The organism is Marmoricola endophyticus (assembly GCF_014644415.1).
GTDB classification, from domain to species: Bacteria; Actinomycetota; Actinomycetes; order Propionibacteriales; family Nocardioidaceae; genus Marmoricola; species Marmoricola endophyticus.
This window is the reverse complement of record NZ_BMKQ01000001.1, coordinates 3,068,162-3,122,399: the sequence shown is the minus strand read 5'-3', so window position 1 is coordinate 3,122,399 and position 54,238 is coordinate 3,068,162. Positions and strand designations below refer to the sequence as shown.

At 72.5% G+C, this 54,238-nt stretch carries 59 protein-coding genes (2 of these 59 cut by a window edge); 33 read left to right on the top strand and 26 right to left on the bottom strand.

The window, feature by feature from the left end; all coding sequences use genetic code 11:
- Positions 1–453: the 3' portion of a DinB family protein gene (locus tag IEX42_RS15350; RefSeq protein WP_188780559.1), read on the top strand. Its footprint begins 123 nt before the window's first position; 453 of the gene's 576 nt are visible here — the last part of the coding sequence; its start codon lies beyond the left edge, outside the window; it ends in the stop codon at positions 451–453.
- Here the strand turns inward: IEX42_RS15350 and IEX42_RS15345 are convergent.
- Positions 435–791: a YchJ family protein gene (locus tag IEX42_RS15345; RefSeq protein WP_188780558.1), complete on the bottom strand. Its 357-nt coding sequence runs from the start codon at positions 789–791 to the stop codon at positions 435–437. The two genes, IEX42_RS15350 and IEX42_RS15345, sit on opposite strands and share 19 nt — an antisense overlap.
- A 144-nt stretch (positions 792–935) precedes the next feature.
- Between IEX42_RS15345 and IEX42_RS15340 the strand changes: the two genes are divergently transcribed.
- Positions 936–1,379, top strand: a complete 444-nt coding sequence (locus tag IEX42_RS15340) for a PaaI family thioesterase (RefSeq protein WP_229660902.1) — start codon at positions 936–938, stop codon at positions 1,377–1,379.
- Positions 1,380–1,385: 6 nt separating this feature from the next.
- Here the strand turns inward: IEX42_RS15340 and IEX42_RS15335 are convergent, their stop codons facing one another.
- Complete coding sequence (locus IEX42_RS15335) at positions 1,386–2,558, bottom strand: permease (protein ID WP_188780556.1); 1,173 nt, start codon at positions 2,556–2,558, stop codon at positions 1,386–1,388.
- A 94-nt stretch (positions 2,559–2,652) separates the two neighbouring features.
- Here IEX42_RS15335 and IEX42_RS15330 point away from each other — a divergent pair, with 94 nt between their 5' ends.
- On the top strand, positions 2,653–3,861 hold the full coding sequence (locus tag IEX42_RS15330; RefSeq protein WP_188780555.1) for an acyl-CoA dehydrogenase family protein: 1,209 nt from the start codon (positions 2,653–2,655) through the stop codon (positions 3,859–3,861).
- Positions 3,862–3,877: 16 nt separating this feature from the next.
- Here IEX42_RS15330 and IEX42_RS15325 read toward each other — a convergent pair whose 3' ends face one another.
- The 4 genes from IEX42_RS15325 to IEX42_RS15310 all read right to left on the bottom strand — a co-directional run bounded on the left by IEX42_RS15325 (position 3,878) and on the right by IEX42_RS15310 (position 10,299).
- Complete coding sequence (locus IEX42_RS15325) at positions 3,878–5,050, bottom strand: ATP-binding protein (RefSeq protein WP_188780554.1); 1,173 nt, start codon at positions 5,048–5,050, stop codon at positions 3,878–3,880.
- A gap of 78 nt (positions 5,051–5,128) precedes the next feature.
- On the bottom strand, positions 5,129–6,379 hold the full coding sequence (gene ilvA, locus IEX42_RS15320) for a threonine ammonia-lyase IlvA (RefSeq protein WP_188780553.1): 1,251 nt from the start codon (positions 6,377–6,379) through the stop codon (positions 5,129–5,131).
- A gap of 129 nt (positions 6,380–6,508) precedes the next feature.
- Positions 6,509–7,573, bottom strand: coding sequence for a lipoate-protein ligase small subunit (gene lplB / locus IEX42_RS15315; RefSeq protein WP_229660901.1), 1,065 nt, complete (start codon positions 7,571–7,573; stop codon positions 6,509–6,511).
- 206 nt (positions 7,574–7,779) lie between these two features.
- Positions 7,780–10,299 carry a DEAD/DEAH box helicase gene (locus IEX42_RS15310; protein ID WP_188780552.1) on the bottom strand — a complete coding sequence of 840 codons (2,520 nt, stop codon included), beginning with the start codon at positions 10,297–10,299 and terminating at the stop codon, positions 7,780–7,782.
- Between the two features lie 33 nt (positions 10,300–10,332).
- Between IEX42_RS15310 and IEX42_RS15305 the strand changes: the two genes are divergently transcribed.
- Positions 10,333–11,187 carry an SCO6745 family protein gene (locus IEX42_RS15305; RefSeq protein WP_188780551.1) on the top strand — a complete coding sequence of 285 codons (855 nt, stop codon included), beginning with the start codon at positions 10,333–10,335 and terminating at the stop codon, positions 11,185–11,187.
- Between the two features lie 180 nt (positions 11,188–11,367).
- Here the strand turns inward: IEX42_RS15305 and IEX42_RS15300 are convergent, their stop codons facing one another.
- Entirely contained in the window at positions 11,368–11,709 is a 342-nt protein-coding gene (locus IEX42_RS15300; protein WP_188780550.1) for a TraR/DksA family transcriptional regulator, read from the bottom strand.
- A 133-nt stretch (positions 11,710–11,842) separates the two neighbouring features.
- On the opposite strand from IEX42_RS15300, the gene IEX42_RS15295 reads away from it, so the two are divergent.
- The gene (locus tag IEX42_RS15295; protein ID WP_188780549.1) at positions 11,843–12,772 is read left to right on the top strand and encodes an aldo/keto reductase; all 930 of its coding nucleotides are present in this window, start codon (positions 11,843–11,845) and stop codon (positions 12,770–12,772) included.
- 3 nt (positions 12,773–12,775) lie between these two features.
- Here IEX42_RS15295 and IEX42_RS15290 read toward each other — a convergent pair whose 3' ends face one another.
- Positions 12,776–13,549, bottom strand: coding sequence for a CDP-alcohol phosphatidyltransferase family protein (locus IEX42_RS15290; protein ID WP_229660900.1), 774 nt, complete (start codon positions 13,547–13,549; stop codon positions 12,776–12,778).
- A gap of 58 nt (positions 13,550–13,607) precedes the next feature.
- On the opposite strand from IEX42_RS15290, the gene IEX42_RS15285 reads away from it, so the two are divergent.
- Complete coding sequence (locus tag IEX42_RS15285; RefSeq protein ID WP_188780547.1) at positions 13,608–14,387, top strand: exodeoxyribonuclease III; 780 nt, start codon at positions 13,608–13,610, stop codon at positions 14,385–14,387.
- Positions 14,388–14,425: 38 nt separating this feature from the next.
- Positions 14,426–15,970, top strand: coding sequence for an AtzH-like domain-containing protein (locus tag IEX42_RS15280; protein WP_188780546.1), 1,545 nt, complete (start codon positions 14,426–14,428; stop codon positions 15,968–15,970).
- Here the strand turns inward: IEX42_RS15280 and IEX42_RS15275 are convergent.
- Positions 15,957–16,667: a YoaK family protein gene (locus tag IEX42_RS15275; RefSeq protein ID WP_229660899.1), complete on the bottom strand. Its 711-nt coding sequence runs from the start codon at positions 16,665–16,667 to the stop codon at positions 15,957–15,959. The genes IEX42_RS15280 and IEX42_RS15275 overlap by 14 nt on opposite strands.
- A 58-nt stretch (positions 16,668–16,725) precedes the next feature.
- Between IEX42_RS15275 and IEX42_RS15270 the strand changes: the two genes are divergently transcribed.
- Together IEX42_RS15270 and IEX42_RS15265 are read left to right on the top strand one after the other, a co-directional pair.
- Complete coding sequence (locus IEX42_RS15270) at positions 16,726–17,850, top strand: DNA recombination protein RmuC (RefSeq protein ID WP_188780544.1); 1,125 nt, start codon at positions 16,726–16,728, stop codon at positions 17,848–17,850.
- A 59-nt stretch (positions 17,851–17,909) separates the two neighbouring features.
- Positions 17,910–18,386, top strand: a complete 477-nt coding sequence (locus tag IEX42_RS15265; RefSeq protein ID WP_188780543.1) for a DUF6542 domain-containing protein — start codon at positions 17,910–17,912, stop codon at positions 18,384–18,386.
- Here IEX42_RS15265 and IEX42_RS15260 read toward each other — a convergent pair.
- Both IEX42_RS15260 and IEX42_RS15255 read right to left on the bottom strand, forming a co-directional pair.
- Positions 18,373–19,011: an L-threonylcarbamoyladenylate synthase gene (locus IEX42_RS15260; protein WP_188780542.1), complete on the bottom strand. Its 639-nt coding sequence runs from the start codon at positions 19,009–19,011 to the stop codon at positions 18,373–18,375. The two genes, IEX42_RS15265 and IEX42_RS15260, sit on opposite strands and share 14 nt — an antisense overlap.
- Positions 19,012–19,018: 7 nt before the next feature.
- Complete coding sequence (locus IEX42_RS15255) at positions 19,019–20,023, bottom strand: 4-hydroxy-3-methylbut-2-enyl diphosphate reductase (RefSeq protein ID WP_188780541.1); 1,005 nt, start codon at positions 20,021–20,023, stop codon at positions 19,019–19,021.
- A 48-nt stretch (positions 20,024–20,071) separates the two neighbouring features.
- Between IEX42_RS15255 and xseA the strand changes: the two genes are divergently transcribed.
- On the top strand, positions 20,072–21,307 hold the full coding sequence (gene xseA / locus IEX42_RS15250) for an exodeoxyribonuclease VII large subunit (protein ID WP_188780540.1): 1,236 nt from the start codon (positions 20,072–20,074) through the stop codon (positions 21,305–21,307).
- Positions 21,300–21,572 (top strand): exodeoxyribonuclease VII small subunit, encoded by a 273-nt coding sequence (locus IEX42_RS15245; protein WP_188780539.1) that lies wholly within the window; start codon positions 21,300–21,302, stop codon positions 21,570–21,572. Before xseA ends, IEX42_RS15245 begins: the two co-directional genes overlap by 8 nt.
- Positions 21,573–21,602: 30 nt before the next feature.
- Here IEX42_RS15245 and IEX42_RS15240 read toward each other — a convergent pair whose 3' ends face one another.
- From IEX42_RS15240 to IEX42_RS15225, 4 genes are read right to left on the bottom strand one after another with little or no spacing between them, the layout of a single operon-like run.
- A complete protein-coding gene (locus tag IEX42_RS15240; RefSeq protein WP_188780538.1) occupies positions 21,603–22,481 on the bottom strand; it encodes an aldo/keto reductase in 879 nt (292 codons plus the stop codon).
- A 27-nt stretch (positions 22,482–22,508) separates the two neighbouring features.
- On the bottom strand, positions 22,509–22,934 hold the full coding sequence (locus tag IEX42_RS15235; RefSeq protein ID WP_188780537.1) for a (R)-mandelonitrile lyase: 426 nt from the start codon (positions 22,932–22,934) through the stop codon (positions 22,509–22,511).
- An 18-nt stretch (positions 22,935–22,952) separates the two neighbouring features.
- Entirely contained in the window at positions 22,953–23,984 is a 1,032-nt protein-coding gene (locus IEX42_RS15230) for an aldo/keto reductase (protein WP_188780536.1), read from the bottom strand.
- Positions 23,985–24,011: 27 nt separating this feature from the next.
- Positions 24,012–25,052: a zinc-binding dehydrogenase gene (locus IEX42_RS15225; protein ID WP_188780535.1), complete on the bottom strand. Its 1,041-nt coding sequence runs from the start codon at positions 25,050–25,052 to the stop codon at positions 24,012–24,014.
- Positions 25,053–25,192: 140 nt separating this feature from the next.
- Here IEX42_RS15225 and IEX42_RS15220 point away from each other — a divergent pair, with 140 nt between their 5' ends.
- A complete protein-coding gene (locus tag IEX42_RS15220) occupies positions 25,193–26,074 on the top strand; it encodes a helix-turn-helix transcriptional regulator (RefSeq protein WP_188780534.1) in 882 nt (293 codons plus the stop codon).
- A 34-nt stretch (positions 26,075–26,108) separates the two neighbouring features.
- On the opposite strand, the gene thmT is transcribed toward IEX42_RS15220, so the two are convergent.
- Complete coding sequence (gene thmT, locus IEX42_RS15215) at positions 26,109–26,315, bottom strand: 2-hydroxymuconate tautomerase (RefSeq protein WP_229660898.1); 207 nt, start codon at positions 26,313–26,315, stop codon at positions 26,109–26,111.
- A gap of 107 nt (positions 26,316–26,422) precedes the next feature.
- Here thmT and IEX42_RS15210 point away from each other — a divergent pair, with 107 nt between their 5' ends.
- On the top strand, positions 26,423–26,746 hold the full coding sequence (locus tag IEX42_RS15210) for a winged helix-turn-helix transcriptional regulator (protein ID WP_229660897.1): 324 nt from the start codon (positions 26,423–26,425) through the stop codon (positions 26,744–26,746).
- A gap of 7 nt (positions 26,747–26,753) precedes the next feature.
- Here IEX42_RS15210 and IEX42_RS15205 read toward each other — a convergent pair whose 3' ends face one another.
- Positions 26,754–27,188, bottom strand: a complete 435-nt coding sequence (locus tag IEX42_RS15205) for a MarR family winged helix-turn-helix transcriptional regulator (RefSeq protein ID WP_188780533.1) — start codon at positions 27,186–27,188, stop codon at positions 26,754–26,756.
- 29 nt (positions 27,189–27,217) lie between these two features.
- Here IEX42_RS15205 and IEX42_RS15200 point away from each other — a divergent pair, with 29 nt between their 5' ends.
- Positions 27,218–27,997, top strand: a complete 780-nt coding sequence (locus IEX42_RS15200) for an SDR family NAD(P)-dependent oxidoreductase (RefSeq protein ID WP_188780532.1) — start codon at positions 27,218–27,220, stop codon at positions 27,995–27,997.
- A gap of 13 nt (positions 27,998–28,010) precedes the next feature.
- Here the strand turns inward: IEX42_RS15200 and IEX42_RS15195 are convergent, their stop codons facing one another.
- Complete coding sequence (locus tag IEX42_RS15195) at positions 28,011–28,583, bottom strand: DUF4245 family protein (protein ID WP_188780531.1); 573 nt, start codon at positions 28,581–28,583, stop codon at positions 28,011–28,013.
- A 60-nt stretch (positions 28,584–28,643) separates the two neighbouring features.
- Between IEX42_RS15195 and IEX42_RS15190 the strand changes: the two genes are divergently transcribed.
- The 7 genes from IEX42_RS15190 (at position 28,644) to IEX42_RS15160 (ending at position 35,119) form a co-directional block, all read left to right on the top strand.
- On the top strand, positions 28,644–29,909 hold the full coding sequence (locus IEX42_RS15190) for an SLC13 family permease (protein WP_188780530.1): 1,266 nt from the start codon (positions 28,644–28,646) through the stop codon (positions 29,907–29,909).
- A 226-nt stretch (positions 29,910–30,135) separates the two neighbouring features.
- Positions 30,136–30,531, top strand: coding sequence for a TOBE domain-containing protein (locus IEX42_RS15185; protein WP_229660995.1), 396 nt, complete (start codon positions 30,136–30,138; stop codon positions 30,529–30,531).
- Positions 30,528–31,313, top strand: a complete 786-nt coding sequence (gene modA / locus IEX42_RS15180; RefSeq protein ID WP_188780528.1) for a molybdate ABC transporter substrate-binding protein — start codon at positions 30,528–30,530, stop codon at positions 31,311–31,313. The genes IEX42_RS15185 and modA overlap by 4 nt, the downstream gene beginning before the upstream one ends.
- Positions 31,314–31,332: 19 nt before the next feature.
- On the top strand, positions 31,333–32,121 hold the full coding sequence (locus tag IEX42_RS15175; protein ID WP_188780527.1) for an ABC transporter permease: 789 nt from the start codon (positions 31,333–31,335) through the stop codon (positions 32,119–32,121).
- Entirely contained in the window at positions 32,118–33,167 is a 1,050-nt protein-coding gene (locus tag IEX42_RS15170) for an ABC transporter ATP-binding protein (protein ID WP_188780526.1), read from the top strand. Before IEX42_RS15175 ends, IEX42_RS15170 begins: the two co-directional genes overlap by 4 nt.
- A gap of 24 nt (positions 33,168–33,191) precedes the next feature.
- On the top strand, positions 33,192–34,202 hold the full coding sequence (glpX, locus tag IEX42_RS15165) for a class II fructose-bisphosphatase (protein ID WP_188780525.1): 1,011 nt from the start codon (positions 33,192–33,194) through the stop codon (positions 34,200–34,202).
- Complete coding sequence (locus IEX42_RS15160; RefSeq protein WP_188780524.1) at positions 34,199–35,119, top strand: carbohydrate kinase family protein; 921 nt, start codon at positions 34,199–34,201, stop codon at positions 35,117–35,119. The genes glpX and IEX42_RS15160 overlap by 4 nt, the downstream gene beginning before the upstream one ends.
- On the opposite strand, the gene IEX42_RS15155 is transcribed toward IEX42_RS15160, so the two are convergent.
- Positions 35,052–35,963, bottom strand: a complete 912-nt coding sequence (locus IEX42_RS15155) for an alpha/beta hydrolase (RefSeq protein WP_188780523.1) — start codon at positions 35,961–35,963, stop codon at positions 35,052–35,054. The genes IEX42_RS15160 and IEX42_RS15155 overlap by 68 nt on opposite strands.
- Before the next feature lie 66 nt (positions 35,964–36,029).
- On the opposite strand from IEX42_RS15155, the gene IEX42_RS15150 reads away from it, so the two are divergent.
- From IEX42_RS15150 to IEX42_RS15125, 6 genes are all read left to right on the top strand, one after another.
- Entirely contained in the window at positions 36,030–36,932 is a 903-nt protein-coding gene (locus tag IEX42_RS15150; RefSeq protein WP_188780522.1) for an alpha/beta fold hydrolase, read from the top strand.
- A gap of 211 nt (positions 36,933–37,143) precedes the next feature.
- Positions 37,144–38,448, top strand: a complete 1,305-nt coding sequence (locus IEX42_RS15145; protein WP_188780521.1) for an extracellular solute-binding protein — start codon at positions 37,144–37,146, stop codon at positions 38,446–38,448.
- Positions 38,448–39,404 carry a carbohydrate ABC transporter permease gene (locus IEX42_RS15140; RefSeq protein ID WP_188780520.1) on the top strand — a complete coding sequence of 319 codons (957 nt, stop codon included), beginning with the start codon at positions 38,448–38,450 and terminating at the stop codon, positions 39,402–39,404. The genes IEX42_RS15145 and IEX42_RS15140 overlap by 1 nt, the downstream gene beginning before the upstream one ends.
- Positions 39,404–40,243, top strand: coding sequence for a carbohydrate ABC transporter permease (locus IEX42_RS15135; protein ID WP_188780519.1), 840 nt, complete (start codon positions 39,404–39,406; stop codon positions 40,241–40,243). Before IEX42_RS15140 ends, IEX42_RS15135 begins: the two co-directional genes overlap by 1 nt.
- Before the next feature lie 3 nt (positions 40,244–40,246).
- Positions 40,247–41,467, top strand: a complete 1,221-nt coding sequence (locus IEX42_RS15130; RefSeq protein ID WP_188780518.1) for an ABC transporter ATP-binding protein — start codon at positions 40,247–40,249, stop codon at positions 41,465–41,467.
- 63 nt (positions 41,468–41,530) lie between these two features.
- Positions 41,531–42,226: an HNH endonuclease family protein gene (locus IEX42_RS15125; RefSeq protein ID WP_188780517.1), complete on the top strand. Its 696-nt coding sequence runs from the start codon at positions 41,531–41,533 to the stop codon at positions 42,224–42,226.
- 15 nt (positions 42,227–42,241) lie between these two features.
- Here IEX42_RS15125 and IEX42_RS15120 read toward each other — a convergent pair whose 3' ends face one another.
- Together IEX42_RS15120 and IEX42_RS15115 are read right to left on the bottom strand one after the other, a co-directional pair.
- Positions 42,242–42,472 (bottom strand): hypothetical protein, encoded by a 231-nt coding sequence (locus IEX42_RS15120; protein ID WP_188780516.1) that lies wholly within the window; start codon positions 42,470–42,472, stop codon positions 42,242–42,244.
- 50 nt (positions 42,473–42,522) lie between these two features.
- The gene (locus IEX42_RS15115; RefSeq protein ID WP_188780515.1) at positions 42,523–42,975 is read right to left on the bottom strand and encodes a DoxX family protein; all 453 of its coding nucleotides are present in this window, start codon (positions 42,973–42,975) and stop codon (positions 42,523–42,525) included.
- Positions 42,976–43,085: 110 nt separating this feature from the next.
- Between IEX42_RS15115 and IEX42_RS15110 the strand changes: the two genes are divergently transcribed.
- From IEX42_RS15110 to IEX42_RS15100, 3 genes are read left to right on the top strand one after another with little or no spacing between them, the layout of a single operon-like run.
- On the top strand, positions 43,086–44,603 hold the full coding sequence (locus IEX42_RS15110; protein WP_188780514.1) for a multicopper oxidase family protein: 1,518 nt from the start codon (positions 43,086–43,088) through the stop codon (positions 44,601–44,603).
- Positions 44,603–45,265 carry a spermidine synthase gene (locus IEX42_RS15105; protein WP_188780513.1) on the top strand — a complete coding sequence of 221 codons (663 nt, stop codon included), beginning with the start codon at positions 44,603–44,605 and terminating at the stop codon, positions 45,263–45,265. The genes IEX42_RS15110 and IEX42_RS15105 overlap by 1 nt, the downstream gene beginning before the upstream one ends.
- Before the next feature lie 35 nt (positions 45,266–45,300).
- The gene (locus IEX42_RS15100; RefSeq protein WP_188781174.1) at positions 45,301–46,653 is read left to right on the top strand and encodes a class II fumarate hydratase; all 1,353 of its coding nucleotides are present in this window, start codon (positions 45,301–45,303) and stop codon (positions 46,651–46,653) included.
- Positions 46,654–46,750: 97 nt separating this feature from the next.
- Here the strand turns inward: IEX42_RS15100 and IEX42_RS15095 are convergent, their stop codons facing one another.
- The 3 genes from IEX42_RS15095 to IEX42_RS15085 form a co-directional block, all read right to left on the bottom strand.
- On the bottom strand, positions 46,751–47,428 hold the full coding sequence (locus tag IEX42_RS15095) for an aggregation-promoting factor C-terminal-like domain-containing protein (protein WP_188780512.1): 678 nt from the start codon (positions 47,426–47,428) through the stop codon (positions 46,751–46,753).
- Between the two features lie 221 nt (positions 47,429–47,649).
- Positions 47,650–48,978 (bottom strand): RNA 5'-3' helicase PhoH2, encoded by a 1,329-nt coding sequence (phoH2, locus tag IEX42_RS15090; protein WP_188780511.1) that lies wholly within the window; start codon positions 48,976–48,978, stop codon positions 47,650–47,652.
- Positions 48,979–49,237: 259 nt separating this feature from the next.
- Positions 49,238–50,017 carry an isoprenyl transferase gene (locus tag IEX42_RS15085; protein ID WP_188780510.1) on the bottom strand — a complete coding sequence of 260 codons (780 nt, stop codon included), beginning with the start codon at positions 50,015–50,017 and terminating at the stop codon, positions 49,238–49,240.
- A 98-nt stretch (positions 50,018–50,115) separates the two neighbouring features.
- Between IEX42_RS15085 and trhA the strand changes: the two genes are divergently transcribed.
- Both trhA and IEX42_RS18260 read left to right on the top strand, forming a co-directional pair.
- Positions 50,116–50,877, top strand: coding sequence for a PAQR family membrane homeostasis protein TrhA (gene trhA, locus IEX42_RS15080; protein ID WP_188780509.1), 762 nt, complete (start codon positions 50,116–50,118; stop codon positions 50,875–50,877).
- Between the two features lie 103 nt (positions 50,878–50,980).
- Positions 50,981–51,697 carry a hypothetical protein gene (locus tag IEX42_RS18260; RefSeq protein ID WP_188780508.1) on the top strand — a complete coding sequence of 239 codons (717 nt, stop codon included), beginning with the start codon at positions 50,981–50,983 and terminating at the stop codon, positions 51,695–51,697.
- Here IEX42_RS18260 and IEX42_RS15070 read toward each other — a convergent pair.
- Together IEX42_RS15070 and IEX42_RS15065 are read right to left on the bottom strand one after the other, a co-directional pair.
- On the bottom strand, positions 51,681–51,965 hold the full coding sequence (locus IEX42_RS15070; RefSeq protein ID WP_188780507.1) for a DUF1905 domain-containing protein: 285 nt from the start codon (positions 51,963–51,965) through the stop codon (positions 51,681–51,683). The two genes, IEX42_RS18260 and IEX42_RS15070, sit on opposite strands and share 17 nt — an antisense overlap.
- Positions 51,962–53,959, bottom strand: coding sequence for a thioredoxin domain-containing protein (locus IEX42_RS15065; protein WP_188780506.1), 1,998 nt, complete (start codon positions 53,957–53,959; stop codon positions 51,962–51,964). Before IEX42_RS15065 ends, IEX42_RS15070 begins: the two co-directional genes overlap by 4 nt.
- Before the next feature lie 183 nt (positions 53,960–54,142).
- Here IEX42_RS15065 and IEX42_RS15060 point away from each other — a divergent pair, with 183 nt between their 5' ends.
- Positions 54,143–54,238 carry the 5' end (the start) of a PaaI family thioesterase gene (locus IEX42_RS15060; protein WP_188780505.1) on the top strand. It continues 303 nt past the right edge of the window, so the window shows 96 of its 399 coding nt (coding positions 1–96); its start codon is at positions 54,143–54,145; the stop codon falls past the right edge of the window.

The following is a 54,238-nucleotide window of genomic DNA, read 5'->3' as shown; positions in this document are numbered from 1 at the left end:
TGGAGCCTCCGCCCGCGCGGTCGGGCCGCGACCAGCGTCGCCGCCGGGTCCGGCGCGTGGTGCCTGGACTGGGAGATGCCCGACTCCACGCCCGACCCGTCTCCGGTGACGACGATCGCCTGGCGCCTGGGTCACGTGATCGTCGGCGTGCTCGCGATGCGCTCGGCGAACCACTTCGGCGCCCCGGCCACCGACTACGACTCCTGGGAGTACGCCCCCACCGCCGCGGGCGGCCTCGCCCAGCTCGACGAGCAGTACGCCACCTGGCTCGCCGGCGTGCGCAGCCTCGGCCAGGACGGTCTCGCCGAGCCCTGCGGCCCGGCGGAGGGCCCGTACGCCGAGGAACCGATGGCCACGCTGGTGCTGCACATCCACCGCGAGTGCCTGCACCACCTCGCCGAGGTCTGCCTGATGCGCGACCTCTGGGCGAACGGCTACTCCGGGCCGACGTAGACCCAGCGACCGGCGTGGTGGACGAAGCGGCTGGTCTCCCACACCTCGCCGCCGTCGTAGCGCGCGATGAACTCGACCGTCCCGTGCTCGTCGCCCTCGCCGCCGTCCTCGGTGCGCAGCACCTCGAGACCCGTCCACTCCACACCGGCCGCGGTGACCTCGTCGGGCCGGGTACGCGGGTGCCAGGAGCGGAACAGGTGGTCGGCGTCGTGACGCACGAACGCGGTGTAGCGCGAGCGCATCAGCCGTTCCGCGGTCGGCGCCGGGTGTCCGTCGAGGATCGGCTCGCAGCAGTCGTGGTACGCCGCTCCGGTGCCGCAGGGGCAGAGACCGCTCATGCGCCCGACCCTAGAGAGACCGGGCCACGCCCCACCAGTCACGGCTCCGCCGCGAGACCATGGTGAACCGGCACTTCCCACGACGAGTACGCCATGGGAGGTGCCGGTTCGTCGCGGGAACCGGGCGGCACCGAGGATGGGACCGTGCAGAGCATCCAGGAGACGTACTTCCCCGAACTGATGTGCTTCGGCTGCGGGCCCGCCAACGAGCGCGGCCTCCAACTGGCCAGCCACGTGGCCGAGGACGGCACCGTCCGCGCGCGCTTCCAGCCGTGGGCCGAGCACGACAACGGGCTGGGCTACCTCAACGGCGGGATCATCGCGACGCTCCTGGACTGCCACAGCGCGGCGATGGTCAGCGTGGAGTCCGAGCGGCTGGGCCTCCCGCCGGACGGGACGCTGCAGTACGTCACCGCCGGCCTCGACGTCCGCTACCGCCGGCCCTCGCCGCTGACCGAGCCGGCCGAGCTCGTCGCGCGGGTGATCGACTCCGACCTCGACGAGATCAGCGTCGAGGCCGAGCTGTGGTGGCAGGACAAGGTCCGCGCGAGCGGGCAGGCGCAGTGGAAGCGGTGGCGCCCGCGCTGAGGCGGCTCAGTGGTGCGAGTGCTCCGCGTGCTCTGAGTCGTCGGGGCTGCCGCCCATCATGCCGAGCATCTCCCGGCCGCCGTTGCGGAACGAGCGCCACACCAGGACCACGGCCAGCAGTCCGAGCGCGATGTCCAGCCAGGTGGTGTAGTTCCAGCTCAACCCACCCGCGGAGACCTTCGCGTCGCGCACGGTCGGGGTCAGCCCGAGCAGACCGAACAGCGCCTCGACGACGTACGCCGCGACCACCATCGTGAGGTAGAACCAGCCGAGGATCCGCAGCATCATCGCGGTGCCGTAGTACTTCCGGTAGATCACCAGGATCGGCAGGATCAGCAGGTCGGCGAAGACGAAGGCCATCACACCGCCGAAGGACACCCCGGAGTTCCACAGGACGCCGGCGAGCGGCACGTTGCCGACCGAGCAGACGAAGCTGAGCATCGCCACGACCGGCGCCAGCAGCGGGCCGACGACGTACGCCCAGAACGAGTCGCCGCTGGCGAAGACCGTCTGCCAGAACGTGGTCGGCACCCAGGCCTCCACGCAGCCGGCGATGAGGATCCCGATCACCACGTCGCGCAGCACCGCGCCCCACTCCATGACGAAGATGTTCGACACGGCGGTGAAGCCCTTGCCGGAGAACAGGCGCTGGACGAAGGACCCCTCCTCCTCGAGCGACATGTCCATCGCGGCGTGACCCTCCATCGAGCCGGCGAGCGCCTTGTCGGCCTGCTCGTGAGCGTCGTCGACGACCTTCTGGGAGACGAACCAGCGGAAGATCACCGCGACGAGGACGATCATGATCGGCCCGGCCACGAACTCGGCCAGCGTGAACCGCCAGCCCAGCAGCAGCGCCATCACGATGCCGAGCTCGAGCACCAGGTTGGTGCTGGAGATCTGGAAGACCATCGCGTTGCCGAAGCTCGCGCCCTTGCGGAACAACGAGCGGGCCAGCGCCACCGCGGCGTACGAGCACGACGACGCGGCCGCGCCCAGGCCGGTCGCGCGAGCGGTGCTGGCGGCGCTGGTGCCGCCGAGCGCGTTGACGATCGCCTCGCGGCGTACGACCGCCTGCACCACGGCGGACAGGGCGAAGCCCAGGATCAGCGACCAGGCGATCCGCCAGGCCATCGTGCCGGCCGCGGCCAGGGCGTCACCGATCTCGTGCAGCAGGAACATGTGTCTCCTCTCGACCCCGAAGACCATACCCCCCAGGGGTATACGAGTCATACGCGGACACCCCCCGTACGGCGCCATGGGGTACGACTACCCCATGGCCTCCGCTGACGACCTGCGCGACCTCGACCTCGAGGACTCCCCGTTCTCTGACTTCCTCGGCTTCGAGCTGCTCCTCGAGCCGGAGGACCGCGACCTGCTCAGCCGGGTGCGGGCGTTCATGACCCGCGAGGTCGAGCCGGTGATCAACGACTACTGGACCCGCGCGGAGTTCCCGCACGAGCTGGTGCCCGGGATCGCCGACCTCGGCATCGCCGGGCTGGCGTACGACGGCCCCGGCTGCCCGGACCGCGGGGCGCTGGTCAACGGGATGGTCGCGATGGAGCTGGGTCGCGTCGACCCGTCGATCGGCACCTTCATGGGCGTCCACGGCGGTCTGGCGATGGGGTCGATCCACCTGTGCGGCTCCGACGAGCAGCGCGAGCGCTGGCTGCCGGCGATGGCCCGGATGGAGCTGATCGGCGCCTTCGGGCTGACCGAGCCGGACGTGGGCTCGGCGATCTCCCAGGGGCTCGCGACCAGCGCCCGGCGCGACGGCGACGAGTGGGTGCTCAACGGCGCGAAGAAGTGGATCGGCAACGCCACCTTCGCCGACCTCGTCGTCATCTGGGCCCGCGACGAGGACGACGGCCAGGTCAAGGGGTTCGTGGTGGAGAAGGGCACCGACGGCATCGAGTTCACCAAGCAGGAGGACAAGATCGCGCTGCGCGTCGTGCAGAACGCCGAGATCGCGCTGACCGACTGCCGGGTGCCCGAGGCGAACCGGCTGCAGCGCGCCGAGTCCTTCCACGACACCTCGAACGTGCTGCGGGTGACCCGGATGGACGTCGCCTGGCAGGCTGCCGGCTGCGCACGCGGCGCCTTCGAGCACGCACTGCGCTACACCAAGGCTCGCGAGCAGTTCGGCCGCTCGATCGCCGGCTTCCAGCTCGTGCAGGACCTGCTGGTGAAGATGCTCAGCAACGTGACCGCCTCGACGGCGATGAACGCACGCGCGTCCCAGCTGCAGGACGCCGGGCTGCTGAAGGACGAGCACGCGTCACTGTGCAAGATGCACAGCACGGTCCGGATGCGCGAGACCGTGGGATGGGCGCGCGAGGTCCTCGGCGGCAACGGCATCCTCCTCGAGCACCACGTCGGGCGCTTCGTCGCCGATGCCGAGGCGATCTACTCCTACGAGGGCACCCGGGAGATCAACACGATGATCGTCGGGCGCGCGATCACCGGGGAGAGCGCGTTCGTCTGAGTGCCGACGACGAGGCCTACTCGGTCTCCTCGCGGACGAACGCCGCGAACCCCGGCGTCGTGAACGCCAGCCGCCCGCGGCCGGGCGCCTCGATCAGGCCCTTGTCGAGCAGCCGACGCCGGGGCTCGCTGAGGTCGTTGCTGCCGACCCCGAGGCGCTCGGCGACGGCCGAGCGTCGTACGCCGGCACCGTCGTCCTCCTCGAGCGCGGCGATCGCTGCCAGCACACGCTGCTCGGCCGGCGTCGCCTTCGCCCACCGTGCCCGGAACATGGTCTGCTGCTCTGCCCGGACACCGGTCTCGGCCACCGCGAGCGCGGACTCGTCGAGGACACCGCCGGCCTCGGGCACCGAGGCCCGCCACACGGCGTCGCCCCAGAGCTGGAGGAAGTACGGGTAGCCCTCGGCGCGCCGCAGCACCTCGGCCAGCAGGCGCTCGTCCCAGCCCACGCCGACCGAGTCCGCCGGCGCGAGGAGCGCCCGCCGGGCGTCGTCGGGGTCGAGCCGGTCCAGCGGCCGGAAGCCGAAGCGCTCGGAGAACGTCACCGCCCGCGTGAGCACGTCCGGGCTGTCCGGCAGACCGGCGGCGAACAGCACCGCCGGCGGCTCCGGGACCGCGGTCTGGAGCTCCTGCCAGGCGTACGCCAGCGTGCGCAGGTCGGGGACCCGCGCGGCCTGGATCTCGTCGACCAGCAGGCACAGGCCCGCCGATCCCCGCTCCCGCGCGGCCAGGGCCGCCTCGCTGACGAACCCTCCGAAGGCGGCGGAGGAGGCCGGCGCCGTCCCCTGCTCGGCGCTGACGTCGAGCTCGACCCCGGCCTTGGCCGGACCGGCACCCAGCTCGACGGTGAGCCTGCGGACCCGCTCACGCAGACCGCGGTGCCGTCCGACGTCGACGCCGATCGTGGCGAGCCCCTCGCCGAGCGCGTGCACCAGCGCCCCGACGAGCCGCTCGTCGGCGCGGGCGGTCACCCACGCGGTGACGAACCCGGCCTCCTCGGCCTGCGCGCGGACCGCGCGCAGCAGCGAGGTCTTGCCGACCCCGCGCTGACCCACCTCGACCCTGATCCGTCCGACGAAGCGGGCGTAGGTCGCCACCAGGCCGAGCTCGGCCTGCGCCGAGTCCAGCTGCTCACGCCGCCCGGACAGGAAGGTCGGCGCCGCGCCGGGCGAGTACGGGCTGCTCAGCATGATGATTCCTGATGATCGGGGGAAACATCACAAACAATAAGCCCACGCACCGACAGCCAGCGCCGACGCGGCGCACCCTCAGGTGACGAACTCGAACAGCGGTGAGGCCGAGGCGATCTTCTCGACGTTGATGTTGCTCTGCTTCATCCGGTCCATCAGCCCCGGGAGCCCGTCCGCGCTCTCGAGGTCGATGCCGATCAGCGCCGGACCGGTCTCGCGGTTGGACTTCTTGACGTACTCGAAGACCACGATGTCCTCCCCCGCGGCCAGCACGTCGTCGAGGAAGTGCCGCAGCGCGCCGGGCTCCTGGGGAAAGGACACGAGGAAGTAGTGCCGCAGGCCCTCGTGGACCAGTGAGCGCTCGATGACGTCGGCGTACCGGCTGACGTCGTTGTTGCCGCCGGACACGACGCAGCCCACCCGGCTCCCGCGCTCCAGCTCGAGCACGGACAGCGCGGCGGAGGCCATCGCGCCGGCGGGCTCGGCGATGATCCCGTCGGACTGGTAGAGCGCCAGCATCTCCGTCGACACCGCGCCGGTGGACACCGTGACGACGTCGTCGACCAGGTCGCGGACGATCGGGTACGTCGTCGCGCCGACCCGGCCGACCGACGCTCCGTCGACGAAGGTGTCGATGCCCTCCAGCGCGACCGGCTCCCCCGCGGCGAGCGCCGCACGCATGCTGGCCGCCCCCTCCGGCTCGACGCCGATCACCCGGCAGTCCGGCCAGCGGTGCTTGAGCCAGGTCGCCATGCCCGCCAGCAGGCCGCCACCACCGACCGGCACCACCGCCACGTCCAGCGGCTCGCCCTCGTCACGGACCAGCCCGAACGCGACGGTGCCCTGGCCGGCGACGGTGCGCGGGTCGTCGAAGGGGTGGACGTACGTCATCTGGTGCTCGACGCCGTGCGCGGTCGCCGCCGTCGAGGCCTCGTCGTACGTCTTGCCGAGCATGGTCAGCGTGACCCGGTCGCCGCCGAGCTCGCGGATCCGGTCGCGCTTCTGCCGCGGGGTGTTGGTGGGGACGAAGATGTGACCGTCGACGCCGAGCCGTGAGCACGACAGCGCGAGCCCCTGCGCGTGGTTGCCGGCACTCGCGCACACGACGCCGCGGGCCAGCTCGTCGGGAGTCAGCCCCGACATCAGGTTGAACGCGCCGCGCACCTTGTACGAGCGGCCGACCTGCTGGTCCTCGCGCTTGAGGAGCACCTCGACGCCGTGCCGCTCGGAGAGCCGGCTCGAGCGGTCCAGCGCCGTCGGGACCGCGATCCGCGGCACCACCTCCGCCGCACGCGCGACGTCGTCGGGGGTCACTGGCAGGTCGCTCATGGTGCTGAGCCTAGGCAACGTCGAGTGGTGCCTTCTGCTGGGCCGAGTTGCGCCTTCTGCCGGGCGACACCGGCAGAAGTGACTACTCGAGCCAGCAGAACTGAGGATTCAACGCGGCAGGTGCGGCCCTCACGGCACGCGGGCGGTCCAGCCGGGGTCGGCGTACTTGGTGTCGGCGAGCCGCTGCGCCTCGGCACGCGTCGCGTCGTCGAGCCGGGTGCGGGTCAGCCCGTACGAGGCCTCGAAGTGCCCGACCATCGCGGCGATCACGTCCTCGCGGGAGAGGCCGGTCTGCGAGCGGATCGGGTCCACCCGCTTGCCGGCACTGACGTACCCCTTGTCCGAGACCTTCTCCCTGCCGATGCGCAGGATGTCGAGCATCGCGGCGGCGTCCATGTCGTACGACATCGTCACGTGGTGCAGCACCGCGCCGGACGACAGCCGCTTCTGCGCGGCTCCGCCGATCTTGCCGGCCGACGAGGCGATGTCGTTGAGGGGGACGTACGACGCGTCCACGCCGAGCTCGCGCAGCGCGCGCACCACCCAGGCGTCGAGGAAGGCGTACGACTCGGCGTACGACATCCCCTCGACCAGCGCCGCGGGCACGTAGAGCGAGTACGTGATCGTGTTGCCCGGCTCGACGAACATCGCGCCGCCCCCGGAGATCCGGCGGACGACGGTCGCGCCGTGGCGCGCGGCCGCGTCGAGGTCGACCTCGTTGGACAGCGACTGGAAGGAGCCGATGATCACGGCGTTCGACGCCCACTCCCACACGCGCAGCGTCGGTCCGCGCACGCCCTCGCCGACCTGGAGGGCGAGCACCTCGTCCAGCGCCATCTGCTCACGGGGGTGCAGCGGCCCGGCGTCGAGCAGCGCGAGGTCCAGGTCGTGCCACGCGACCGAGCGGCCCAGCGCGCGCAGCACCGCGAAGCCGACCGCACGGGCGTCGAACCCGATCAGCGCCGCATCGGTCGTCGCCGCCTCGACGGCCGCAGCCAGCTCGCTCACCGTGGCGTCGCTCGGCAGCCCGGTCAACGCGCTAGTGATCTCCTCGATCGCGTCGTCGGGCTCGAGGAAGAAGTCACCGGAGAGGCGTACGTCGGCCAGCCGGCCGTCCGCGACGGCCAGGTCGACGACCACCAGCTTGCCCTCGGGGACCTTGTACTCACCGTGCAGCGTCGTCACCTCGTCCACAACAGCGGGCGTGCCTCTCGCATGCCCGACGCTGGGCATCACCTTCCCGTCAGTGGTGCCCTTTGCCGGGTCGAGTTGCGCCTTTTGCTGGCGGGAGGCGCAACTCCCGGCAGGACCCGTCACTGGAACCGGCAGGCGGCACCGCTCGAGCCGGTGGAACGCACCACTCGGGCCAGCAGGGGGCACCACTCAACGGGGAGGTGGGATCAGCCGAGGCGGGTCAGGCCGGTCACGTCGATCACCAGCTCACCCTCCTCGTCGGAGGCGGCGAGGTCGATGCGCGCGGTGACCCGCCAGTCCTGGTGGCCGGCGGGGTCGCGGAGGACCTGCGCCACCTCCCACGCCTCGGCCGACTTCTCGACCAGCAGCAGGCGTGGGTTGCGGGCGTCCGGGCCGATGTCGACGTGGTCGTGCTCGGCGTAGTAGGCGTCCAGCGCCTCGCCCCACTCGGCCTCGTCGAGCGAGGAGTCGGTGGTCAGGGCCGCCGCGTCGTCGCGGGCCACCCACTCGACCCGGCGGAACATCGCGTTGCGGACCAGCACCGTGAAAGCGCGGGAGTCGGCGGTGAGGCGCGGGGGCTCGGGCGGCCGCACCTCGGCCGGCGCAGCGCCCTCGGCGGGCGGCGCGGTCAGCGCGTCCCACTCGTCGAGCAGCGAGGAGTCGGTCTGGCGTACGACGGCCCCGAGCCAGGCGATCAGGTCGGCCAGCTCCTCGCTGCGCATGCTCTCCGGCACCGTCTGCCGCAGCGCACGGAACGCGTCGCCGAGGTAGCGCAGCACCAGTCCCTCAGAGCGCGCGAGGCCGTAGAAGGCGACGTACTCGGCGAACGTCATGGCGCGCTCGTACATGTCGCGCACCACCGACTTGGGTGACAGCGCGTCCTCGCCGGACCACGGGTGGGACTGCCGGTAGACGGCGTACAGGTGCTCGAGCAGCTCCTCGAGCGGCTTCGGGTAGGTGACCTCCTCGAGCAGCTCCATGCGCTCGTCGTACTCGATGCCGTCGGCCTTCATCTGCCCGATGGCCTCGCCGCGAGCCTTGTGCTCCTGGGCGCCGAGGACCTGGCGGGGGTCGTCGAGGGTCGCCTCGATCGCCGACACCACGTCGAGGGCGTACGACACGCTCTCCGGGTCGAGGGTCTCCAGCGCGGAGAGCGCGAACGTCGACAGCGGCTGGTTCAGCGCGAACCCGAGCTGGAGGTCCTCGACCAGCCGCATCGTCCGACCGTCGGCGGCCGGGGTGTCCAGCGGCTCGACGACGCCGGCAGCGAGCAGGGAGCGGTACTGCGCGACCGCGCGCCGCACGAGCCGCACCTGCGCGCGACCGTCCTCGTGGTTGTCGCGCAGCAGCCGGCGCATCGCGGTGAACGGGTCGCCGTCGCGGGCGATGACGTTGAGCAGCATCGCGTGCGTGACCCGCATCCGGGAGACCAGCGGCTCGGGCTCGGCGGCGACGAGACGCTCGTACGCCTCCTCGGTCCAGGTGGTGCGTCCCTCGGGTGCCTTCTTCCGCTGCACCTTGCGCTTCTTCTTCGGGTCCTCCCCCGCCTTGGCCAGGGCCTTGTGGTTCTCGATCACGTGCTCGGGGGCCTGCACCACGACACTTCCCGCGGTGTCGTAGCCGGCCCGCCCGGCCCGCCCGGCGATCTGGTGGAACTCGCGCGCCTTGAGCAGCCGCTCGCGGCGGCCGTCGTACTTCACCAGGCCGGTGAACAGCACCGTGCGGATCGGCACGTTGATGCCGACGCCGAGGGTGTCCGTGCCGCAGACCACCTTCAGCAGGCCGGCCTGGGCGAGCTGCTCGACCAGGCGGCGGTACTTCGGCAGCATCCCCGCGTGATGCACCCCGATGCCGTGGCGCAGCAGCCGCGAGAGGGTCTTGCCGAAGCCGCGGGCGAACGGGAAGGCGCCGATCTCCTCGGCGATCCGGTCGCGCTCGGCACGGGTGGCGACGTTCATCGAGGTCAGCGCCTGCGCCTGCTCCAGCGCGGCGGCCTGGGTGAAGTGGACGACGTACACCGGGGCCTGGTGGGTGGAGAGCAGCTCCTCGATCGTCTCGTGGACGGGGGTCAGCGCCCACGAGAACGTCAGCGGCACCGGCCGCTCGGCGCTGCTGACGACCTCCGTCGGTCGCCCCGTGCGGCGGGACAGGTCCTCGACGAACCGCGTGACGTCCCCGAGCGTCGCCGACATCAGGAGGAACTGCGCGCCGGTGAGCTCGAGCAGCGGGACCTGCCAGGCCCAGCCGCGGTCGGGCTCGGCGTAGAAGTGGAACTCGTCCATCACGACCAGCCCGATGTCGGCGGCCGAGCCCTGGCGCAGGGCGATGTTGGCCAGCACCTCCGCGGTGCAGGCGACCACCGGTGCGTCGGCGTTGACCGAGGCGTCGCCGGTCAGCATCCCGACGTTCGCAGCCCCGAAGACGCCGATCAGGTCGAAGAACTTCTCGCTGACCAGCGCCTTGATCGGCGCGGTGTAGTACGTCCGTCGGCCGGCGGCGAGCGCGAACGCCGCCGCGCCCGTCGCGACCAGCGACTTCCCCGTCCCGGTCGGCGTCGAGAGGATGACGTTGGCCCCGGTGACCAGCTCGAGCAGCGCCTCCTCCTGGGCCGGGTAGAGCGAGAGCCCGCGGCTGCCCGCCCAGGTCTCGACGGCGTCGAAGAGCGCGTCCGGGTCGGCGTCGCCCTCGGGGAGGCGCAGCAGGGCCCCGGCATCGGTGGTGGTCATCGCACGCGCCATCGTGTCAGGTAGGAAGGACACATGGATCCCTCCACCTCCGGGCGTACCGCCCGCTCCCTCGAGCCGCTGCACGCCCTGTGCTACTTCTCCCCCGATGTCGACGCGGCGATCATGGAGGCGGGCGTGCCGAAGGGTCGCGGGGTGTACTTCGCCGGTCGCGCCGCGGCGATGGGCGCGGTCGGGCCGGGCACGATCACCGCGACGTTCTACAACTTCGCGCCCTCCCTGGTCGCGCACGTCGTGCCGGCGTGCTGGGAGAGCACCACGCCGGAGAAGGTCGTGGCGGCGCGCTACCGCGGGATCGACACGACGTACCGGCGACTGCTCGGCGACGACCTCGTCGCCTCGCCGGAGGTGGCGGAGGCCGCGGAGCTGGCTCGTACCGCGGCGCAGGCGTGCACGCCCGAGGGACGCCCGCTGTACGCCGCCCACGCCGACCTCGACTGGCCCACCGAGCCGCACCTCAGGCTCTGGCACGCCCTGACGCTGCTCCGCGAGCACCGCGGAGACGGTCACATCGCCGCCCTCGTCGCGGCTGACCTCTCCGGCGCCGAGGCGCTGGTCACGCACACCGCGACCGGCAAGGGGTTCACCGTCGGGGCCGCGCAGAAGACGCGCGGCTACTCCGCCGAGGACTGGCAGGCGGCGGTCGACGGGCTGGCCGAGCGCGGCCTGATGAGCACAGACGGGGGCCTGAGCGACGCCGGGCAGGCGCTGCGCAAGGACGTCGAGGCGACGACGAACCGCCTCGGCGACGCACCGTGGGAGGCCCTCGGCGACGAGGGGACGACGCGCCTCGCCGAGCTCGGCGCCCCGCTGGTGCGGACCGCGCTGGGCAACGGCGCCTTCCCCGACGGAGTCTTCGCCAGCCGCTGACCGCAGGTCCCGGCCCCGAGCCCCTCGCCGGGTCTCGACCTCCTCCCTCGCCGGCGCTCGGTCAGGCTCGACCACCTATCGGTAGGTGGTCGAGCAGCGAGCGCCAGCGAGCGCGTCGAGACCACCGCACCGCCGCACGCCCCAGGCCGATCGGCGCCGCTGCTGCTCGCTCGTCGCTGCTCATCGTCCACCAGCGCCGGCGGCGTCCTTCACGCAGAGCACGGCCCAGGGCAGCGCCTCCATGCGGGCCTCGGGGATCAGCTCGCCGCACACGTCGCACCGGCCGTACGTCCCCTCCTCGATCTTCGCCAGCGCCCGCAGCACGTCCTCGCGGGTGCGCAGCAGCTTGTCGTGGACACCGACCTGCGCCATCCGGTCGACCGCCATCTGCGTGCCGTCACCGACCCGCTTGCCGAAGGAGATGTTCGCCGCCTGGTCCGGCGGCGCGGTCATCACCGCGGCCTTCTCGTCGATCTCCGCGAGCTTGGCCCGCAGCTCCCGGGCGGCCTGGTCGGTGTCCATCGCGACAGTGTGCCCGAGGGGAGTCTCGACGTCCTCCCCTTCGACAGGCTCAGGACACCGCCTCGCTGGCGCTCGGTCGGGCTCGACCACCGAGGTGAGGAAGATCCCGCGCCCGCGGCCCGTTGGGCCGGCTATGACTCGCATCGGCTCCACGGACGTCTTCCCGCTCGCGCTCGGCGCGAACCCCTTCGGCTGGACCAGCGACGAGGCCACCTCCCACGAGGTCCTCGACGCGTTCGTCGAGGGCGGCGGTCAGGTGATCGACACCGCCGACTCCTACGGCGACGGCGCGTCGGAGTCGATCCTCGGGTCCTGGTTCGAGAGGTCCGGACGCCGCGACGACGTGCTGCTCGCGACCAAGGTCGGGCGCAAGTCCGACCGGAGGAACCTGCGGCCCGAGACCGTCCGCACCGCCGTCGGGGAGTCGCTGGAGCGGCTGCGCACCGACCGGATCGACCTGCTCTGGGCGCACTACGACGACGAGGACACCCCGCTGGCGGAGACCCTGGCCACCTTCGAGGAGCTCGTGCAGGCGGGGAGCGTCGGCGAGCTGGGCATCTCCAACTACTCCCCCGACCGGATCCTGGAGTGGCTCGAGATCGCCGAGCGCGAGGGGTTCCGCAAGCCGGTCGCGCTGCAGCCGGAGTACAGCCTGCTGCGGCGGACGTCGTACGAGGACCGCCGGCAGGCCATTGCCACGGAGGCCGGGCTGGCCGTGCTGCCGTACTGGGGCCTGGCCAGCGGCCTGCTCACCGGCAAGTACGACTCAGTCGAGGACATCAAGCAGGCCGCCGACTCGCGCCGCGGCGGCATCGCCGAGGGGTACGCCTCGCCCGAGGCGTTCGACGTGGTGCGCGTCGTCGAGGAGGTCGCGCAGGCCCACGACGCCGAGCCGGGCACGGTCGCCCTGGCCTGGCTGCTCGGTCGCGACGGCGTCACCGCCCCGATCGCGAGCGTCAGCAGGGTCTCGCAGCTGCCGTCGCTGCTCGCCGTCCCCGACCTGGCGCTCAGCGCAGAGGAGACCGCGCGGCTGACCGAGGCCTCGGACGCGGTCCGTCGGTAGGGCTCAGGCGGCGACCGGCGCCGCCACGTGCGTGCGGCGGCTGGTGAGGTACGTCAGCCACAGGCTGAGCACGACGTAGTACACCGGGTAGGCCAGCGACGCGTAGAGCAGCCACAGGGGCGGGTCCGAGAGCTGGGCCACGACGACGGCGTACGCGACCATCCACAGCGCGGCCAGCGCCATCGTCACCGTGAACAGCTTCCTCGTGCGCGTCGTGTAGACGTACTTCACCGGCACGAACACCAGCGCGGTGCACACCGCGATGACGACGGCGGTCACGGTCGGGCTGAAGCTGCCGGCGATGGCGTAGAAGGCGACCGAGTTCCAGTACGACGGGAACCCCTTGAAGAAGTGGTCCTCGCCGACGGCCTTCGCGTCGGTCTGGCAGAACTGGTAGCAGGATGCCAGCACCGGGAGCGCCGCCCAGAACCCGCCCCAGACGCCGCCCGGCAGCGCCCCGCTGGCCCACAGCAGCACCATCGGCGCCAGGGCGTAGGTCATGAAGTCGATGATGTTGTCCAGCAGCGCACCGTCGAAGCCGGGCATCACCTCCTTGACCCGCAGGCGGCGGGCGAGGAAGCCGTCGGTGCCGTCGATGAAGATCGCGGCCAGGAACAGCCACAGCACGGCCGAGACCTCGCCGCGGTACGACAGGTGCACCATCAGCAGCGCCAGCACGGCGCCGATCGCGGTGTAGGTGTGGACCGAGCCTGCCGCGAGGCGCCGGCCCGGGCTGGGCACAGCGCTGGGGGCGGCCGTGGAGGCTCCGAGAGTCACCGGGCGAACGGTATACGCCGTGACCGCCCCCGTTCGGGTGATTCGTATCGTGGCGTCCGTGCGCCTCGCGACCTGGAACGTCAACTCGATCCGCTCCCGCATCGACCGCGTCGAGGCCTTCCTCGAGCGGCACGCGATCGACGTGCTCGCCGTGCAGGAGACGAAGGCGCGCGAGGAGCAGCTGCCGCTGATGGGCCTGCAGTCCGCGGGGTACGACGTCGCCGCGGTCGGGTACGACCAGTGGAACGGCGTGGCGATCATCAGCCGGGTCGGGATCGAGGACGTCGAGGTCGGCTTCCCGGACATGCCCGGCTTCGGTGACCCGGAGCCGAAGGCGGAGGCGCGCGCGATCGGCGCGACGTGCGGCGGCGTACGCGTCTGGTCGCTGTACGTCCCCAACGGCCGCAAGGTCGACGACCCGCACTACGTCTACAAGCTGGACTGGCTGGCCCGCCTGCGCGCCGCAGCCTCGGCCTGGGTCGGCGAGCCCACCGCGCTGGTCGGCGACTGGAACATCGCCCCGCGCGACGAGGACGTCTACGACATCGCCGCCTTCGCCAAGGACACCCACGTCACCCCGCCCGAGCGCGCGGCGTTCCAGGCCTTCCTCGACGACGGGTGGTCCGACCTGGCGCGGCCGTTCACGCCGGGGCCGGAGGTCTACACGTACTGGGACTACTACCGGCAGCGCTTCGAGCGGAACCGAGGCATGCGCATCGACTTCCTGCTCGGCTCCCCCGCTCTCGCCGAGCGCGTCCTCGGCGCGGAGATCGACCGCGAGGAGCGGGCAGGCAAGGGCGCCAGCGACCACGCGCCGGTGATCGTGGACCTCGGCTGAGTCGAGGCACGACCGTGCGTCCGGCGTAGGGTCCAGCGATGAGTCCGTGGAGCGCGCCTCCGCCCGTACCGCCGGAGCTCGCGGCGGCCTTCAGGGAGTACGAGCGCGCGCTGATGGCCGACGACCTGGCCGCTCTCGAGCGGCTCTTCGCGCCGGGACCGACGACCTTGCGGGGCGACGGGGACGGGTTGCTGGTGGGCAGCGAGGCGATCGCGGACTTCCGGCGCTCACGAGGCGGCGCCCGTCCGCGCACGCTGGTGCAGACCCACGTGCAGGTGATCGACGCCGACCACGCGCTGGTGGTCGCCGTGACCGAGAATCGTGACGGCGGGCGTGGCCAGCAGACCCAGCTGTGGGCGCGCACGGTCGACGTCACCGGCCGGCGGGCCTGGGTGATCACGGCGGCCCACGTGTCGACGCCGCCGCAGGCGCTCGACACCCGGGTCTGGCGCGTCGTCGGGGACCCGCTGGTGCCGGGATCGGGCGCCGGGCCGCTGCTCGGTGAGAAGCTCGCCGTCAAGGACCTGTACGCCGTGGCGGGCCACCGGCGCGGTGCCGGGAATCCCGCCTGGCTGGCCGAGGCGGCCGTCGAGCAGGAGACGTCGCCCGTCGTCCAGGCCCTGCTCGACGCGGGTGCCGACCTGACCGGCATCACCCGCACCGACGAGCTGGCGTACTCCCTGGCCGGCACCAACGCGCACTACGGCACACCGCCGAACCCTCGCGCGCCGTACCGTGTGCCCGGAGGGTCCAGCAACGGCTCGGCGAGCGCGGTGTCGCTGGGCCAGGCCAGCATCGGGCTCGGCACCGACACCGCCGGCTCGATCCGGGTCCCGGCGGCCTACCAGGGACTGTTCGGGCTGCGCACCACGCACGACTGCGTCGACCGCACCGGCCTGCTGCCACTGGCCGAGCGCTTCGACACCGTGGGCTGGATGACAAGGACGGCCGACCTGCTCCGTGCGGTCGGCGACGTGCTGCTCGACAGCGACCCGGGACCCGGCGGCACCGACCAGCTGGTTGTCGTACCCGCCCTGCTCCGCCTGGCCGACGACGACGTGGCGGCAGCGGTACGGACGTGGGCGTACGAGCGAGGGGCGCGCACCGAGGACCACGACGTCTCGTCGTGGTCGCAGTGGCCGGCGTCGTACGGCGACCTCCAGGCCCACCAGGCCTGGGCCGCGCACGGTGACTGGCTGCGCGGGCGCCTCGACGTGCTGGGCGCCGACGTACGCGCGCGCTTCGCTCACGGTGCCGGCGTCACCGAGGACGACCGTGTGCGGGCGGAGACGATCCTCGCCGGTGCGGCCGAGGTGGTCCGCGGGCTGGTCGGCGACCGGGTGCTGGTGATCCCGAGCGCCTCGAGCGTCGCTCCGCCGATCGGCCCCGACCTGGCCGCGAGCACCCAGCGGGTTCGCCGGGCGACCTTCCGGCTGGTCTGTCCCGCGGGCATCGCCGGGATGCCTGCGCTGAGCGTCCCGCTCCGCACCTCCGACGGCCTGCCGTGCGGGGCGTGCCTCGTCGCCGCACCCGGTCGGGACCGCGACCTGCTCTCGCTCGCCGAGCGTCTCACCGCGCGCTGACCTGGTCCGAGCCTTCTCCCTTCCGGGCACGCGCGTGCAGGCCGCCTGTGCCGGCGACGAGCAGCACCAGCACCCCGGCGAGCAGCAGCCCCGCGCCCAGGTGCAGCTGCACGAGCAGGCCGCCGACGAGCGCGCCGAGGATGATGAGGACGACGGCTGCGAGCCGGCGACCGGTACCGCCCCCTTTGCCGGACCCGAGCACCGAGTCGGCGGCGAGGCCGGTCAGCGTCGAGGTGACGACCACGGTCGTGACGTCCTTGACCGCGACCACCCGGGCCGTCGCCGCCTGCAGGCCCATCGCGGCACCGAGGAGGGTGGTGATGGCGAGGCGCAGCGTGTCGCCGGGCTCGCCGACCGCGAGCGCGACCACGCCGAGCGCCAGCACCACCAGCCCGACGACCGCCAGGAGCAGCGTGGTCAGCCACGACCAGACGTGCGCGGCCCGCTCGAGCACCCTGCCACCGAGGGCTGCACCGAGGACGAAGCCGCCCAGCGCGAGCAGCGGGCCCAGCACGGGCAGGTCCGCGCCGCCGGCGAGCGCCATGCCGAGCACGACGACGTTGCCGGTCATGTTGCCGGTGAAGACCCGGTCCAGGCCGAGGTAGCCGACGGCGTCCACCACGCCGGTGGAGAAGGTCAGCACGAGCATCAGGGGCAGGTGGACCCGCTCGGTGGACAGCGCAGACAGGCGACTCACCCGGAGATGGTGGCGCACGTCGGCCGAACTGTCGGCGGCGCCGTCCACAGTGGGAGCCATGCAGACCCTTCCCCTTCTCCTGGTGCTCGCGCTCGGCCTCGGCCTCGGCGTGCTCGTGGGCCGGCTGTGGGCCGCCGCCCGTCCCGAGCGGGTCCAGGGCGCGGCCGACGAGGCCGTCGAGCACGCCGAGGTCGTCGCCGGCCTCGACCGGCTCGACGCGCAGCTGCGCCAGCTCGCCCACCAAGGCGTGTCGTGGCAGAGCCAGCTGCGCCAGCAGGTCGAGGACGTGCGCCACTCGACCGACCTGCTGCGCCGCGAGACGGGGTCGCTGTCGACCGCGCTGCGCAAGCCGCAGGTCCGCGGCCGTTGGGGTGAGATGCACCTGCGCCGGGCGGTCGAGCTGGCCGGCCTGGTGGACCGCTGCGACTTCGAGGAGCAGTCCCGCGCGGTGCGCACCGACGGCGGGGCCGACCAGACGACCATCCCCGACCTGGTGGTGCACCTGGCGGGCGGCCGGTGCGTGCTGGTCGACGCGAAGGTGCCGCTCGACGCGTTCCTGGACGCGACCGCGGCCGAGGACCCCGAGTCGTACGCCGCCCACCTGGGCCGTCACGCGCGACAGCTCAAGGCGCACGCTGCCGCGCTGGCGGGCAAGGGCTACTGGCGCGGCGCGAGCTCCTCCCCCGAGTTCGTGGTGCTGTTCGTGCCCGGTGAGTCGTTCCTGTCCGCGGCGCTCGAGGCCGCGCCCGACCTCATCGACTGGGCCGCCGAGCGGCAGGTCGTGATCGCGACACCCACGACGCTGATCGCGCTGCTGCGCACCGTGGCCATGGGGTGGACGCACGAGCGGCTGACCGAGGAGACCATGCAGGTCTGGCGGCTGGGCCGTGAGCTGCACGGTCGGCTCTCGACGATGGGTGAGCACCTGGACAAGCTCGGCCGCTCCTTGAAGGGTTCGGTCGAGGCGTACAACAAGGCGGTCGGCTCGCTGGAGTCGCGGGTGCTGGTCACCGCACGCGAGCTCGCGTCGAGCGGTGTCACCGACGAGGAGCTCCCGGCGCCCGGTGCCCTGAGCGAGGTGCCCCGCGCGCTCGCCGCGCCCGAGCTGCTCGAGGCGTGGCCGGAGCGGCCCACCCACCAGGGCGTCGGGCGAGCCAGCGAGCGCCGTCGCGACAGCGCATGACCCGTCCCGGCCCGGCGTGGCGCGGTCCCTGAGCCCACGGCGCCGCCTAGCGTTGCGCCATGAGCCCCTCGCGCACCATCTGGGAGGAGGGGCGGCTGCCCAGCGGCAGCGTGGTCGCGCTGGCCGCGGCCGCCCTCGCGGTCACGGTCGCCCTCGACTCCCTGGTCACCGGTCGGCTCAGCGTTCTGTTCGACGTGTGCTTCACGCTCGTCTGCATCGCAGCGGCGCTGGCCATCCGACCGGGCCAGTTCTTCTGGATCGGCGTGCTCCCGCCGCTGCTGCTGCTCGCCACGATGCTGGTCGTCGGCGTCGTCCACCCGGTGTCGGTGGGGGACGCGTCCGACGGACGTGTCCAGGCGGTCTTCTCCGGCCTGGCGCACCACTCGGGCGCCCTGTTCGCGGGCTACGCGAACGCCCTGATCGTGCTCGCCGTCCGTCAGCGGACCAACCGGATGCGGGCCGAGGCACGTGAGCGTCGGGCCTCGCCGTACGCCGTCGAGTCGCCCGCGAGAAGCCGCAGCCTCACGCTTCGCTGAACCGGCTCGGGTCGCCCGCGCCGACCCTGACCACCTCGGCGACGTCGTCGGAGAGGTCCACCACGGTCGTCGGCTCGGCGGTCACCTCGCCGGACTCCACGACGGCGTCGAGGTGGTGGCCGAGCTCTTCCAGCACCTGCCAGCCCTCGGTCATCGCCGTCGTCTCGCCGGGGAGGATCAGGGTCGAGGACAGCAGCGGCTCTCCGAGCTCCTCCAGCAGCGCCGAGACGGTGCGGTGGTCCGGGATCCGTACCCCGACGGTGCGCTTCTTCGGGTGCAGGAAGGCCCGCGGCACCTCGGAGGTGGCGGGCAGGATGAAGGTGTACGCCCCCGGCGTCGCTGCCTTGACGGCACGGAACTGCGCGTTGCCGAGGTGCACCAGCTGCCCCATCTGGGCGAAGTCGTGGCACACGAGCGTGAAGTGGTGCTTGTCGTCGAGCTGGCGGATCTCCCGGATCCGGTCCAGCCCCTCGCGGTTGCCGAGCCGGCAGCCGAGCGCGTAGCCGGAGTCGGTGGGGTAGGCGATCAGCCCGCCGTCGCGCAGGATGTCGACGACCTGACCCACGGCACGGGCCTGCGGGTCGACCGGGTGGATGTCGACGAAGCGCGCGCTGCCCTGTCTCATGACGCTCTCACTGCCGGGTGGCGACGGCGCGCATGTCGCGGCGCAGCTCGGGCGGCAGCGCGAAGATCAGCGACTCCTCGGCCGACTGGACCGCACGCGCGTCGGGGTAGCCGTGCTCGGCCAGCAGCGCCAGCACTCCCTCGACGAGGTCTTCGGGAACCGACGCGCCCGAGGTGACGGCCACCCGGTCGACGCCGTCGAACCAGTCCTCGTCGATCTCCGAGGCGTCGTCGACGCGGTAGGACGCCTTGGCCCCCGCCTCGAGCGCGACCTCGACGAGGCGTACGGAGTTGGAGGAGTTCCCCGAGCCGACGACGATCACCAGGTCGGCGTCGGCGGAGATCTCCTTCACCGCGAGCTGGCGGTTCTGGGTGGCGTAGCAGATGTCGTCCGACGGGGGATCGAGCAGGTTCGGGAACCGCTGCCGGATCGCCTCGACCGTCTCCAACGTCTCGTCGACCGAGAGCGTGGTCTGGGAGAGCCAGGCGACCTTGTCCGGGTCGCGCACGACGATGTTCTCCACGTCGTCGGGGCCCTGCACGAGCTGGATCCGCTCCGGCGCCTCGCCCGCGGTGCCCTCGACCTCCTCGTGGCCCTCGTGCCCGATCAGCAGGATGTCGTAGTCCTCCTTCGCGAACCGCTTCGCCTCGTGGTGCACCTTGGTCACCAGGGGGCAGGTCGCGTCGATCGTCTTCAGGCCCCGCTCGGCGGCGTCGGCGTGCACCTGCGGCGAGACGCCGTGGGCGGAGAAGACCACCGTCTGCCCCGCGGGCACCTCGGTGAGCTCCTCGACGAAGATCGCGCCGCGGTCCGACAGCGTCTGCACGACGTGCTTGTTGTGGACGATCTGCTTGCGTACGTAGACGGGCGCGCCGTACGTCTCCAGCGCCTTCTCCACGGTGATCACCGCGCGGTCGACGCCGGCGCAGTAGCCGCGCGGCGCCGCGAGCAGCACGGCGCGCTCGGCCTCGTCGGGCGACAGCACGGGCGGGGTGCCGAGGTCGGTGCTCATGGGCGCCATCGTACGGATCCGTCGGAGCCGCCCCCTAACCTTCGACCCATGGCCCTCGACACCTCGCCGGAGAAGCCGGCACCGGTGCGCGCGGTCGCCCAGGCGATCGGCGGCTGGATCGACCGGCTCGGTGCCATCTGGGTCGAGGGCCAGGTCACCCAGATCAGCCGCCGTCAGGGCATGTCGACGGCCTTCCTCACGCTGCGGGACTCGCTCGCCGACGTGTCGGTCACGGTCACCGCGAACCGTGCGCTGCTGGACTCGTTGGTCACCCCCGTGGTCGAGGGCGCGTCGATCGTCGTGCACGGCAAGCCGACGTACTACGCCGCCCGCGGCTCGCTGAGCCTGCAGGCCCGCGAGGTGCGGATGGTCGGCCTGGGCGAGCTGCTCGCGCGGATCGCGCGGACCCGGCGGCTGCTCGCGGCCGAGGGCCTGTTCGCGGCCGAGCGCAAGCGGCCGCTGCCGTTCCTGCCCGGTGCGGTCGGGCTGGTCACCAGCCAGGGCTCGGCCGCGGAGAAGGACGTCGTCGAGGTCTCACGGCGCCGCTGGCCTGCCGTGCGGATCGTAGCGTCGTACTCCGCCATGCAGGGGGTGCACTGCACCCGAGAGGTGATCGAGGCGCTGCAGCGGCTCGAGGCGGACGCCGACGTCGACGTCATCGTGGTCGCCCGGGGCGGTGGGTCGGTCGAGGACCTGCTGCCGTTCTCCGACGAGGGGCTGGTGCGGGCGGTGTCCGCCCTGCGCACGCCGGTGGTCTCGGCCATCGGCCACGAGTCCGACGACCCGCTGCTGGACCTCGTCGCCGACTGGCGGGCCGCCACTCCGACCGACGCCGCGAAGCGGGTCGTCCCGGACGTCGCCGAGGAGGCGCAGCGGACGATGCAGCTGCGCGAGCGGGGCCGCCGCGCCCTCCTCGGCCGGATCAGCGCCGAGCGGCAGCTGGTCACGTCGCTGCGCTCCCGGCCGGTCCTGGCCGACCCGCGCGGCGGGCTGGGCGAGCGCTCGCGCGAGGTCGAGGCGCTGCGCGAGCGAGGCGGCCGGGCCGTCCGGCACCGCGTGGACCGGGCCGCCGACGACCTCGACCACCGGATCGCGCGGGTGCGCGCGCTCTCGCCCCTGTCCACGCTGAGGCGCGGCTACGCCGTCGTCACCGGGCCCGACGGCACCGCGCTCACCGACCCCGCCGGCCTCGGCCCCGGCACCTCCGTCGACATCAGGGTCGCGTCGGGCCGGATCACGGCCGACGTGACGAGCACCAGCACCGAGGAGTCACCCGATGCCTGAGTCCGCCAAGAAGGCCGCCGCGAAGAAGGCCGCCCCGTCCGTGGAGGACACCGACCCGCGGCACCCCGAGGACGACCTGTCGTACGAGGACGCCCGCGAGGCGCTCACCGAGGTCGTCCATGCCCTGGAGCAGGGCGGGACGACGCTGGCCGAGTCCATCGACCTGTGGGAGCGCGGCGAGCGTCTGGCCCGTACCTGCCAGCGCTGGCTCGACGGCGCCCGCGAGCGGCTGGACTCCGCGATCGAGCGCGAAGCCGACGACTGACCCGACGCCGAGAGGCGCCGCTCGCCCGGCTCAAGCCCCGGGGATGTCTCGCCCGAACGCCTCCAGCGTCACGTCCTCCGGCTCGGGGCCGCCGCGTACGCCGGTGTCCAGGCCGTCGAGCGCGGCCATCTGGTCCTCGGTGAGGGTGAAGTCGAAGACGTCGATGTTCTCGGCGATCCGGTGCGCCTTGGTCGACTTCGGGATCACCGACCGGCCGTGCTGCAACCCCCAGCGCAGCATCACCTGCGCCGGCGACTTGCCGTGCACCTCGGAGATCCCGACGATGGTGTCGTCCTCCAGGGCGCTGCCGGTCTGCCCGTCGCGGTAGAACGTGATCCCACCGATCGGCGACCACGCCTGCGTGACGATGTGGTGCTCGGCGTCGGCTGCCTCGACGCGCGGCTGGGCGAAGTACGGGTGCAGCTCGATCTGGTTGACCGCCGGCACCACGTCGGTCTCGGCCAGCAGCCGGTCGAGGTGGTCGACCATGAAGTTCGAGACGCCGATCGAGCGGACCCTGCCGTCGGCCAGCAGCTGCTCCAGCGCCCCGTACGCCTCCAGCGTCCGCTCGAACTCCCCGGGCAGCGCCTGGTGCAGGATCAGCAGGTCGATGACGTCGACGCCGAGCTTGCCGGCCGACTTCTCCCACGCGTGCAGGGTCCGGTCACGGCCGAAGTCGCTGATCCAGACCTTGGTCTCGACGAACACGTCGTCGCGGTCGACGCCCGAGGAGGCGATGGCCTGGCCGACCTCGCGCTCGTTGCCGTACGCCGCGGCGGTGTCGACGTGCCGGTAGCCGGCCTCGAGTGCCGCGGCGACCGCGGCTCTGGTCTCCTCGGGCGGGGTCTGGAAGACGCCGAGCCCGAGAGCGGGCATGGTGACGCCGTTGTTGAGGGTCAGGGTGTCCATGGGTGGTTCCTCCCGTTCGAGTGGGGCTCAGGCCTCGGCGGTGGTGCCGGCCTCACGGTTGGCGGCGTCGTACTGCTCGTCGGTGACCGGCTCGAGCCAGACGGTGGCGTCCTTCTCGGGGGTCTCGTCGAGGATCGCGTAGTGGCACATCAGGTTCTGCGTCGTGCCGCCGTGCCAGTGCTCCTCGCCGGGCGGCGTCCACACCGTCTCCCCGGCGTGCAGCACGAGCGTCTGACCGTCCCTGTTGACGACCAGGCCGACACCGTCGGTGCACACCAGCAGCTGACCGTTGGCGTGGGAGTGCCAGTTGCTGCGGGCGCCGGGGGTGAACCGGACGAGCCCGACGACCAGCGCCGAGTCGTCCTCACCGCCGAAGACGGGATTCATCCACACGTCGCCGGTGAAGTTGCTCGCGGGCGTCTTCACGGTCGGGTTCGGGGTCTGGTGCTTCATGGTGGTTCCTCTCCGTGGTCAGCCGAGCGCCGCCCGCCGGCGCTGCGCGGGTGTGAGCTCGTGGTCGCCGTAGCTGTCGTCGTCGGGGTTCATCGTGACTCCGGGAGCGACGATCTCGTCGATCCGGTCCAGCACGTCCTCGCTGAGCGCGAGGTCCGCGGCGGGCAGGAACGCCTCGAGCTGCTCCATCGTGCGCGGACCGACGATCGCGGACGTCACGCCCGGGTGGCGGATCACGAACGCGACCGCGAGCTCGATCAGGCTCAGCCCTGCGTCCTCGGCCAGCAGCGCGAGCTGCTCCACCGTCTCCAGCTTGCGCTGGTTGCCTGCGGTGCTCATGTCGAAGCGCGCCGACGGACGCGCCGAGGAGGTCGGCGTGCCCGCCGCGTCCTTGCGCCAGCGGCCGGAGAGCCAGCCGCCGGACAGCGGGCTGTACGTGATCGTCCCCATGCCGTGACGCAGCGCCGTGGGAAGGACGTCGGTCTCGATGCCGCGCACCAGCAGCGAGTACGGCGGCTGCTCGGTCACGAAGCGCTCCAGGTGGTTCGCCTTCGCGGCCCACTGGGCCTCGACGATCTGCGATCCGGTGTACGACGACGAGCCGAGGTAGCGGACCTTGCCCTGGTGCACCAGGTCGCTCAGCGCGCCGAGCGTCTCCTCGACGTCGGTGTCCGGGCTGGGCCGGTGCACCTGGTAGAGGTCGAGGTGGTCGGTGCCGAGCCTGCGCAGCGAGTCCTCGACCGCACGCACGATCCAGCGCCGTGAGCCTCCCCGTCTGTTGGGGTCGTCGGCGTCCATGGGCATGAAGAACTTCGTCGCCAGGACGACGTCGTCACGGCGGCCCTTGATCGCCTCGCCGACGATCTCCTCCGAGACACCGGCGGAGTAGACGTCGGCGGTGTCGACGACGTTGATCCCGGCGTCCAGGGCCGCGTGGATGATCCGCACGGAGTCGGCGCGGTCCTCGTTGCCCCACGGGCCGAACATCATCGCGCCGAGGGTGAGCGGACTGACCCGGACGCCGGTGCGGCCGAGCCGTCGGTACTGCATGGAGGTGCTCCTTGGGTCGAGGTGGGCTCAGGGCTGGCTGACGCGCAGCAGCGACTTGATCGCGCGGCGCTCGTCCATCGCGGCGTACGCCTCGGCGACGTCGTCGAGGTCGACCGTGAGGTCGAAGAGACGGCCCGGGTCGATCGAGCCGTCGAGGACCTTCTCGAGCAGCTCGGGGATGTAGTGGCGCGCCGGCGCGACGCCGCCCTTGATGCCGACGTTCTTCCCGAAGATCTGCTGGTACGTGAACTGCTCGTACAGCGGCACCCCGACCGCGCCGATCATGCCGCCGGCGCGGACGACGCCGACGCAGGTCGAGATCGCCGAGTCGGTGCCGACGCACTCGAGCGCGGCGTCGACGCCGACGCCGTCGGTGAGCTCGAGGACCGCCTCGATGCCCTCCTGGTCCCGCTCGGCGACGATGTCGGTGGCGCCGAACTCGCGCGCCACGGCCTGACGGGGCTCGTGCCGGCTCATCGCGATGATCCGGCTCGCGCCGAGCAGCCGGGCACCGAGGACGGCGGACAGCCCGACGGCGCCGTCGCCGACCACGGCCACGGTGTCGCCCTCCGTGACCCCGGCGCTCACGGCCGCGTGGTAGCCCGTGCACATCACGTCCGACAGTGCGGTGAACGACGCCAGCTGGGCGTCGGAGAAGTCCGTGCCCGGCACCGCGACCAGCGTCGCGTCGGCGTACGGAGAACGCACCCGCTCGCCCTGGCCGCCGTCGCTCGCGCCGTCCCCGAAGGCGCCGCCGTGGGTGCAGTTGGACTCGAACCCGTTCGCGCAGGCCGGGCAGGTGCCGTCGTTGTAGGTGAACGGCGCGATCACGAGGTCGCCCACGGCGACGTCGGACACGTCTGCGCCGACCTCCTCGACGACACCGACGTACTCGTGCCCGATGGAGCCGACGGCGTGGTCGTTGACGCCGCGGTAGTACCAGAGGTCCGACCCGCACACGCACCCGCGCACCACGCGGACCACTGCGTCGGTCGGCTCCTGGATCCGCGGGTCCGGACGCTCGCCGAGGCTCACGTCACCCTTCCCGTTGAAGATGGCTGCCCTCACCGTGCTGCTCCCTCTCGTCGTGCCCCGGTTCCTCCGGGACCCCTCCAGCCTGCCGCGCGGGCACGGGACGGAACAGGCACTGGCGTGAGGGGTACTCGCAGGGACTCCCAGTCGTCGCGCCCGGGCCTAGGCTCGGGCAGATGAGTGCCGGAACCGACCTCAAGGAGTTCCTCAGCTCCCGCCGCGCCCGGATCACCCCGGAGCAGGCCGGGCTGCCGGTGTACGGCGCCCACCGCCGCGTCACCGGGCTGCGCCGCGAGGAGGCCGCCCTGCTGGCGGGGATCAGCGTCGAGTACTACACCCGCCTCGAGCGCGGGTCGGCCGGCGGCGTCTCCGACACCGTGCTCGACGGGCTCGTCCACGCGCTCGGGCTCGACGAGGCGGAGCGCGACCACCTGTTCCGGCTCGCGCGACACGCCGGAGGCGGCGGACGACGTACGACGAGGACACCGGCGCGGCAACGCGTGCGCCCGACGGTGCAGCGCATCCTCGACACGATGCCGACGCCGGCGTACCTGCGCAACGGGCGCTTCGACGTCCTCGCCGCGAACGACCTCGGACGAGCGCTGTACGCACCTCTGTACGACCAGCCCGACCGCGGCGAGCACCCCAACTCCGCGCGGTACGTCTTCCTCGACCCGTCGGCACCGGACTTCTTCGTGGACTTCGAGAGGGTCCGTGACGACTGCGTCGCCTTCCTGCGCGCCGAGGCCGGCCGCGACCCGTACGACAAGGCGCTCTCCGAGCTGGTCGGCGAGCTGTCGACGCGCAGTGAGGACTTCCGCGTGCGCTGGGCCGCCCACGACGTGAAGTACCACCGCACCGGTCGCAAGCGCCTCCACCACCCGCTGGTCGGCGACCTGGAGCTGGACTTCGAGGCGTTCGAGCTCGCCGGCGACCCCGGTCAGCGGATCAACGTCTACACGGCCGAGCCGGACTCGCCGGCTGCCGGCGCTCTCGCGCTCCTGGCCGGCTGGACGGCGCCGCACCGTCCCGCAGTGCACGGCGAGCCCGGGGCCTGAGCGGGCGGCCCGGGCCGTCGAGCGCGCCGGACGGTCAGCCCTTCATCCGCTCGCGCAGCATCACCCCGCCGACGGCGTAGCGCGCGTCGGAGACCTCGGCGAAGAGCACGTGCACCGGCTCGGCCGGAGCGCCGGTGCTGGAGACGATCGCCTCGGTGATGCCGGCGGCGATCTGGACGTACTGCTGGTCGCGGTCGCCGTTCATGAGCTCGGGGACGATGTCGACGTTGACGATGGGCACGGTTTCCTCCTGGGAGTGGGGCGGTCGCTCCGATCGTGCTGCTCTGTCGGCGGGTGCGGAAGACGGCACTTCGTGGTCGGGAGCCGACGTCGAGGTAGGAATAGGGCGTGACCAGCGCCTTCTCCGACGGGTTCTGCGACTCCTCGGTGCGCGCCACCATCGACCTGATCGGCGGCAAGTGGTCGATGGCGATCCTCTGGCAGCTGCTTCAGGAGGAGTGCCGGTACGCCGAGCTGCAGCGCCGCGTCGGCGGCATCTCCCAGAAGGTGCTCTCGGCCGAGCTCAGGACCCTGGTCGGGGCGGGGCTGGTCGAGCGCGAGGTCGTGCCCACCGTGCCGCCCCAGGTGACGTACCGCATCACCGAGGAGGGGCGGAGCCTGGAGGACGTGTTCGCCGCGCTCCACCGGTGGGGCCTGCAGCACGGCGGCTGACGTCGGTTCAGCGCGCGAGGTCCTGCAGCAGCGCGAGCAGCGCCTCGCGGGTCGCAGGCGGGACCCGGCCCAGCAGGTGCCGTCGTACGGCGGCGGCGTGGACGGGCCGCGCCAGCGCGACGGCGTCCGCACCGGCGTCGGTGAGGCGTACGACGACTCCCCCGCCGTCGGCGTCACGTCGCTGCACGAGGCCGCGGGTCTCCATCCGGGTCAGCTGGTGCGACAGGCGGCTGCGGTGCCAGCCCATGGAGGTCGCCAGCTCCTGCTGACGCAGCCGACCGGCCCCGTCGTCCAGGCGGGTCAGGATCCCGTAGTCGGGGTCGGACAGGCCGGTCGCCTGGGCGATCTCCTCGCCGACGCGTCGTCGTACGTGCTCGGCCGCGTGCTTGAACGCGTGCCAGAGCGCCAGCTCGTCGGCCGACAGCGGAGACGGTGTTGTCATGTCAACTCCTCGGGGAGCATGATGTTGATATGACAACACAGCGTCAGGTCCTCATCACCGGAGGCTCGCGGGGCATCGGCCTCGATCTCGCCCGGCGCCTGCTCGCGCGCGGCGACCGCGTCCTCGTCACCGGCCGATCGGAGCGCTCGCTGGAGGAGGTGGCACAGCGGAACCCGGGGCTGGAGTCGGCGGTTGCCGACATGGCCGACCCCGACGCCCGTCGACGACTCGCGGAGGACGTCGCCCGACGGATGCCCGACCTCGACCTGCTCGTCCAGAACGCCGGCATCCAGCGACGGGTGGCCCTCGCCGTCGACGACGCGCCGTGGGCCGAGCGCCAGGTGGAGATCGACACGCTGCTGGCCGGCCCGGTCCACCTCGACCAGCTGCTGGTCCCGCTGATCCTCGCGCACGGACGCCCGGCCCGCATCGTGCACGTGACCTCGGGCGGAGCGGTCGTACCCCAGCCGTTCGCCCCGGTCTACAGCGCCTGCAAGGCGGCCGTGCACCACTACGTCGCCATCCTGCGAGCGGCGCTCGCTCCCACCGAGGTCCGGGTGACCGAGCTGATGCCGCCCGCGGTGGCCACGGGACTGGGTGGCTCGGAGGGCGGCGCACCGCTCGCGGAGTTCGGCCGCGCAGCTCTCGAGGGCATCGACGCCGGGCACGAGCTGGTCGGCTTCGGGCCGACCGCCAGCGGCGCCGTCGCCGCGCTCGCCGCCGAGCAGGCGGCCCTGTTCGACTCGTTCGCCGGGCGGTTTCCGGTGGACGCCTTCTCAGCGGTCGACTCGCGGCGACCGGCCAGCTGAGAGCCGGCCGGTCCTACTGCTGCGAAGGCAGTGACAGGTCGGCGGCGACGCCGCGGACCACCGACTCGCCCGCGGGGCTGCCGACGAGGACCTGTCGCCCGCCGGTCACGGCCGTGGTGAGCGCGTACGCGTCCTTCGCGCCGGTCCAGCTGCGCCAGGTCCGGCCGTCGAGGCGTACGGCGGGCCCGCGGGTCGCGTCGGCGACGGTGTCGGGGAGCAGGTCGGTGACGTCGTCCGAGGTCTCCTCGACGGCGACGTACCGCTGCTTGTCGGTGAGCAGCCCGAGGTGCCAGGAGCCGGTCACGCCGGAGGTCGCGGGGTCGGGCGGGGTGAACCGCACGCTGCTCGCCTTCCAGCCCTTCGGGAGCGGGGCCGGCGCCGGCGCGACGAGGCCGGCCTTGCGCGCCTGAACGGCGACGGGCCCGTAGTCGACCGGGCTGATGTCGACCCCGGCGTCCGGGGTGTCGCGCAGCGCGCCGCGGATCAGCACGAAGGCGAGCACGCCCACCACCAGGACCACGATCGAGACGATCAGTCCGTTCGACGAGCGCTGGTAGCGCCCCGGCTGCCCGCTCGTCCCGCTCACGAGCCCATCCTGCCAACCGCGGCCGCGGCGTCGGCGCGCACCTCACCGTAGGTTCACCCCGTGACCACCGACCCCGTGCTCGCCGAGGTGGGCCCGCTGGTCGCCCTCGTCGCGCTGCTGGCAGTCGCGTTCCGCAGCCCGCGTACGAGCGTGGAGGTGGGCACGGCAGCTCTCGCCACCGCCGTCTGCCTCCCCTTCGCCGGGATCGGCCACGCCCGGGACGCGGTGCTCGACCTGCTGCCGGTCGTCGTCTTCCTCGCGGCCATCCTCGTCGTGGCAGGACGGTGCGCCGCCGAGGGTCTCTTCGACGCGGTCGGTGCACGGCTCGGCCGCGGCTCGCCGACCCGCTTCCTCACCGCGGTCTTCGTCGCGGCGGTCGCGGTCACGGCCGTGCTCAGCCTCGACGCGACGGTCGTGCTGCTCACGCTGGTGGTCCTCGCCGCGGCTCGGCGCGCCGGCGTGCTGCCGGAACCGGGTCTGGCCGCCTGCGTACGCCTGGCCAACTCCTCCAGCCTGCTGCTGCCGGTCTCCAACCTCACCACGCTGCTGGCGCTGAAGGTGCTGCCGCTGTCCTTCTCCCGCTTCGCCCTGGTCATGGCGCCGACGTGGCTGGTGGTCGTCGCCGTGGAGTACGTCGTCCACCGGCTGCGGTTCCGGCGCGCACTGCCCGCGACCGCCGCCGCGCCGACGGAGCCACCGGCGGCCGGTCCCCTCCCCTGCTTCCCGCTGGCCGTGCTGACCGCGATGCTCGTCGGGTTCGTGCTCGCGCCCCTCGCCGGACTGGCCGACGCCTGGGGCCCGGCGGTGGTGGCGGTGGTCGCGGCGCTCGCGCTCACCGCGGCGGACGTACGCCGCACGGGTGCTCGCACCCTCGTCACGGCGTTCCACGAGTCCAGTCCCGGGTTCGTGGTGTTCGTGCTCGCCCTCGGCGTCGTCGTGGACGCGGTCGGCCGCGGCGGGTTGGGGGACGTCGTCGACGACCTCGCCCGCGGTGCCGGCGGCGGGCTCGGCGGACTGCTCGTCCTCGCTCTGCTGGCCACGGTCCTCGCCAACGTGGTCAACAACCTGCCGGCCACGCTGCTGCTGCTCCCGGCCGTCGCCCCCCTCGGGACGACTGCTGTCCTGGCGACGCTGGTCGGGCTCAACGTCGGCTCGTCGCTGACCTGGTCGGGCTCCCTGGCCAACCTGCTCTGGCGGCGCACCTTGGTCCGGGCCGGCGAGCGCCCCTCGACCGCGAGGTTCCACGCCCTGTCGGCGATGGCCGTCCCCCCGGGGCTGGTGCTCGGCGTCGTCGCCCTCTGGCTCTGGGCCCCAATCGTTCTCTGAGCCGCTGGCGGGCGGGACCTGCTCGTCGAGTGGTGCCTCCCGCCGGCTCGAGTGGCGCCTTCTGCCGGTCGTACGACGTCCCGCGACTGCACGATGCGCAACTCGGACCCGCAGAGGGCGCAACTCGGCCCAGTACGGGGCACCACTCGACGGGCAGGGGCCGCGCGGGGCCGCAGATGCCGCTCCGATGTTGAGTTGCGACCGCAGATGCGGTTGGGTGACCGTCGTGCAGCACTACCGGGTCTCCGAGGCGGCCGAGATCCTCGGCGTCAGCGACGACACCGTCCGCCGCTGGATCGACGCGGGCCGCGTGCCGTCGACGGAGGTGGACGGCTTCAAGGTCGTCGCCGGGCCGGACCTGGCCCGTACCGCCGCCGGCCTGGTCGCCGACCTCGACCGCGAGCGCAGCCGCGCCGGCTCGGTCAGCGCCCGCAACCGGCTGCCCGGCATCGTCACCGACGTCCTGCGCGACACCGTCATGGCGCAGGTCGACCTGATCTGCGGGCCCTACCGGGTCGTCTCGCTGATGAGCCGGGAGGCCGCCGACGAGCTCGGCCTCGAGGTCGGGGTCCGTGCGTACGCGTCCGTCAAGTCAACCAACGTCATCGTGGAGCGACCGTGAAGCCGTCCATCACGCCCCGCCTGTGGGCCCCCGTCCTCGCCCTCGCCATGGGTACGAGCCTCGCCGCCTGCGGGTCCGGGGGTGACGACGAGGCCGGCTCCGGCGACGACCAGACCCTGACCGTCCTCGCCGCCGCCTCGCTGACCGAGTCGTTCACCGACCTGAAGAAGGAGTTCGAGGCCGACCACGAGGGCGTGAAGGTCAAGCTGGTCTTCGACTCCTCCGCCGCGCTGGCCGAGCTGGCCGAGCAGGGGGCGCCGGGCGACGTGCTGGCGACCGCCGACAAGCGGACCATGGACGAGGCCGAGGCCAACGACGGCACCGGGTCCGACCCGCAGCAGTTCGCCACCAACGTCGTCACGCTGGCCGTGCCGAGCGCCAACCCGGGCAAGATCACCTCGTTCGCCGACATCGCCAAGCCCGGGGTGTCGTACGTCGTCTGCGTGCCGTCGGCGCCCTGCGGCGCGGCCTCGCAGACGCTGCTAAAGAGCAACAAGATCACCGCCAAGCCGGCCAGCGAGGAGACCGACGTCAAGGCCGTCCTGGCCAAGGTCACCGCCAACGAGGCGGACGCCGGCCTGGTCTACGCCACCGACGTCACCTCCGCGGGCGACGACGTCAAGGGCATCGAGGTCCCCGGCGCGGCCGCCGACCCCAACACGTACTGGGTCGCGCAGACCAGCAACGCCAAGGCCAAGGACCTCGCGGGCGACTGGATCGACCTGATGCGTGGCGCAGACGGCAAGAAGGTCCTCACCGCCGCCGGCTTCGGCACCTCCTGACCTGGCAGCGCACCCCCGCATGAGCAGAGCGCCGCTGCGGCTGGTCGTCCCGGCGACCGTCGCAGCGGTGTTCCTCGTCGTCCCGGTGATCGGTCTGCTGGTCGACACCCCGTGGTCGCGCTTCTGGACGGTGGTCACCGGCGCCGAGGCGCTGGACGCCCTGCGGCTGTCGGTGGTCACGGCACTGCTCTCGACCCTGCTCTGCGTCGTCCTCGGGCTGCCGCTGGCCTGGGTGCTGGCCCGGCTGGAGTTCCCCGGTCGACGGCTGCTGCGCGGCCTGGTCACCGTCCCGCTGGTACTGCCCCCGGTCGTCGGAGGCGTCGCACTGCTCAGCGCGCTGGGCCGCAACGGGCTGCTCGGGCGCCCGCTGGACGACGTCCTCGGGGTGACGCTGCCGTACACCACCGCTGCCGTGGTCGTGGCCCACACCTTCGTGTCGATGCCCTTCTTCGTGATCAGCGCCGAGGGGGCGCTGCGGGCGGTCCCGTCGCGGATGGAGACCGCGTCGGCGACCCTCGGCGCCGGCCCGTGGCTGACCTTCCGCCGGGTGTCGCTGCCCCTGGCGCTGCCGGGCGTCGCCGCGGGGGCAGTCCTCTCCTTCGCGCGGTCGCTGGGCGAGTTCGGCGCGACGATCACCTTCGCCGGCAACTACCCCGGCACCACGCGCACCATGCCCAGCGAGGTCTACACCCGCCTGCAGGACGACCGTGACGTCGCGGTCGCGCTGAGCGTGGTGCTCCTCGTCGTCTCGGTCGCCGTCCTCGTCTCGCTGCGCGAGCGCTGGCTCGGCGGGCTGGGTGCCGCATGAGCGAGTCGTACCTCGACCTCGACGTGACGGTCCGCCGGGGCGAGAAGACGCTGCGGTTCTCGCTCCAGGCCGACCCCGGGGAGACGATCGCCGTCGTGGGCCCGAACGGTGCCGGCAAGAGCACCCTCCTCGACGCCGTCGCCGGGACCGCGCCCACCGAGGGCAGCCTGCACGTCGCCGGGCAGGACTGGCGCCGGGTGCCGACCCACCGCCGCCGGGTCGCGCTGGTGCACCAGGACCACGCTCTGTTCCCGCACCTGAGCGTGCGCGCCAACGTGGAGTACGGCGCCCGGGCCCGCGGGACCGGCCGGGCCGAGGCCCGCCGACGCGCGAGCGACCTGCTGCAGCTCCTCGAGGTCGGCGAGCTGGCCGAGCGACGACCCGGCCAGCTGTCCGGCGGCCAGTCCCAGCGGGTCGCCCTGGCGCGGGCGCTGGCCACCGAGCCCGAGGTGGTGCTGCTCGACGAGCCTTTCGCCGCGCTCGACGTCGCGGTCGCGCAGCGGCTGCGCGAGGTCCTGGCCGAGCGGCTGGCCGGCTTCACCGGCGTCACGCTGCTGGTCACCCACGACGCCGTCGACCTGTTCACGCTGGCCGACCGCGTGCTCGTCGTCGAGGACGGGGCCGTCGCCCAGTGCGGCACCCCGGCCGAGGTCGCCGCACTGCCGCGTACCCCGCACGCCGCCCGGCTGGTCGGTCGCAACGTGCTGCACGGTCGTGCGACAAAGGGCCGGGTCGTCCTCGACGAGGGGCCCGAGCTGGTCACGGCGACCCCGGCAGAGGGGCCGGTGCTGGTCACCTTCAACCCCAGTGCCGTGACGCTCACGACCGAGGAGCCGCACGGCTCGGCGCGCAACCGCTGGCGCACCGTCGTACGACGACTGGTCGGGGCCGGCGACGGCGCCACCGTGCGGGCCCACCTCGGTCCGCCGACGCTGACCGTGGACCTCACCACGGAGGCGGTCGCCGAGCTCGGCCTCCACGAGGGCGGCCCGGTGTGGGCCAGCCTCAAGGCCACCGACGTGACCGTCCAGGAGGCCTCGGCGTGACTCCGGCGCCGGTAGGGTCCAGGCATGACTGACGCGTCCTCCGGTCCGCACACCGACCGCAACCTCTCCCTCGAGATGGTCCGGGTCACCGAGGCCGCGGCGCTCGCCGCCGGCCGCTGGGTCGGGCGGGGCGACAAGAACGGCGCCGACGGGCGGGCCGTCAACGCGATGCGCGAGATGATCTCCAGCGTCCAGATGTCCGGCACCGTCGTCATCGGCGAGGGCGAGAAGGACGACGCCCCGATGCTCTTCAACGGCGAGGAGGTCGGCGACGGCAGCGGCCCGGAGTACGACGTCGCCGTCGACCCCATCGACGGCACCACCCTGTGCGCGAAGGGGATGAGCAACGCGATCGCCGTGCTCGCGCTCGCACCCCGCGGGGCAATGTACGACCCCTCGGCCGTGTTCTACATGGAGAAGCTCGCCACCGGGCCCGACGCCGCCGACGTCGTGGACCTGCGCAACCCGGTCGCCGAGAACATCCGCCAGGTGGCCAAGGCGACCGGGAAGTCGACCCAGGACGTCGGCGTCGTCCTGCTCGACCGGCCCCGCCACGACGGCATCGTCGAGGAGGTGCGCGCCACCGGCGCGCGGATCAAGTTCATCTCCGACGGTGACGTCGCCGGCGCGATCATGGCGGCGCGGCCCGACACCGGCGTCGATCTGCTGCTGGGCACCGGCGGGACGCCCGAGGGCATCATCACCGCCTGCGCGATGAAGTGCATGGGCGGCGTGATCCAGGGACGGCTCTGGCCGCACGACCACGCCGAGAAGGAGCGCGCGATCGCCGCCGGCCACGACCTCGACCGCGTCCTGACGACCGACGACCTGGTCGCCGGCGACGACTGCTTCTTCGTCGCCACCGGCATCACCGACGGTGAGCTGATGACCGGGGTCCGCTACCACGGCGGCGGCGCCACGACCGACTCGCTGGTGATGCGCTCGCGCAGCGGCACGGTGCGCCGGATCCGCTCCGAGCACCGGCGCGACAAGGTCGACCTGTACGCCTCCGTGGTCGGCGCAGGCGCGCCGTGATCGTGGTGGTCGGCGAGTCGCTCGTCGACGTCGTCCTCGGTGAGGACGGCCGGCCGTCCTCGGAGCACGTCGGTGGCGGCCCGCTCAACATCGCGGTCGGCATCGCCCGGCTCGAGGAGCCGTCGCTGCTGGTCACCCAGGTCGGTGACGACGACCGCGGCGAGCGGGTGCTCGCCCACCTCGCGGCCGACGAGGTCGAGGTGGTCGGCGTCCCCACGCACGACGGGCGTACCAGCACGGCGACGGCCACGCTGCACGGCGACGGCTCGGCGACGTACTCCTTCGACCTGGGCTGGACGCTGCCGCACCAGGAGCTGCCCCCGTGCGACGCGCTGCACGTCGGCTCCCTCGGCGCCAGCCTCGACCCGGGTCGTGCCTCGGTGGTCGACCTCGTCGACCAGGCCTACGGCCGCGACACCCTGGTCAGCTTCGACCCCAACCTGCGCCCCGCCTTCCTCGACTCACCCGAGGCGGCGTGGGCGGACCTGCTGACGCTGGCCGACCGCTGCACGCTGGTCAAGCTCTCCGACGACGACGTGGACCTCGTGCAGCCCGGCGCCGACCACGGCGACATCGCCCGGGTGCTGCTGCAGGGCGAGCGCACGGAGCTGGTCGTGGTCACCCACGGCGCGGACGGCGCGACCGGCTACGCCGGGGGCCTCGAGGTACGCGTGCCCGGCCTGGAGGTCGACACCGTCGACACCGTCGGCGCCGGCGACAGCTTCATGGCCGCCCTGCTGGTGGCGCTGTCGCAGGCGGGGGCGCTGTCGTCGTACGGCGAGGGCGCGATGCCGCGCGACGAGACCGCACTGCGGCGGCTGCTCTCGGCGGCGGCGACGGCCGCCGCGATCACCTGCTCGCGGCGTGGCGCAGACCCGCCTCGACGGGCCGACCTGCCGGAGGACTGGCCGGGCTGAGGCGGGCGTCCGGCTCGCGCTCGGCGCCTGCGTGCGCCGCGCGGGTCAGCCGCTGCTCGGCCAGCGCGTGGGCGACCTGGTCGCGTACCAGCGGGTCGACCGCCATGCCCAGGTGGCTGCACCGCGCCTCGACGTGCTCGGCGGCGGGGTCGAGGCAGGAGCGCCAGTCGACGACGCCGTCGCGTCGCGACCAGATCGCGGTGAAGCCGATCGCGGGGTCCAGCGGTGCGTGGGAGCGCTCCCAGCTCTCGCGCGCGCAGTCGCCGCTCACGCAGTCGGCACCCATCACCGAGCGCAGGCCCAGCCGGTGCAGACCCGTGAGCGCCGCGGCGTTGAGCCCGAGGAGCTGGTTGACCGCTCCGGGAGCGAGCACCGGGCTCCCCATCGTCACCAGCCCGGCGACGAGGTCCGGGCGTCGGGCGGCGAGGCCGCGGCCGAGCATCCCGCCCAGGCTGTGCCCGACGATGCTCACCTTCGCCTGCCGCCTCTCGGCGATCTGCTCCAGCCGGCGCTCGAGGGCCTCGGCGGTGCTCATCGTGCACCCGGCGTTGACCCGGATGGCGGAGCGGTACGTCCGCCATCCCTCGCCGCGCAGGTGCTCGGCCAGCCGCACCAGGCTCCAGTCGCCGGCCATGAACCCGGGGACCAGCAGCACCGGCTCGTTGACCACGACGCGCCCCACCCGCGCCCACGCCAGGCCGCGGAGCGTACGACGCTGCGAGCGCCGGTGCCGCTCGCCGCGGAGCACCTCGGCGGCGACCGCACCCTCCCGGCCGAGGCTCCACAGCGGGCCGGGGCCGGCGTACTCCTCGGGGCGGAGGAACGTGCCACGACTGGTGAGCATGTGACGCAGGTTACAGCCGAGACAGCCGCGTGGGAGCGGGAACCCGGCAGGTATAGGTTCGCGCCGATGAGTGAGATCGCCCGATCCGAGGAGCTGCGGGCGCCGCAGCCCGCAGGCCCCGAGCTGTGCTACCAGACGTTCGGCGACCCCGAGGACGAGCCGCTGCTGCTGGTCATGGGCCTCGGCGGACCGATGACCTGGTGGGACACCGCGATCTGCGAGCGCTTCGTGCGCGCCGGCTTCTTCGTGGTCCGCTACGACAACCGCGAGACGGGCCGCTCGGAGCGCGGCGAGGGACGCGTGACCAAGGCCCAGCTGGTGCGCGCCTTCCTCGGACTGCCCACGCGGGCGCCGTACTCGATCGGCGACCTCGCCGAGGACGCGTTCGGCCTGATGGACCACCTCGGTTGGAGCTCCGCCCACGTCTGCGGGGTGTCCATGGGCGGGATGATCGTGCAGAGCATGGCCCTGGCCCGGCCCGAGCGGGTCCGGTCGATGACCTCGATCATGTCCACCACCGGCCGGCGCACGGTCGGCTGGCAGGACCCGACGCTGCTGCCCGCCCTCCTCGCCCCGCGCCAGCGCGACCGGGCGTCGTACATCGACGCCAGCGTGGGCCTGTGGCAGCGGATCGGGTCGCCGGCGTACCGCCGGCCCGACGACGTCGTCCGCGCCCAGGCGGCCGAGACCTGGGACCGCACGATCAGCGCCGCCGGCGTGCTCCGCCAGATGCTCGCGGTCCTCACCCAGCCGGACCGGACCCGGGCGCTGCACGACCTCGACGTCCCCACCCTGGTGATCCACGGCGACGCCGACCGGATGGTGCACGTCAGCGGTGGGCGCGCCACGGCGGCGGCCGTACCGGGCGCGGAGCTGCTGGTCGTACGCGGCATGGGCCACGACACCCCCGAGCCCCTGCACGGGCTGATCGTCGACGGCGTACGTCGCACCGCGGACCGCACCTCCTAGTCGAGTGGTGCCTTCTGCCGGCTTCAGTGGCGCCTTCCACCGGTGCCCACCGGCACAACGCACCGCTCGGTCCGGTACGAGGCGCAACTCGACCCAGCGGAGGGCACCACTCGACGTTGCAGGTGACGCCCCGCCACCTACCCCTTGCGCCTCACCGGCCTCGTACGACTAATGTGATCCGGCACACATCAGTGAGTGAGGGAGGGACACCATGCTCCGTGGGCAGGATCCGCGCTCGCCGCGGCGGTGGCGACGCCCGGTCGTCGCGGGGCTGGGACTCGGGCTCGCCGCGTCGCTGCTGGCCGCGTGCGGCGGTTCGGGCGGGACGACGCTGACCTGGTACATCAACCCGGACAACGGGGGCCAGGACGCCGTCGCCAAGAACTGCAGCACCGACGACTACACGATCAAGACCCAGGTCCTCCCCCAGGACGCCGGCCAGCAGCGGGTGCAGCTCGCCCGCCGCCTGGCCGCCAAGGACTCGGGAATCGACATCATGAGCATCGACCCGCCGTACACCGCGGAGTTCGCCAACGCCGGCTTCCTCGCACCGTTCCCCGAGAGCATGCAGGACGCCCTGCGCGAGCAGTCCTTCGACGGCGCGACCAAGGCCGCCACCTGGCAGGACAAGATCGTCGTGGCGCCGCTGTGGTCCAACGTGCAGGTCCTCTGGTACCGCAAGTCCTTCGTGCAGAAGGCCGGCATCGACATGAGCAAGCCGGTCACCTGGGACCAGATCATCAAGGCCGCCTCCGCCAACGGCGGCAAGGTCGCCGTGCAGGCCAACAAGTACGAGGGCTACTCCGTGTGGATCAACGCCCTCATCTCCGGCGCCGGAGGCGAGCTGGCCAGCAACACCAGCCGCGGCGACGACGCCACCATCGACGTGAGCTCCCAGGCCGGCAAGGACGCGGCGAAGGTGGTGGCCGAGCTGGCCCGTTCCAAGGCCGCCCCGGCCGACCTCTCGGTGTCGCAGGAGGGGCAGGCCGGCGCGACCTTCGGCTCCGACCAGGGCGCGTTCCTCGTCAACTGGACCTACATCTGGACCAACTACGACGAGACCCAGCCCGAGGTGAAGAAGGACCTCGGGTACGCGCCGTACCCCGAGACCGTCGCCGGCGACGGCAGCACGACCACGTCGCGCCCGCCGTACGGCGGCATCGGCATCGGGGTGAGCAAGTACTCCGACCACGTGGAGGACGCGATCGAGGCGACGGCGTGCATCACCAAGCCCACCAACCAGGGCGTCAACGCCGAGCTGACGGGCAACATGCCGGCGAGCGCGGCGGGGTACGACTACAAGCCGCTGAAGAAGATCTACCCCCAGGACCTGCTCGACCTGTGGCAGCGCAGCCTCGACCGGGCCGCGCCGCGCACGGTGACGCCGTACTGGAGCGACATCTCCGGGGCGCTGCAGTCGACCTGGCACCCGCCGAGCGCGGTCAACCCGGACACCACGCCGGAAAAGTCGGCGCAGTTCATCCGCGACGTCCTCAAGCAGAAGAAGCTGCTCTGATGAGCGCCGTGGCCGCCCCCCGCGGGGCCCACACGAGCCGCCCGAAGCCCAAGGCGCCTGCCAGCGACCGGGCCAAGGCCGAGAACCGCCTCGGGCAGCGGCTGGTCGCGCCGGCCGTGATCCTCATGGTGCTGGTGACGGCGTACCCGATGCTGCAGGCGCTGTACCTCTCGCTGTTCAAGTACCGCCTGACCACTCCCGACGACCGGCAGTTCGTGGGCCTGGGCAACTACGCCACGGTGCTGACCGACTCGCTGTTCTGGCGCGACACGTTCAACACCGTGCTGATCATGGTGGTGACCGTCGCGGTGGAGCTGGTGATCGGCTTCGTGTTCGCGATGGTGATGCACCGGATCGTGTTCGCCCGGGGGGCGATCCGGACCGCGATCCTCATCCCGTACGGCATCATCACCGTCGTCTCCGCCTTCGCCTGGCAGTTCACCTTCAGCCTCAACAACGGCTGGGTGAACTCGGCGTTCGCGTGGCTGCCGGGGATCAGCCCCGACACCAACTGGTTCGGCGGCTACGGCACCTCGATGTTCGCGATCATGATCTCGGAGATCTGGAAGACGACGCCCTTCATGTCGCTGCTGCTGCTGGCCGGGCTCTCCCAGGTCAGCGAGGACATGATCGAGGCGGCGAAGGTCGACGGCGCCACCTGGTGGCAGCGGCTGCGCCGGGTGATCCTGCCCAACATGCGTGCGGCGATCATGGTCGCGGTGCTCTTCCGGGCCCTCGACGCGTTCCGGATCTTCGACAACATCTTCGTGATGACCAAGGGCGCGCAGGGGACGGCGTCCTCGTCGTTCCTGACCTACACGCAGGTGATCGAGCAATTCCAGCTCGGGCTCGGGTCGGCGCTGTCGGTGCTGCTGTTCCTCACCGTGCTGCTGATCGCGTTCGGGATCGTCAAGCTGTTCCGGGTCGACCTGGCCCAGGCGAGGGGTGAGGGCTAGTGGCTACCACGGACCGCCGGACCGCTGTCGGCACCGGCGTCGGCTTCGTCGTCATCCTCGTCTGGTGCCTGCTGCCGGTGGTGTGGATCCTGTCGCTGTCCTTCAAGGGCGTCGACGAGACGGCCGCGGGCAGCCCGCAGTTCCTCCCCAAGGACTGGACGCTGCAGAACTACAAGGACATCCTTGCCAACCCGGACTTCCTCGACGCGCTGCGCAACTCCCTGGGCATCTCGCTGATCGCCACGCTGCTCTCGGTCGTCTTCGCGACACTCGCGGCGTACGCCATCGCACGGCTGGAGTTCAAGGGCAAGCGGGTGGTGCTCTCGATCGCCCTCGCCATCGCGATGTTCCCGGTCGTCTCGCTGGTCGGGCCGCTGTTCGACATGTGGACCGCGATCGGGCTGTTCAACACCTGGCCCGGGCTGATCATCCCGTACATGTCGTTCACGCTGCCGCTGGCGATCTGGACGCTGTCGGCGTTCTTCCGCGAGATCCCGTGGGAGATGGAGCAGGCCGCCCAGGTGGACGGCGCGACCTCGTGGCAGGCCTTCCGCAAGGTGATCGTCCCGCTGGCCGCGCCGGGGGTCTTCACGGCCGCGATCCTGACCTTCTTCTTCGCCTGGAACGAGTTCGTCCTCGCGATCTCGCTGACCACCACGACCGGGTCGCGCACGGTGCCCGCGCAGATGTCGTTCTTCGTGGGGCCCGACCCGTTCAACCCGCCGTACGGCCAGCTGGCGACGGCGTCGGTCGTCGTCACCGTCCCCATCATCATCATCGTCCTGCTGTTCCAGCGAAAGATCGTGTCCGGGCTGACCTCCGGCGCAGTGAAGGGTTGAGCCATGGCCTCCATCGAGATGAAGAACATCGTCAAGAAGTACGGCGACGGGTTCCCGGCCGTGAACGACGTCAGCATCGACGTGGCCGACGGGGAGTTCGTGATCCTGGTCGGTCCGTCGGGCTGCGGGAAGTCGACCCTGCTGCGGATGATCGTCGGGCTGGAGGACATCACCTCCGGCGACATGGTCATCGGCGGGCAGCGGATGAACGACCTGGCCCCTCGTGACCGCAACCTGGCGATGGTGTTCCAGAACTACGCGCTCTACCCGCACCTGAGCGTGTACGAGAACATCGCGTTCCCGCTGCGCCTCAAGGGCGACGTGCCGGAGCAGGAGATCGACACCAAGGTGCGCGAGGCGAGCAAGACCCTCGAGCTCGACGAGCACCTGGAGCGCAAGCCGGGCAACCTCTCCGGTGGCCAGCGCCAGCGGGTCGCGATGGGCCGGGCGATCGTGCGCGACGCCGACGCGTTCCTCTTCGACGAGCCGCTGTCCAACCTCGACGCCAAGCTCCGCGGGCAGATGCGTACCGAGATCGCACGGCTGCAGAAGCGGCTGGGCATCACCACCGTGTACGTCACCCACGACCAGACCGAGGCGATGACGCTGGGCGACCGGGTGGCCGTGCTCAAGCGGGGGGTCCTTCAGCAGCTGGCCAGCCCGCGGCAGCTCTACACCAACCCGGTCAACCTGTTCGTGGCCGGCTTCATCGGCTCACCGCCGATGAACTTCCTGCCGGCCACCGTCGAGGGGAACACCCTGTCGCTGCCGTTCGGGTCGGTCGAGATCAGCGAGGAGCGGGCAGCCAAGGCGCGCGACCGCGGGCTGCTGATCGCCGGGATCCGTCCCGAGCACTTCGAGGACGCCTCGGTGGTCGACACGCGGGGCGGGACGACGTTCACGGCGTCGGTCGACTTCGTGGAGTGGCTGGGCAACGAGTCGTACGCCTACATCCCCTTCGAGGCGCCGCCGGAGGTGACCGAGAAGCTGCTGGAGCTCGAGAAGGACCTCGACGGCGACGCCATGCGTACCCAGATGGTGGTCTCGCTGGACGGAGCGAGCCGGATCACGGAGGGCGACCAGGCCGAGATCTGGGTCGACACCTCCAAGATCCACCTCTTCGACCCGAGCACCGGCGAGAACCTCACCGTCGACGCCGGGAACGCCGGCAGCTCGCCGGCACTCGAGCCCGCCCACGCCGGTGGAGCGCACGCGGCGCAGTGACGATCGTGTGAACACCGCTCCTGCGGGGTTCCCCTCGCGGGAGCGGTGTCGCACAGTCGGGCCATGGACCTCCATCTCGGGAGGGCGTCCGCCGCCCTGCTCACCGCTGCCCTCACCACCACCGTGCTCGCCACCACCGGCGCGCCGACGTACGCCGACGCAGGCCCCGCCGCTGCACCGCGCGCGGCCGGTACGACGTACTCCGGCCCGCTGACCTCGGCGATCGACGAGATCCCGGTCGGCACCGAGAGCCGTACCGGGTACGAGCGCTCGAAGTTCCGGCTGTGGATCGACGCCGACGGCGACGGGTGCGACACCCGTGACGAGGTGCTGCTCGAGGAGGCCGACGACGCCCCGAGCCAGGGCTCCGGCTGCTCGTTGAGCGGCGGGCGGTGGTACTCGTACTACGACGGCGTCTCGCAGACCTCGGCGTCGGCGCTGGACATCGACCACGTCGTCCCCCTGGCCGAGGTGTGGGACTCCGGCGCCAGCTCCTGGACCGCGCAGCGGCGCGAGGACTACGCCAACGACCTCGGCGACACCCGCACGCTCGTGGCAGTCACGGCCTCGCTGAACCGCAGCAAGGGCGACCAAGACGTCGCCGAGTGGCTGCCGCCGATCAACCACTGCCGCTACATCAAGGACTGGGTGGCCGCGAAGATCCGCTGGGGTCTCTCCCAGGACGCGGGTGAGAAGTCCGCGCTGCAGCGCGAGGCCGGGGACTGCACCGACTCCACGATCACCGTCACCGAGCGGTGAGTCCCGGCGCCCGGGTCAGCGCTCGCTGGCCGGTCGCTGACCCGGTGCCTCGTCCTTCTTCGTCACCTTCTGGTCGATGCGCGCGTTGGGCCCCGCCTCGGCGTCGGTCTGCACCTCGCCGCTCTCCATCTCGGGCGCACCCTGCGTGGCCTGGTCGGGCTGGATGGGGGTGTCTGCGTCGGCCGGGTCCATCGCGCTGACCTCGGAGACCTCACCCTGCTGGTCCTGCTCGTCGGGAGTGCTCATGAGGTCGTCGTACCCAGCCACGCGAGTGGCACCCGCGCCCTGGGGGTGATTCAGGCCGCAGCCGGCGTCGTGTCGGTGGTACGCCGGCCTCCCCGCAGCCGACCGACCAGGCCGTCGACCGAGATCCGCCCGGCACCGGTGCCGGCCAGGGCGAGGCCGAGGACTCCGATCACCGCCACCAGCTCCCACCCGCCGTCCGCGACGAACACACCGGCGTCGCGGTGGACGTACCAGAACGCACCGGCCATGTCGGCGAGCACCAGGACACCGATCACGCGGGTCAGCACGCCGAGCACGAGCAGCGCGCCGCCGACGACCTCGACACCGATCGCGAACACCGCGGCCGCGGTCGCCGCCGGGATGCCCATCTGGGCGAAACCGTCGGCGGTGCCCGCGACCCCGCCGCCGTCGAGCTTCTGCCAGCCGTGGGCGACCAGCACCACCCCGAGCAGGACGCGGGCGAGCAGGAGGGTGACGTCACGGAAGGGGGCTGCGGTGCTCATCGTGGGCCTTTCGGCTCGGGGAGATTGACGTTTCAACGACCGTAGGAGAGCCGCCTGAGAGGGACCTGACAGACGGCTGCGAGTCAGGCGCCGTGTGAGAGCGTGAGTGCGTGAGCGAGCCGACCGACGCTCCGTCACCGCGCATGGCGCGGCGCCGCGTCCTCCAAGCAGGGGCGGGAGTCGGCGTGCTCGCCGTGGCGGGCGGAGCGACGGCACTGGCCCTGGCCCGCGACGGTGTCGACCGCATCGGTCCACGCTCGCCGGAGGTCGCCGCGGCGGAGCGGGCCAGGGCGCGCTCGGGTCGTACGGTCTCCCGCCGGCTCACCGCCGCCCCGGGGACGGTCGACCTGGCCGGTCGGTCCGCCCGCACCACGGTGTACGACGGTGCCCTCCCGGGCCGGGAGATCCGCGCCGCCGTCGGCGACCGGCTGCGCATCACGATGACCAACGGGCTGGACGACCCGACGACCGTCCACTGGCACGGCCTCGCGCTGCGCAACGACATGGACGGCGTACCGGACGTGACGATGACGCCCACCGCGCCCGGGGCCACGACGACGTACGACTTCGCGGTGCCGCACGCCGGCACCTACTGGTACCACCCGCACGTCGAGCTGCAGCGCGACGGCGGGCTCAGCGGCCCGCTCGTCGTCGAGGACCCCGACGAGCCGCTGTCGTACGACGAGGACGTCGTGCTGCACCTCGACGACTGGACCGACGGCGTCGGCCGCTCGCCGCAGGCAAACCTCGAGGACCTGGCGAGGAACGGCATGGGTGACATGGGTGGCATGGAGATGTCGAGCGACGGCGGGGTGGACGCCACCCACCCGCTGGGCACCGACACCGGCGACGTCGCCTACCCGCTGCACCTGGTCAACGGACGACCGCCGGCGGATCCGTACGTCGTCTCGACCCGCCCGGGCCGCCGGATCCGGTTCCGGCTGGTCAACGCCGGCGGGGACACGGCCTACCGCGTCGCGATCGGCGGGCACCGGATGACCGTCGTGGCCAGTGACGGCTTCCCCGTCGAGCCGGTCGAGGTGGACGCGCTGGTGATCGGGATGGCCGAGCGGTACGACGTCCTGGTCACCGCCGGCGACGGCGCCTTCCCGATCGACGTGGTCCCCGAGGGCAAGGAGGACCCGCCGGCGCGCGCGGTGCTGCGCAGCGCGAGCGGCGTCACCCCGGCCGCCGGGGCGGCGGGGCCGGCCGGACGGCTGCTGACCTACGCCGACCTCCGCCCGACCGAGGCGGTGGCCCTGCGGGCGAGGAAGCCCGACGCCACGCTGCCGGTGGTGCTGCGGATGGTGCGCGGTGGGCGGACGTGGACCATCAACGACAAGACGTACGACGAGCACGAGCCGCTCGACGTCCTCTCGGGTCAGCGCGTGCGGCTGGTGCTGGACAACCGGACGACGATGTTCCACCCGATGCACCTGCACGGCCACACCTACGCCGTCGTGAGCGGCGGGCGGCCGGGGGTGCGGAAGGACACCGTCAACGTGCTGCCCGGGCAGCGGCTGGCGGTCGACCTGGACACCGACAACCCGGGCCAGTGGCTGCTGCACTGCCACAACCTCTACCACGGCGCGCTGGGCATGATGACCGTCGTGTCCTACGTCCGCTGATGGCCAGGGACGTCGCTCGCACCCGCGACGACCTGGCGCTGAGGGTCCGCGAGGACGGCACGCTGGAGCTGCGGGCCAACGGGCTGTTCGTCATGGACACGGCCGAGACCTCGACGGAGCGCGCCCTGGCCACGGCCGCGCTGGCGCAGGCCGGTCCCGGACCGCTCACGGTGCTCGTCGGCGGGTTGGGACTGGGGTTCACCGCGGCCGCCGTCCTGGACGACGACCGGGTCGAGCGGTGCGTCGTCGCCGAGCTCGAGCCGCGGCTCGTGGCGTGGCTGCGCGACGGCACCGTCCCCCACGGGCCGGCACTGCTGGACGACCCGCGGCTCGAGGTCGTCGTCGGCGACGTGGCCGACCTGCTCTCGCCGGGCACCGGGCCGTCGTACGACCTGGTGCTGCTCGACGTCGACAACGGTCCGGACAACCTCGTGCACAACGCGAACGCCGCGCTGTACGCCGTCGACGGCCTGCGGAAGGTCCGCCAGGTGCTGCGGCCGGGTGGTCGCCTGGTCGTCTGGTCGGCCGACCGCTCGTCCGCCCTGGCGGCCGCGGTGACGGCGGTGCTCGGCCGGTGCGAGGAGATCGAGCTGCCGGTACGGCTCCAGGGACGGGACGAGGCGTACTGGCTCTACGAGGGCGCGGTAGCCTCCCAGCCGTGACTGAGACCCCTGACTTCCGGATCGAGCACGACTCCATGGGCGAGGTGAAGGTACCCGCCTCGGCCCTCTGGCGGGCCCAGACCCAGCGGGCGGTGGAGAACTTCCCGATCAGCGGCGCGACCCTGGAGGACGAGCACGTCAAGGCGATCGCCCGGGTGAAGGCCGCCGCCGCGACCGCGAACGAGGAGCTGGGCGTGCTCACGCCCGAGCAGGCCGGCGCGATCCGCGACGCCGCCGCCGCGATCGTCGGCGGGCAGCACCTCGACCAGTTCCCGATCGACGTCTTCCAGACCGGCTCGGGCACGTCGTCCAACATGAACATGAACGAGGTGCTGGCCAGCCTCACGACCGCCGCCGGGGTCGAGCTGCACCCCAACGACCACGTCAACGCCAGCCAGTCCTCCAACGACACCTTCCCGACGTCGATCCACGTGGCCGCCGCCGTCGCCACCACGGGCGACCTCGTGCCCGGCCTCGAGATCCTCGAGCACGCGCTCGCCGCGAAGGGCACGCAGTTCCGCGACCTCGTCAAGTCCGGACGCACGCACCTGATGGACGCCACCCCGGTGACGCTCGGCCAGGAGTTCGACGGGTACGCCGCCGTCGTACGGATGGCCGCCGAGCGCCTGCAGGCCACCCTCCCCCGGGTGCTGGAGCTGCCGCTGGGCGGCACCGCCGTGGGCACCGGGATCAACACCCCGGACGGCTTCGCCGAGAAGGCGATCGCGGCGCTCGCCTCCGACACCGGGCTGGCCTTCACCGAGGCCCGCAACCACTTCGAGGCCCAGGGCGGTCGCGACGCACTCGTCGAGCTCTCCGGTCAGCTGCGGACGATCGCGGTCGGGCTGACCAAGATCTGCAACGACCTGCGCTGGATGGGCTCCGGCCCGACCACCGGCCTGGCCGAGGTCACCCTGCCCGACCTGCAGCCGGGCTCGAGCATCATGCCGGGCAAGGTGAACCCGGTGCTCCCCGAGGCAACGCTGATGGTGTGCGCCCAGGTGATCGGCAACGACGTCACCGTCACCACCGCCGGCGCCTCCGGCGTCTTCGAGCTCAACGTCATGATGCCGGTGATCGCGCGCAACGTGCTGGAGTCGATCCGGCTGCTGGCCAACGCCTCGCGCGTCCTCGCCGCGCGCTGCGTCGACGGCATCGAGCCCAACGAGGAGCGGCTGCGCGGCTACGCCGAGTCCTCGCCGTCGATCGTCACCCCGTTGAACAAGTACATCGGCTACGAGGAGGCCTCCAAGGTCGCCAAGGCCGCGCTGAAAAAGGGTCAGACGATCCGCGAGACCGTCCTCGAGATGGGGTACGTCGAGCGCGGCGACCTCACCGAGGAGCAGATGGACGCGGCGCTCGACGTACGGAGCATGACCGGCAGCTGACCCGGCGCTCGTGGGCCCTCGTGGGCCTCTGAACGGCCGCTGACCCGGCGCTCGCGGGTCCCACGAGCGCCGGGTCAGCGGCCGTCTCAGGCGGTGGTCAGTACCAGCCGTGGCTCTGCTTGAAGCCCCAGGCCGAGCACGCGGAGCCGTACCGGCTCTGGATGTAGCCCAGGCCCCAGCGGATCTGGGTCTCGGCGTTGTTCTCCCAGTCGGGGCCGGCCGAGGCCATCTTGGAGCCGGGCAGCGCCTGCGGGATGCCGTACGCCGACGAGGACGGGTTGTCGGCGTGGGTGTTCCAGCCGGACTCCTGCGACCAGATGTTGTCGACGCACTGGAAGTCCGCCGACGTCATGCCGAACTCCGGCAGAAGCGCGCGGGCCAGGTCCTTCGGGTCGGACTGGTCGATCTTCTGGGTGCCGGTGGTCGCGACCGCCTTCGCGTCGCCCAGCTCGCGCTGCTTGATCCGGTCGGCCTCGGCGCGCCGGTCGTCGGCGCTGCGGGTGACAGCGGCACCGCGGGCCAGCACCTCCTGGGCGTCGAGGGTCGTCTTCGCACTCGCGCTGGTCGGGGCGAAGTCGCCGGCCACGGCAGCGGAGCCGGCACTCAGCTGGGCCGACATCACACCGCCTCCGACGGTCACGCCGGTCGCGACCGCGGCGACACCGCCGGTCACGAGAGTGGTGCGGACGCCGGCCCTGAGGACGGTGTGGTCTCGCTCGGCACGGTGCTTCGGGGCGCTGCGGGGCGCCTGGTTCTCAGCCTGGGACAACGACATCTCTCTCGTGGTGACTCGATGGGGGTCAAGTGGCCACGGGTGTACGGATACCCGGGCGGGCCGCGAACCACCTTGACGGACGTGCGGAGGCCACGCAAGCCGAACCCGGACATGACACCGCACGAGTTGGCGGGAGGTCCGTCACATCAGCACCATCGACCCCGCTGATCCATCTGCGCCGCACCCGCACCGCTTCACGCGGTGCGGGCCGACGACGCAGATCACATCACGACGCTCTCGAGCATCTCCGTGACCAGCGCGGCGACGGGCGACCGCTCGGAGCGGGTGAGCGTCACGTGGCCGAACAGAGGGTGGCCCTTGAGCTTGTCGACGACGGCCACGACGCCGTCGTGGCGACCGACACGCAGGTTGTCGCGCTGCGCGACGTCGTGCGTGAGCACCACCTTGGAGTTGGCGCCGATGCGGGAGAGCACCGTCAGCAGCACGTTGCGCTCCAGCGACTGCGCCTCGTCGACGATCACGAACGCGTCGTGCAGCGAGCGGCCACGGATGTGCGTCAGCGGCAGCACCTCGAGCATCCCGCGGTCGATGATCTCCTCGACGACGTCGGGACCGCTGATCGCGCCGAGGGTGTCGAAGACGGCCTGCGCCCAGGGCGACATCTTCTCGGACTCGCTCCCGGGCAGGTAGCCCAGCTCCTGCCCGCCGACCGCGAACAGCGGACGGAAGATCACCACCTTCTGGTGCTGGCGGCGCTCCATCACCGCCTCGAGGCCCGCGCACAGCGCCATCGCCGACTTGCCGGTGCCGGCGCGGCCCCCGAGGGAGACGATGCCGACGTCGGGGTCCAGCAGCAGGTCCAGGGCCACGCGCTGCTCCGCGCTGCGACCGTGCACCCCGAACGCCTCGCGGTCCCCGCGGACCAGGTGGACGCGCTTGTCCTCGCGGACGCGCCCCAGCGCGCTGCCCCGGTGGGAGAGCAGGACCAGGCCGGTGTGGCAGGGCAGGTCGCGCGCCTCGTCGAGGTCGACCACGGAGTCGGCGTACAGGGCGTCGAGGTCCTCGGCGGTGACCTCGAGCTCGGTCATCCCCGTCCAGCCGGCGTCGGCGTCGGTGGCCATCTCGGCGCGGTACTCCTCGGCGTCCAGCCCGACCGCCGAGGCCTTGATCCGCATCGGGAGGTCCTTCGAGACCACCGTGACCTGTGCGCCCTCCTGGCTGAGGTTGTTCGCGACCGCCAGGATCCGGGTGTCGTTGTCGCCGAGGCGGAAGCCGGAGGGCAGCGACATCGGGTCGGTGTGGTTGAGCTCGACCCGGATCGTGCCGCCGAGGTCGCCCACCGGGACCGGCTGGTCGAGGCGACCGTGGGTGACCCTCAGGTCGTCGAGCATCCGCAGCGCCGACCGGGCGAAGTAGCCCAGCTCCGGGTGGTGCCGCTTGCCCTCGAGCTCGGTGATCACCACGACCGGGAGCACCACCTCGTGCTCCTCGAAACGACGGACCGCCGTCGGGTCCGCGAGCAGCACGCTCGTGTCCAGGACGTAGGTGCGCCGGTCTCCGCTGACCTCAGGAGTCTTCGCAGTACTCATGACGGGTCTACCCCTTCACCGGACCGGCGCACGCACTCAGCGCCCCGGTCCGCTCGCTGAACACGGACCGGTCGACACAGGGGCGTGAGTGCCACCCCTGGCGCTTCTGCGTTGGTGCACGAAGCCTCCCGGTACGAGAGGCTTCCCCACCCCTCGATACCGAGAACCTAAGTCGCCGTACGAGGCCTCCTCGTGAGGACACGCCCATCGGCGTGTGACGACCAGGTGAAGCCGGCGTACCGCCTGGGTGACGGGCAGGTCAGGCGCCGAAGCGTCGCTCGCGCACGGCGTAGGCGCGCAGGGCACGCAGGAAGTCGACCCGCCGGAACTCCGGCCAGTACGCCTCGCAGAAGTAGAACTCGCTGGCCGCGCTCTGCCAGAGGAGGAAGCCGCCGAGACGCTGCTCCCCCGAGGTACGGATGACGAGGTCGGGGTCGGGCTGGCCACGGGTGTAGAGGTGGGCCGCGATGTGCTCGACGTCGATGATCTGGGCGAGCTCCTCCAGCGGCGTGTGCATCGTGGCGTGCTCGGCGAGCAGGGAGCGAACGGCGTCGGCGATCTCGCGACGCCCGCCGTACCCGACGGCGACGTTGACGAGCACCCCGGGCACGTCGCGGGTCGCCTCCTCGGCGGCCTTGAGCCGCTCCGCCGTCGCCGCGGGCAGCAGGTCGAGCGCGCCGACCGGGTGGATCCGCCACCGGCCCGTCGCGGCCAGCGACCCCACCGCGCCCTCGATGATCTCCAGCAGCCCGGTCAGCTGGTCCGCCGGCCGGTTCGCGAGGTTGTCGCTGGAGAGCAGCCAGAGCGTGACCACCTCGACGCCGAGCTCCTCGCACCAGCCGAGGAAGGGGGCGATGTTGTCGGCGCCGGCCTGGTAGCCCTCCGCCGTGCCGAGCCCGACGGTCCTGGCCCAGCGCCGGTTGCCGTCGAGCATCACCCCGACGTGCTTGGGGGTGCGTGTCAGATCCAGCCGACGCGCCAGGCGGGCCTCGTACGCCGGGTAGAGCACCCGCCGGAGCACCCGCTTCCAGTCCGCCACGTCGGCGCACTCTACCGTCGCCGCCACCTCGACGGGTGGCACGAGGCACGCCGCGAAACACGCACCGCACCACCCGAGGGTGGGTAGCCTCGACTCTTGTGAAGACCACGCAGGAGCGCGGCGGCAGGCCGGACGACCAGCCCGTCGCGCACGCCCCTGTCAGCCGGCCTCGCGGCGGTGACTCCGGCCTGGAGCGTGCCGCCGAGGCGGTGCGCGAGCGGGTCGCCGAGGTCAAGCCGCACCTGCGCGGCTGGCTGCACGCCGCCACGACGCCGCTGGCACTGGCCGCGGGGATCGTGCTGATCGTGCTCTCGCCGACCGCGACGACCCGCGTCGGCTCGTCACTGTTCGCCGCGACGGCGCTGCTGCTGTTCGCCGTGTCGGCGATCTACCACCGCGGCACGTGGGGGCCGGGGTCGTACGCCTTCCTGCGGCGCTTCGACCACGCCAACATCTTCCTGCTGATCGCCGGGTCGTACACCCCGTTCACGCTGATCCTGCTCGAGGGCACCGACCGCGTCGTGATGCTCAGCGTCGTCTGGGCCGGGGCGCTGCTCGGCGCGTTCTTCCAGATCGCGTGGCCCACGGCGCCGCGCTGGCTCTCGACGCCGATCTACATCGCGCTGGGGTGGGCGGCGATCTTCTACGCCCCCGACTTCGTCTCCGGCGGTGCCGCCGTGACGACGCTGGTCGTCGTGGGTGGTGGGCTCTACACGCTCGGCGGGATCGTCTACGGCCTGAAGAAGCCCGACCCGTTCCCCACCTGGTTCGGCTTCCACGAGGTGTTCCACACCCTCACCATCGCGGCGTTCGTGTGCCACTACGTCGCGGCGTCGCTGGCGACGTACTCGCTGCGCTGAGGCCGTCCGGTCGTGGCACACCTCACCCGGTGAACGGGCACCCGCGGGGGTGGCTTGTTCGTCGTACGGGGTGACCTTGGCCGTACGACCCGCGAGCACCCTCTTGCCTGAGACGAACACCCCCACCCGTCCCTCCGCCACCGACGAGGAGGCGCGCCGCGAGCCCGCCCTCGGCCTCTCCCCCACCCAGGTGGTCGGCTCCGCCGCCGCGGCGGCGACCGCCGCCGCGCTCGGGTCGCGCCTGGGGCTGGTCGGCACGATCGTCGGTGCCGCGCTGATCAGCGCGCTGACGGCCGTGACCGGTGCGATCTACACCCGCTCGCTGCAGCGCACCCGCGACGCCGTGGCCCGCACCGCGAACCGCACCGCCGGCCGGGTGCCAGCCCCGCCCCTGCGGCGTACGACGGCCCGGCTGCGGCAGGTGCGGTGGAAGCCGGTCGCGCTCGCCGCCCTGCTGGTCTTCGTCGTCGCCGGCGGCATCGTCACCGGCGTCGAGCAGCTGACCGGCCGCTCGCTGGACGGTACGGGCCGGACCTCGATCGACCACCTCATCGGCCGCACGGAGCAGCGCGAGCAGGCGCGGTCGAGCGACACCGGCCAGCAGTCGTCGGGCACGCAGGGGTCGGACGATGCCGGCACGTCCGGTGGCTCCGGGAGCTCCGCGGACTCCGGCAGCACCGACCAGCCGTCGAGCACCCCGACCGCCGAGCCCACCGAGACCCCCACCTCGACGCCGTCGAGCGCGCCGACCGCGGACCCCGAGCCCACCGACCCGACGCCGACCGGGACTCCGAGCCCGACCGCTACACCCGGCGGGTGAGGTGCACGCTGACCGTGTCGCCGACGCCCTTGCCGATGCGTGAGAGCAGCACGCCGGCGAGCGGCAGCTTGTGCCTGCCGTCCCCCAGCGCCATGAACGAGGTCGCGAACGGCTCGCCGTCGACCGTCCCCTCCACCTTGACCGGTCCCCGGGTCCCGAAGAGCTCGACGGAGTCGGGCCAGACGGCGTACGTCCACCCGCCCCTCGCGTCGCTCTTCTCCACCGTGACCTCGAAGGTCAGGTCCAGCGTGCCGCTCGTGGGTGTCATGCCGGAGAAGACCCCGCCCGCAGCCCGATCTCATCGGGGTCGGTGACGGGGCGCTCGCAGACCAGCTGACGGCAGACGTACGCCGCCGCCCGTCCGTCCACGAGGCCGCGCCCCTTTAGGAGCGGGATCCGCGACGCCCCGGGCTCCGCGACGACGACCAGGGCGCCGGAGATCCGGCGTGCCGCACGGGCCAGCGCCTGCGCCTGCGTCCCGGACCCGGCGACGGCCACCTCGACCGGCCCGTCCAGCGCGGCGTCCGCCGCCGCCAGCGACCACCCGGCGAACCGCGGCGCACGGCGCGCGATCTCGACGACCGAGGCCAGCGCCTGCTCGGCGACGGCGCGGTGCTCCCCGGAGCCGGTCAGCGCCGCGTAGCCGAGCAGCGCGTGGACCAGGGACGACAGCCCGGAAGGACTGGCGTTGTCGGCCGGGTCCCGCGGCCGGGCGACCAGGGACTCGGCGTCGGCGGCGGTGTCGAAGAAGCCGCCGTCACCCGTCTCGAAGTGCGTCGTGGCCACGTCGAGCAGGGCGTGAGCACGGTCCAGCCAGACGGCGTCCGCCGTGGCCGCGGCGAGGTCGACGTACGCCGTCGCGAGGCAGCCGTAGTCCTCGAGCACGCCGACCGGCGCGCCGACCACGCCGTCGCGCGAGGCCCGGCGCAGCCGGCCGTCGACCCAGTGCACGTCCCAGAGGAAGGAGCCGCACGCCACCGCCGCCTCGACCAGGTCCGGCCGCTCCAGCCGGTGCCCGGCGTCGAGCAGCCCGGAGATCATCAGCCCGTTCCAGGCGGTGACGACCTTGTCGTCCCGGGCGGGGCGGGCACGCAGGTCCCGGGCCGCGAGCAGCGTCGTACGCACCGCGTCCCACCGCGCCGGGTCGTCCGGGTCGGCGAGCAGCTGCAGCGTCGAGGCGCCGTGCTCGAAGGTCCCCGCGAGCGTCACCGACAGCAGGTCCGCGGCCCACACGGCGTCGTCGGGCGCGAGCACCTCGCGCAGCTGCTCCGGCGTCCACGCGTAGTACGCCCCCTCGACGCTGCGGCCGGTCGCGTCGGGGCTGTCGGCGTCCAGCGCCGAGGCGTACGCCCCCTGCGCGGTGCGGAGCTCGCGCAGGCAGAAGTCGGCGGTCTCGGCCGTGACCCGGTCCCCGAGCGGGGTGCCCCAGCGGGCGTACAGACCGAGCAGCTGCGCGTTGTCGTAGAGCATCTTCTCGAAGTGCGGCACCACCCAGCCGGCGTCGACGGAGTAGCGGGCGAACCCGCCGCCGAGCTGGTCGTACATCCCACCCCGGGCCATCGCCCGCATCGTGCCGTCCAGCATCGTCGCCGCACGTTCGTCGCCGCGCGCCGCCCGGCGGCGCAGGAACTCGGCGAGCATGCTCGGCGGGAACTTCGGGGCGCCGCCGAACCCGCCGCGCTCGGCGTCGTACTCCGACTGCATCGTGGCCACCGCATCGTCGAGCACGGCCTCGTCGACCGGGTCCGACCCGCTCGGCACGTGCGCGCCGGCGAGGTGCTGGCGGATGCTCGCGGCGACCCTGGTGATCTCGTCCGGCCGCTCCGCCCACGCCTGCGTCAGCGCCTCGAGCACCTGCCGGAACGCCGGCATCCCGTGCCGCGGGGCGTCGGGGAAGTACGTCCCCGCGAAGAACGGCACCCCCTCGTGGTCGAGCACGCACGTCATCGGCCAGCCGCCCTGCCCGGTCATCGCCTGCGTCGCCTGCATGTAGACCGCGTCGACGTCCGGCCGCTCCTCGCGGTCGACCTTGACGCTGACGTAGTGCGCGTTGAGGTAGTCGGCCGTCGCCTGGTCCTCGAACGACTCGTGCGCCATCACGTGGCACCAGTGGCAGGCGGCGTACCCGACGCTCAGCAGCACCGGCACCCCCCGCTCGCGCGCCTCCGCGAACGCCTCGGCGCCCCACTCACGCCAGTCGACCGGGTTGTCCGCGTGCTGGAGGAGGTACGGCGACGTCGCACCGCTGAGTCGGTTCGCCATGGGTCCCACCCTCGCACCCGCCCGCTGCGGATTCATCACGGTATGCAGACGAACCCGCACTCCCCACGACGTACCCACCGTGGGGAGTGTGGGTTCGTCGTGGGGAGCGCAGCCCGGTGCCGTTCACCTCGCGGACCGCGGGTCCTCACGACGCAGTCACGTCGACCCGCGAGGATGGTGGACGTGGACGACCCCGTCACCGCCGCACTCGAGGTACCCCTCGCCGCCGCGCTGGGCTGCGCGCTGATCGACCCCGACTCCCCCGCGACCGGCGCCTGG

Excerpts from the sequence above, each read along its gene's own strand:
- IEX42_RS15345 (WP_188780558.1), bottom strand. The coding sequence starts at position 791 with ATGAGCGGTCTCTGCCCCTGCGGCACCGGAGCGGCGTACCACGACTGC.
- IEX42_RS15335 (WP_188780556.1), bottom strand. The coding sequence starts at position 2,558 with ATGTTCCTGCTGCACGAGATCGGTGACGCCCTGGCCGCGGCCGGCACG.
- IEX42_RS15330 (WP_188780555.1), top strand. The coding sequence starts at position 2,653 with ATGGCCTCCGCTGACGACCTGCGCGACCTCGACCTCGAGGACTCCCCG.
- IEX42_RS15325 (WP_188780554.1), bottom strand. The coding sequence starts at position 5,050 with ATGCTGAGCAGCCCGTACTCGCCCGGCGCGGCGCCGACCTTCCTGTCC.
- ilvA (WP_188780553.1), bottom strand. The coding sequence starts at position 6,379 with ATGAGCGACCTGCCAGTGACCCCCGACGACGTCGCGCGTGCGGCGGAG.
- IEX42_RS15310 (WP_188780552.1), bottom strand. The coding sequence starts at position 10,299 with ATGACCACCACCGATGCCGGGGCCCTGCTGCGCCTCCCCGAGGGCGAC.
- IEX42_RS15305 (WP_188780551.1), top strand. The coding sequence starts at position 10,333 with ATGGATCCCTCCACCTCCGGGCGTACCGCCCGCTCCCTCGAGCCGCTG.
- IEX42_RS15300 (WP_188780550.1), bottom strand. The coding sequence starts at position 11,709 with ATGGACACCGACCAGGCCGCCCGGGAGCTGCGGGCCAAGCTCGCGGAG.
- IEX42_RS15295 (WP_188780549.1), top strand. The coding sequence starts at position 11,843 with ATGACTCGCATCGGCTCCACGGACGTCTTCCCGCTCGCGCTCGGCGCG.
- IEX42_RS15280 (WP_188780546.1), top strand. The coding sequence starts at position 14,426 with ATGAGTCCGTGGAGCGCGCCTCCGCCCGTACCGCCGGAGCTCGCGGCG.
- IEX42_RS15270 (WP_188780544.1), top strand. The coding sequence starts at position 16,726 with ATGCAGACCCTTCCCCTTCTCCTGGTGCTCGCGCTCGGCCTCGGCCTC.
- IEX42_RS15265 (WP_188780543.1), top strand. The coding sequence starts at position 17,910 with ATGAGCCCCTCGCGCACCATCTGGGAGGAGGGGCGGCTGCCCAGCGGC.
- IEX42_RS15260 (WP_188780542.1), bottom strand. The coding sequence starts at position 19,011 with ATGAGACAGGGCAGCGCGCGCTTCGTCGACATCCACCCGGTCGACCCG.
- IEX42_RS15255 (WP_188780541.1), bottom strand. The coding sequence starts at position 20,023 with ATGAGCACCGACCTCGGCACCCCGCCCGTGCTGTCGCCCGACGAGGCC.
- xseA (WP_188780540.1), top strand. The coding sequence starts at position 20,072 with ATGGCCCTCGACACCTCGCCGGAGAAGCCGGCACCGGTGCGCGCGGTC.
- IEX42_RS15245 (WP_188780539.1), top strand. The coding sequence starts at position 21,300 with ATGCCTGAGTCCGCCAAGAAGGCCGCCGCGAAGAAGGCCGCCCCGTCC.
- IEX42_RS15240 (WP_188780538.1), bottom strand. The coding sequence starts at position 22,481 with ATGGACACCCTGACCCTCAACAACGGCGTCACCATGCCCGCTCTCGGG.
- IEX42_RS15235 (WP_188780537.1), bottom strand. The coding sequence starts at position 22,934 with ATGAAGCACCAGACCCCGAACCCGACCGTGAAGACGCCCGCGAGCAAC.
- IEX42_RS15230 (WP_188780536.1), bottom strand. The coding sequence starts at position 23,984 with ATGCAGTACCGACGGCTCGGCCGCACCGGCGTCCGGGTCAGTCCGCTC.
- IEX42_RS15220 (WP_188780534.1), top strand. The coding sequence starts at position 25,193 with ATGAGTGCCGGAACCGACCTCAAGGAGTTCCTCAGCTCCCGCCGCGCC.
- IEX42_RS15205 (WP_188780533.1), bottom strand. The coding sequence starts at position 27,188 with ATGACAACACCGTCTCCGCTGTCGGCCGACGAGCTGGCGCTCTGGCAC.
- IEX42_RS15200 (WP_188780532.1), top strand. The coding sequence starts at position 27,218 with ATGACAACACAGCGTCAGGTCCTCATCACCGGAGGCTCGCGGGGCATC.
- IEX42_RS15175 (WP_188780527.1), top strand. The coding sequence starts at position 31,333 with ATGAGCAGAGCGCCGCTGCGGCTGGTCGTCCCGGCGACCGTCGCAGCG.
- IEX42_RS15170 (WP_188780526.1), top strand. The coding sequence starts at position 32,118 with ATGAGCGAGTCGTACCTCGACCTCGACGTGACGGTCCGCCGGGGCGAG.
- glpX (WP_188780525.1), top strand. The coding sequence starts at position 33,192 with ATGACTGACGCGTCCTCCGGTCCGCACACCGACCGCAACCTCTCCCTC.
- IEX42_RS15155 (WP_188780523.1), bottom strand. The coding sequence starts at position 35,963 with ATGCTCACCAGTCGTGGCACGTTCCTCCGCCCCGAGGAGTACGCCGGC.
- IEX42_RS15150 (WP_188780522.1), top strand. The coding sequence starts at position 36,030 with ATGAGTGAGATCGCCCGATCCGAGGAGCTGCGGGCGCCGCAGCCCGCA.
- IEX42_RS15145 (WP_188780521.1), top strand. The coding sequence starts at position 37,144 with ATGCTCCGTGGGCAGGATCCGCGCTCGCCGCGGCGGTGGCGACGCCCG.
- IEX42_RS15140 (WP_188780520.1), top strand. The coding sequence starts at position 38,448 with ATGAGCGCCGTGGCCGCCCCCCGCGGGGCCCACACGAGCCGCCCGAAG.
- IEX42_RS15130 (WP_188780518.1), top strand. The coding sequence starts at position 40,247 with ATGGCCTCCATCGAGATGAAGAACATCGTCAAGAAGTACGGCGACGGG.
- IEX42_RS15125 (WP_188780517.1), top strand. The coding sequence starts at position 41,531 with ATGGACCTCCATCTCGGGAGGGCGTCCGCCGCCCTGCTCACCGCTGCC.
- IEX42_RS15120 (WP_188780516.1), bottom strand. The coding sequence starts at position 42,472 with ATGAGCACTCCCGACGAGCAGGACCAGCAGGGTGAGGTCTCCGAGGTC.
- IEX42_RS15115 (WP_188780515.1), bottom strand. The coding sequence starts at position 42,975 with ATGAGCACCGCAGCCCCCTTCCGTGACGTCACCCTCCTGCTCGCCCGC.
- IEX42_RS15105 (WP_188780513.1), top strand. The coding sequence starts at position 44,603 with ATGGCCAGGGACGTCGCTCGCACCCGCGACGACCTGGCGCTGAGGGTC.
- IEX42_RS15100 (WP_188781174.1), top strand. The coding sequence starts at position 45,301 with ATGGGCGAGGTGAAGGTACCCGCCTCGGCCCTCTGGCGGGCCCAGACC.
- IEX42_RS15095 (WP_188780512.1), bottom strand. The coding sequence starts at position 47,428 with ATGTCGTTGTCCCAGGCTGAGAACCAGGCGCCCCGCAGCGCCCCGAAG.
- phoH2 (WP_188780511.1), bottom strand. The coding sequence starts at position 48,978 with ATGAGTACTGCGAAGACTCCTGAGGTCAGCGGAGACCGGCGCACCTAC.
- IEX42_RS15070 (WP_188780507.1), bottom strand. The coding sequence starts at position 51,965 with ATGACACCCACGAGCGGCACGCTGGACCTGACCTTCGAGGTCACGGTG.
- IEX42_RS15065 (WP_188780506.1), bottom strand. The coding sequence starts at position 53,959 with ATGGCGAACCGACTCAGCGGTGCGACGTCGCCGTACCTCCTCCAGCAC.